The organism is Aquibacillus koreensis, assembly GCF_025154055.1.
Taxonomy (GTDB): domain Bacteria; phylum Bacillota; class Bacilli; order Bacillales; family Amphibacillaceae; genus Aquibacillus_C; species Aquibacillus_C koreensis.
Genome location: NZ_JAOALK010000055.1, coordinates 57,672 through 115,342, shown reverse-complemented (window position 1 = coordinate 115,342; position 57,671 = coordinate 57,672). Strand labels below are relative to the sequence as shown.

50 protein-coding genes and 1 pseudogene (1 of these 51 only partly in view) are annotated in these 57,671 nt (G+C 37.4%); 8 read left to right on the top strand and 43 right to left on the bottom strand.

What is annotated here, in order from left to right; translation table 11 throughout:
- The 13 genes from glpK to uvrB all read right to left on the bottom strand — a co-directional run.
- Positions 1–280, bottom strand: partial view of a glycerol kinase GlpK gene (gene glpK / locus NYQ66_RS16305; protein ID WP_407652108.1) — the beginning only. The gene continues 1,199 nt to the left of window position 1, outside the view; 280 of the gene's 1,479 nt are visible here — the first part of the coding sequence; its start codon is at positions 278–280; its stop codon lies off the left edge, out of view.
- Between the two features lie 738 nt (positions 281–1,018).
- Positions 1,019–1,552 (bottom strand): acyltransferase, encoded by a 534-nt coding sequence (locus tag NYQ66_RS16300; RefSeq protein WP_259870928.1) that lies wholly within the window; start codon positions 1,550–1,552, stop codon positions 1,019–1,021.
- Positions 1,553–1,557: 5 nt separating this feature from the next.
- Complete coding sequence (ppaX, locus tag NYQ66_RS16295; protein ID WP_259870925.1) at positions 1,558–2,196, bottom strand: pyrophosphatase PpaX; 639 nt, start codon at positions 2,194–2,196, stop codon at positions 1,558–1,560.
- The gene (locus NYQ66_RS16290; RefSeq protein WP_259870924.1) at positions 2,171–3,136 is read right to left on the bottom strand and encodes a nucleoside recognition domain-containing protein; all 966 of its coding nucleotides are present in this window, start codon (positions 3,134–3,136) and stop codon (positions 2,171–2,173) included. The genes ppaX and NYQ66_RS16290 overlap by 26 nt, the downstream gene beginning before the upstream one ends.
- Positions 3,137–3,154: 18 nt before the next feature.
- Positions 3,155–3,985: a prolipoprotein diacylglyceryl transferase gene (lgt, locus tag NYQ66_RS16285; RefSeq protein WP_259870923.1), complete on the bottom strand. Its 831-nt coding sequence runs from the start codon at positions 3,983–3,985 to the stop codon at positions 3,155–3,157.
- 31 nt (positions 3,986–4,016) lie between these two features.
- On the bottom strand, positions 4,017–4,976 hold the full coding sequence (gene hprK / locus NYQ66_RS16280; protein ID WP_259870922.1) for an HPr(Ser) kinase/phosphatase: 960 nt from the start codon (positions 4,974–4,976) through the stop codon (positions 4,017–4,019).
- Positions 4,977–5,179: 203 nt separating this feature from the next.
- On the bottom strand, positions 5,180–5,542 hold the full coding sequence (locus tag NYQ66_RS16275; RefSeq protein WP_259870920.1) for a phage holin family protein: 363 nt from the start codon (positions 5,540–5,542) through the stop codon (positions 5,180–5,182).
- The gene (locus tag NYQ66_RS16270) at positions 5,539–5,742 is read right to left on the bottom strand and encodes a PspC domain-containing protein (protein WP_259870919.1); all 204 of its coding nucleotides are present in this window, start codon (positions 5,740–5,742) and stop codon (positions 5,539–5,541) included. The genes NYQ66_RS16275 and NYQ66_RS16270 overlap by 4 nt, the downstream gene beginning before the upstream one ends.
- 15 nt (positions 5,743–5,757) lie before the next feature.
- The gene (locus tag NYQ66_RS16265) at positions 5,758–6,861 is read right to left on the bottom strand and encodes a DUF4097 family beta strand repeat-containing protein (RefSeq protein ID WP_259870916.1); all 1,104 of its coding nucleotides are present in this window, start codon (positions 6,859–6,861) and stop codon (positions 5,758–5,760) included.
- A 54-nt stretch (positions 6,862–6,915) separates the two neighbouring features.
- Positions 6,916–7,572, bottom strand: a complete 657-nt coding sequence (bshB2, locus tag NYQ66_RS16260; protein WP_259870913.1) for a bacillithiol biosynthesis deacetylase BshB2 — start codon at positions 7,570–7,572, stop codon at positions 6,916–6,918.
- Between the two features lie 418 nt (positions 7,573–7,990).
- Complete coding sequence (locus tag NYQ66_RS16255) at positions 7,991–8,344, bottom strand: YojF family protein (protein WP_259870910.1); 354 nt, start codon at positions 8,342–8,344, stop codon at positions 7,991–7,993.
- 203 nt (positions 8,345–8,547) lie between these two features.
- Complete coding sequence (uvrA, locus tag NYQ66_RS16250) at positions 8,548–11,424, bottom strand: excinuclease ABC subunit UvrA (RefSeq protein ID WP_259870907.1); 2,877 nt, start codon at positions 11,422–11,424, stop codon at positions 8,548–8,550.
- A gap of 6 nt (positions 11,425–11,430) precedes the next feature.
- Positions 11,431–13,413, bottom strand: coding sequence for an excinuclease ABC subunit UvrB (uvrB, locus tag NYQ66_RS16245; protein WP_259870905.1), 1,983 nt, complete (start codon positions 13,411–13,413; stop codon positions 11,431–11,433).
- A 233-nt stretch (positions 13,414–13,646) separates the two neighbouring features.
- Here uvrB and NYQ66_RS16240 point away from each other — a divergent pair, with 233 nt between their 5' ends.
- Positions 13,647–14,462, top strand: coding sequence for a FixH family protein (locus NYQ66_RS16240; RefSeq protein WP_259870902.1), 816 nt, complete (start codon positions 13,647–13,649; stop codon positions 14,460–14,462).
- Between the two features lie 179 nt (positions 14,463–14,641).
- Positions 14,642–15,145, top strand: a complete 504-nt coding sequence (locus NYQ66_RS16235; RefSeq protein WP_259870900.1) for a CBO0543 family protein — start codon at positions 14,642–14,644, stop codon at positions 15,143–15,145.
- Between the two features lie 56 nt (positions 15,146–15,201).
- On the opposite strand, the gene NYQ66_RS16230 is transcribed toward NYQ66_RS16235, so the two are convergent.
- Positions 15,202–16,791, bottom strand: a complete 1,590-nt coding sequence (locus tag NYQ66_RS16230; protein ID WP_259870897.1) for a peptide chain release factor 3 — start codon at positions 16,789–16,791, stop codon at positions 15,202–15,204.
- A 512-nt stretch (positions 16,792–17,303) separates the two neighbouring features.
- On the opposite strand from NYQ66_RS16230, the gene NYQ66_RS16225 reads away from it, so the two are divergent.
- A complete protein-coding gene (locus NYQ66_RS16225; protein WP_259870894.1) occupies positions 17,304–20,525 on the top strand; it encodes a DEAD/DEAH box helicase in 3,222 nt (1,073 codons plus the stop codon).
- Between the two features lie 45 nt (positions 20,526–20,570).
- Here NYQ66_RS16225 and NYQ66_RS16220 read toward each other — a convergent pair whose 3' ends face one another.
- The 6 genes from NYQ66_RS16220 to NYQ66_RS16195 all read right to left on the bottom strand — a co-directional run bounded on the left by NYQ66_RS16220 (position 20,571) and on the right by NYQ66_RS16195 (position 27,040).
- Positions 20,571–21,458 carry a diacylglycerol/lipid kinase family protein gene (locus NYQ66_RS16220; RefSeq protein ID WP_259870891.1) on the bottom strand — a complete coding sequence of 296 codons (888 nt, stop codon included), beginning with the start codon at positions 21,456–21,458 and terminating at the stop codon, positions 20,571–20,573.
- A gap of 164 nt (positions 21,459–21,622) precedes the next feature.
- Positions 21,623–22,003, bottom strand: a complete 381-nt coding sequence (locus tag NYQ66_RS16215) for a hypothetical protein (protein WP_259870888.1) — start codon at positions 22,001–22,003, stop codon at positions 21,623–21,625.
- Positions 22,004–22,101: 98 nt separating this feature from the next.
- On the bottom strand, positions 22,102–22,746 hold the full coding sequence (locus tag NYQ66_RS16210; protein WP_259870950.1) for a GTP pyrophosphokinase: 645 nt from the start codon (positions 22,744–22,746) through the stop codon (positions 22,102–22,104).
- 331 nt (positions 22,747–23,077) lie between these two features.
- A complete protein-coding gene (gene yfkAB, locus NYQ66_RS16205; RefSeq protein ID WP_259870885.1) occupies positions 23,078–24,202 on the bottom strand; it encodes a radical SAM/CxCxxxxC motif protein YfkAB in 1,125 nt (374 codons plus the stop codon).
- Positions 24,203–24,530: 328 nt separating this feature from the next.
- Positions 24,531–26,129 carry an ABC transporter permease gene (locus tag NYQ66_RS16200; RefSeq protein WP_259870884.1) on the bottom strand — a complete coding sequence of 533 codons (1,599 nt, stop codon included), beginning with the start codon at positions 26,127–26,129 and terminating at the stop codon, positions 24,531–24,533.
- Positions 26,129–27,040: an ABC transporter ATP-binding protein gene (locus NYQ66_RS16195; protein WP_259870883.1), complete on the bottom strand. Its 912-nt coding sequence runs from the start codon at positions 27,038–27,040 to the stop codon at positions 26,129–26,131. Before NYQ66_RS16195 ends, NYQ66_RS16200 begins: the two co-directional genes overlap by 1 nt.
- A gap of 159 nt (positions 27,041–27,199) precedes the next feature.
- On the opposite strand from NYQ66_RS16195, the gene NYQ66_RS16190 reads away from it, so the two are divergent.
- A complete protein-coding gene (locus NYQ66_RS16190; protein ID WP_259870882.1) occupies positions 27,200–27,787 on the top strand; it encodes a TetR/AcrR family transcriptional regulator in 588 nt (195 codons plus the stop codon).
- A 53-nt stretch (positions 27,788–27,840) separates the two neighbouring features.
- Here NYQ66_RS16190 and NYQ66_RS16185 read toward each other — a convergent pair whose 3' ends face one another.
- The 14 genes from NYQ66_RS16185 to fliS all read right to left on the bottom strand — a co-directional run bounded on the left by NYQ66_RS16185 (position 27,841) and on the right by fliS (position 43,286).
- Positions 27,841–29,043, bottom strand: coding sequence for a PDZ domain-containing protein (locus NYQ66_RS16185; RefSeq protein WP_259870881.1), 1,203 nt, complete (start codon positions 29,041–29,043; stop codon positions 27,841–27,843).
- A gap of 366 nt (positions 29,044–29,409) precedes the next feature.
- On the bottom strand, positions 29,410–30,891 hold the full coding sequence (locus NYQ66_RS16180) for a S41 family peptidase (RefSeq protein ID WP_272480017.1): 1,482 nt from the start codon (positions 30,889–30,891) through the stop codon (positions 29,410–29,412).
- Positions 30,892–31,035: 144 nt separating this feature from the next.
- Complete coding sequence (locus NYQ66_RS16175) at positions 31,036–32,454, bottom strand: murein hydrolase activator EnvC family protein (RefSeq protein ID WP_259870880.1); 1,419 nt, start codon at positions 32,452–32,454, stop codon at positions 31,036–31,038.
- Between the two features lie 41 nt (positions 32,455–32,495).
- Positions 32,496–33,389 (bottom strand): permease-like cell division protein FtsX, encoded by an 894-nt coding sequence (ftsX, locus tag NYQ66_RS16170; RefSeq protein ID WP_259870878.1) that lies wholly within the window; start codon positions 33,387–33,389, stop codon positions 32,496–32,498.
- Positions 33,379–34,065: a cell division ATP-binding protein FtsE gene (gene ftsE / locus NYQ66_RS16165; RefSeq protein WP_259870877.1), complete on the bottom strand. Its 687-nt coding sequence runs from the start codon at positions 34,063–34,065 to the stop codon at positions 33,379–33,381. Before ftsE ends, ftsX begins: the two co-directional genes overlap by 11 nt.
- A 369-nt stretch (positions 34,066–34,434) precedes the next feature.
- Positions 34,435–35,301, bottom strand: coding sequence for a YitT family protein (locus tag NYQ66_RS16160; protein WP_259870875.1), 867 nt, complete (start codon positions 35,299–35,301; stop codon positions 34,435–34,437).
- A 330-nt stretch (positions 35,302–35,631) separates the two neighbouring features.
- The gene (locus tag NYQ66_RS16155; protein ID WP_259870874.1) at positions 35,632–36,360 is read right to left on the bottom strand and encodes a potassium channel family protein; all 729 of its coding nucleotides are present in this window, start codon (positions 36,358–36,360) and stop codon (positions 35,632–35,634) included.
- Positions 36,361–36,623: 263 nt separating this feature from the next.
- A protein-coding gene (gene prfB, locus NYQ66_RS16150; RefSeq protein ID WP_259870873.1) for a peptide chain release factor 2 occupies positions 36,624–37,725 on the bottom strand; the annotation gives its coding sequence in 2 pieces (ribosomal slippage) (positions 36,624–37,652 and positions 37,654–37,725; 1,101 coding nt in all).
- Between the two features lie 71 nt (positions 37,726–37,796).
- The gene (gene secA / locus NYQ66_RS16145) at positions 37,797–40,307 is read right to left on the bottom strand and encodes a preprotein translocase subunit SecA (RefSeq protein WP_259870872.1); all 2,511 of its coding nucleotides are present in this window, start codon (positions 40,305–40,307) and stop codon (positions 37,797–37,799) included.
- Between the two features lie 159 nt (positions 40,308–40,466).
- Positions 40,467–40,700 (bottom strand): hypothetical protein, encoded by a 234-nt coding sequence (locus NYQ66_RS16140; protein ID WP_259870870.1) that lies wholly within the window; start codon positions 40,698–40,700, stop codon positions 40,467–40,469.
- 609 nt (positions 40,701–41,309) lie between these two features.
- Complete coding sequence (gene hpf / locus NYQ66_RS16135) at positions 41,310–41,873, bottom strand: ribosome hibernation-promoting factor, HPF/YfiA family (RefSeq protein ID WP_259870868.1); 564 nt, start codon at positions 41,871–41,873, stop codon at positions 41,310–41,312.
- Between the two features lie 272 nt (positions 41,874–42,145).
- Positions 42,146–42,529, bottom strand: coding sequence for a hypothetical protein (locus NYQ66_RS16130; protein ID WP_259870866.1), 384 nt, complete (start codon positions 42,527–42,529; stop codon positions 42,146–42,148).
- Between the two features lie 8 nt (positions 42,530–42,537).
- Complete coding sequence (locus NYQ66_RS16125; RefSeq protein WP_259870864.1) at positions 42,538–42,888, bottom strand: flagellar protein FliT; 351 nt, start codon at positions 42,886–42,888, stop codon at positions 42,538–42,540.
- Complete coding sequence (gene fliS / locus NYQ66_RS16120) at positions 42,888–43,286, bottom strand: flagellar export chaperone FliS (RefSeq protein WP_259870862.1); 399 nt, start codon at positions 43,284–43,286, stop codon at positions 42,888–42,890. Before fliS ends, NYQ66_RS16125 begins: the two co-directional genes overlap by 1 nt.
- 247 nt (positions 43,287–43,533) lie before the next feature.
- Here fliS and NYQ66_RS16115 point away from each other — a divergent pair, with 247 nt between their 5' ends.
- The 3 genes from NYQ66_RS16115 to NYQ66_RS16105 are packed head-to-tail and all read left to right on the top strand — an operon-like array spanning position 43,534 to position 47,238.
- Entirely contained in the window at positions 43,534–45,006 is a 1,473-nt protein-coding gene (locus tag NYQ66_RS16115; protein WP_259870858.1) for a spore germination protein, read from the top strand.
- A gap of 14 nt (positions 45,007–45,020) precedes the next feature.
- Positions 45,021–46,109, top strand: coding sequence for a spore germination protein (locus NYQ66_RS16110; protein WP_259870856.1), 1,089 nt, complete (start codon positions 45,021–45,023; stop codon positions 46,107–46,109).
- A 1-nt stretch (position 46,110) separates the two neighbouring features.
- Complete coding sequence (locus tag NYQ66_RS16105; protein WP_259870852.1) at positions 46,111–47,238, top strand: Ger(x)C family spore germination protein; 1,128 nt, start codon at positions 46,111–46,113, stop codon at positions 47,236–47,238.
- Positions 47,239–47,406: 168 nt separating this feature from the next.
- Here the strand turns inward: NYQ66_RS16105 and NYQ66_RS16100 are convergent, their stop codons facing one another.
- From NYQ66_RS16100 to NYQ66_RS16065, 8 genes and pseudogenes are all read right to left on the bottom strand, one after another.
- The gene (locus tag NYQ66_RS16100; RefSeq protein WP_259870851.1) at positions 47,407–48,501 is read right to left on the bottom strand and encodes a metallophosphoesterase; all 1,095 of its coding nucleotides are present in this window, start codon (positions 48,499–48,501) and stop codon (positions 47,407–47,409) included.
- Positions 48,502–48,656: 155 nt separating this feature from the next.
- Positions 48,657–49,058, bottom strand: coding sequence for a hypothetical protein (locus tag NYQ66_RS16095; RefSeq protein WP_259870849.1), 402 nt, complete (start codon positions 49,056–49,058; stop codon positions 48,657–48,659).
- Between the two features lie 303 nt (positions 49,059–49,361).
- Positions 49,362–50,936: a flagellar hook-associated protein 2 gene (locus NYQ66_RS16090; RefSeq protein WP_259870848.1), complete on the bottom strand. Its 1,575-nt coding sequence runs from the start codon at positions 50,934–50,936 to the stop codon at positions 49,362–49,364.
- A gap of 17 nt (positions 50,937–50,953) precedes the next feature.
- Positions 50,954–51,340, bottom strand: coding sequence for a flagellar protein FlaG (gene flaG, locus NYQ66_RS16085; protein ID WP_259870847.1), 387 nt, complete (start codon positions 51,338–51,340; stop codon positions 50,954–50,956).
- A 163-nt stretch (positions 51,341–51,503) separates the two neighbouring features.
- Positions 51,504–51,704 carry a putative motility protein gene (locus tag NYQ66_RS16080; RefSeq protein ID WP_407652107.1) on the bottom strand — a complete coding sequence of 67 codons (201 nt, stop codon included), beginning with the start codon at positions 51,702–51,704 and terminating at the stop codon, positions 51,504–51,506.
- Positions 51,705–51,729: 25 nt separating this feature from the next.
- Positions 51,730–51,969 carry a hypothetical protein gene (locus NYQ66_RS16075; RefSeq protein WP_259870845.1) on the bottom strand — a complete coding sequence of 80 codons (240 nt, stop codon included), beginning with the start codon at positions 51,967–51,969 and terminating at the stop codon, positions 51,730–51,732.
- Between the two features lie 423 nt (positions 51,970–52,392).
- Positions 52,393–55,560, bottom strand: coding sequence for a type I restriction enzyme HsdR N-terminal domain-containing protein (locus tag NYQ66_RS16070; protein ID WP_259870844.1), 3,168 nt, complete (start codon positions 55,558–55,560; stop codon positions 52,393–52,395).
- A 558-nt stretch (positions 55,561–56,118) separates the two neighbouring features.
- Positions 56,119–56,419 (bottom strand): annotated as a pseudogene (locus NYQ66_RS16065) (hypothetical protein); the annotation flags it as partial.
- Between the two features lie 77 nt (positions 56,420–56,496).
- On the opposite strand from NYQ66_RS16065, the gene NYQ66_RS16060 reads away from it, so the two are divergent.
- Positions 56,497–56,625, top strand: a complete 129-nt coding sequence (locus NYQ66_RS16060) for a hypothetical protein (protein ID WP_259870843.1) — start codon at positions 56,497–56,499, stop codon at positions 56,623–56,625.
- 597 nt (positions 56,626–57,222) lie between these two features.
- On the opposite strand, the gene NYQ66_RS16055 is transcribed toward NYQ66_RS16060, so the two are convergent.
- Positions 57,223–57,399 carry a hypothetical protein gene (locus tag NYQ66_RS16055; RefSeq protein WP_259870841.1) on the bottom strand — a complete coding sequence of 59 codons (177 nt, stop codon included), beginning with the start codon at positions 57,397–57,399 and terminating at the stop codon, positions 57,223–57,225.
- Between the last annotated feature and the right edge of the window lie 272 nt (positions 57,400–57,671).

Sequence of the window (57,671 nt, the reverse complement as noted above, 5' to 3'; positions counted from 1 at the left end):
TATGAATCGGTTTCCCGGTATGTTTATCCCAGACTACCGTTGTTTCTCGTTGATTCGTAATTCCGATTCCAGCAATTTGGTTTGGATGTACATCTGCTTTACGGAGAACATCCGCCATACAAGAAGTGATCGTTGTCCATATTTCATTTGCATCATGCTCTACCCAACCAGATTGCGGAAAAAACTGTTGAAATTCGCGCTGCGCAACCGATACAATTTCCCCATCATGATTAAATAAAATTGCTCTTGAACTTGTCGTCCCTTGATCAAGTGCCATCATATACTTTTTCACTTATATCCTTCCTCCCTATTATAAAAATATAAATACAAGTAAGTGCTTTCAAATGAATTTCTGACAGCTAAACACAAAGCTATTGCATCATGCCTATGTGTCAAAAATTCATTTTTTGAAATTTATGTTTTTCGTTTTGATATAAAATGCGCAGTAACTAACCCACCCGCTCCTCGAGTGAAATTGGCTCCCTTTCCGCGGGCACGGCCTCAGCTAACTCAGAAGAAAGTTCGCTTCTGAGTGGATCTTCGGCTCGCGCTGTTCCCGCAGGAGTGTCACCAATTTCACTCGATCCGCTAGTAACTGCTTTTAGTAAAATCGAACTTATGCTTTTCCAAAAGGAATTTGCACCTTCCATTGCATTAAGTATATTAACCCCTCAAATCATGACTAGCTTACTTCTCACTTTAATAGAAAGCCAAACATAGCGGAGGAAAAACACGAGACTCCTGTGGGAAAGGAACAGTCTGAAGATCCCGCAGTGAGCGCTCTTTGCGAGCGAGGAAGCTGAAGCGTTCCCCACGGAAAGCGAGTGTTTTTCCGGAGCGTCGGTTTAGCAATCATCCTATAAGAACCCGTAAGGATGTACTTGGAATGTTACGACAGAGTTTATATATTGACTGCATTAAAAAATAAAATAAAAACCCAAGATAACAAAACTAGTAGAGAAAGAATACATAACAAAATCCTTTATCTCTACTAGTATAATTTTATGAAGAAAAGACACTACTCATTCGATTGAAAGAAATCATCTTGTTGGATTCGTTTGTCCATTTCTTCCTTCGTATAGATCACCCGCATTGGATTTCCACCAACAAACGTACCTGGGGACACATCCTTATGAACCACGGTACCTGCAGATACAATCGCTCCATCGCCAATCGTGATTCCAGGTAGGATCGTTGAATTTGCACCAATCATCACTTCGCTACCGATTTTCACGTCACCTAATCGATATTCTTTAATCAAATATTCGTGAGCAAGAATCGTTGTGTTATAACCAATCACAGTATTTTTCCCTACAGATATCCGCTCTGGAAACATAATGTCTAACATCACCATTAATGCGAAAGCTGTTTGGTTGCCTACATCCATCCGTAAGAACGTGCGGTAAAGCCAATTTTTCACCCCTATAAAAGGGGTGTATCGCGCTAATTGAATAATGACAAAATTTTTAACTACTTTCCAAAACGGAACAGTCTTATAAACGTGCCATAATGAATTAGCCCCGCTTACTCGATATCGCTCGGTATTTCGCAATCATGTCACACTCCTACTATTTTTAGGAGATCACTCATTTCCTCTAACATATAATCAGGCTCTAACTTTTCTAGTGATTCCCTGCCTTTAATTGTCCAAGCAACACCTGCAGTTTTTACCCCCGCATTTTTCCCCGCTTCAATGTCGTGGTAGTTATCTCCGACCATTAATGTCGTTGCAGGATTAGCGTTTAACGCAGAAATAGCTTTAAGAATTGGTTCTGGGTGTGGTTTTGCATTTTCCACATCATTTAACCCTATTAAAACTTCAAATACATCGTCCATACCCGTAACAGTTAGACCCCTTTTTGCAGTGCTATTTACTTTTGTCGTAACGATACCTAACTGATAGCCTGCAACCTTAAGCTTTTTCATTGTTTCTACCACAGTTGGATAGGCAACAACAAAATCATCATGGTTTGATAGGTTATGGTCACGATAGGTTTGAATCATTTCATCAGCGTTTACAGGATCCACCTTAATGAAACTGTCTACTAATGGCGGTCCAATAAAGTTCAGTATTTGTTCCCTGTTATATTTTCCAGGAATATGTTTATCAAATGTGTGCGTGAATGAAGCAATAATTAATTCATTTGTATCAATTAACGTTCCATCAAGATCAAATAGTATCGTACGAATACTCATGTTGTTTTTGATCCCCTTTCTTGTTTTTTGCGATCCTTCGATTCCATACAAACCCAATGACTGCCGTTAATATAATCGCAGTAGTTAACCGAATAACTAAGAGTGGCCATACAGGAATACCTAAAGGAATAAACACCAACGTATCTTCCACAACGGCATGACAGGAGACTAGGAATATGAATGCAAGATACATATCTTTTTTCGAAACCCCATCTTCTTTTACCGCTTGGATCATTAAGCCTGCACCATAAGCAAGGCCAATAACAAGACCAGCGACCAATGTCATCGATGCGTTTTTTTCCATACCTAGTATTTTTGTAAAAGGTGCTAGCAAGCCTGATGCTTTATCCATCCAACCTAGCTCTCTAAAGAATTGAATGACAATCATCAATGGAATAACAATGAGAGCAAGCTGCACCACACTTAAAAGTGCCGTTTGAATTCCTTGCAACATAATGTCACCCCATGCACTTGGAGCTTCTTCTGTCTTAGGAATCAATCCATACTGTGCTAACTCACTACCGCCTTTCCAAAATAAGTTAATGATAAAAGCAGATAGCAAGGCCAATCCGATTCGAACACCTACAACGATTGGCCATTTTATCCCAACCTTCGCCGCAACTGTCGATTCGATAATCAAGTTATGCGAAAACGACATCATGATCGCCATAATGAAAACTTCTTTAACTGTAAAATCAAAAGAAACAATCGCACCGATACCGGCATATAGGTTAAGAAAATTACCAATGACTAACGGTACGGCTGCTTCTCCAGATAAACCAATCCATTTCATAAACGGACTTATAAGATCGATTAGCCATGGTAACAATGGCGTGTAACGAAGAATCGTCACGATTACTGTAACAGGAAAAATAATTTTTCCAAGTGTCCATGTTACTTGTAGCCCCTGTTTAAATCCTCGTTGTAAAACACCTATCACAGTCAAGACTCCTCGCTTCTATCTTCGTTTTTTCCCATTGTAGCTCATTTTCGCTTGCCCACTGTATCGGCGATAAATCATCAACGCAATTCCTAATACAACTAAGACAATTGAAATAACCTGAGCAGTTCTTAACTCACCAATAATATATAAGCTATCAGTACGCATACCTTCAATAAAGTAGCGTCCAATTGAATACCAAATGACATAAGATAAGAATATTTCCCCACGTCTAGGGTTAACTTTTCGCAAGACTAGTAGTATGACTAACCCAATGAGGTTCCAAACCGACTCATAGAAAAAAGTAGGGTGATAATACGTACCATCAATACACATTTGGTTCATAATAAAGTCTGGTAGATATTGTAGATAATTATTATATGTAGCTTCTGATACAGCTCCACCATGTGCCTCTTGGTTCATGAAATTACCCCAACGACCTACTGCCTGCCCTAAGATAATACTAGGTGCCGCAATATCAGCAATTTGCCAGAAAGATTCTTTCTTCGCACGAGCAAAAACAATAGCGGTAATTACCGATCCAATTAATGCACCGTGAATCGCAATTCCACCTTCCCAGATTGCAAAAGGCTTCCACCAAGGACCGCCTACATAGCGTTCCCATTCAAAAATGACATAATAAAGTCTCGCAGAAATAATAGCAATCGGTACTGCAAAGACAATAAGATCCACAAACAGATCTTTTTTCAGTCCTAAACGATTTGATTCTCTTGTCGCAAGCAACAACCCTAAAAAGGCACCTGTTGCGATGATCACGCCATACCAATATACAGTAAATGGACCGAGCTCAATCATTACTCTATCTAAAGCTGGTTGATTACAAGACAATTCCTCTTCCCCCTTTTACACTTCCATGCTATCAATCAAAATCTAAATCAGCTTTTACATTTATTCCTGACTTTTCTTGTTGAATCATATTCGTCAAACGCTCAGAAAACTCCTCTGCCGCATTTACACCCATTCTCTTCAAACGGAAGTTCATTGCCGCAACTTCAATAATAACAGCAATATTTCGTCCAGGTCTAACCGGAAGAATAAGTTTAGGCACTTCTACATCAATGATTTTCATCGTGTTTTCCTCTAAGCCTAAACGATCATATTGTCGCTTTTGATCCCACGTTTCGAGATTAATAATCATCGATATTTTTTTGTAAGAACGAACAGATCCAGCACCAAATAAGGTCATTACATTAATAATACCTAATCCACGTATTTCCAACAAATGTTCAATAAGTGGCGGGGCTGTCCCAATCAGGCGGTCATAATCCTCTTGACGGATCTCAACCGAATCATCCGCAACCAATCGATGCCCACGTTTTACTAATTCAAGTGCTGTTTCACTTTTACCAACACCACTTTGTCCTGTAATTAACACACCGATTCCATAGACATCAACTAAGACACCATGTAGAGCTGTGAAAGGAGCGAATTTCGCCTCTAAGTAGTTCGTTAGTCGACTAATTACTCGTGTCGTTTTATAAGGCGAACGCATTAATGGAACACCTGATGCATTACATGCTTCGATTAGTTCTTCTGGTACATCTAATCCCCTAGTGACAACAATCCCAGGTGTAATATCTGTACAAATTTGTTCAGCACGGTCCATACGTTCTGCATGACTTAGATCTGAGTAATATGAAAGCTCTGTCTTTCCAAGCAATTGTAATCTTTCTTTTGGATAATACTTAAAGTATCCAGTCATTTCTATCCCTGGTCGGGAAATCTCGCTCATTAAGATTTCACGGTGGATCCCATCTTTACCAGCAACGAGCTCTAATTGAAATTGATTTAATAAGTCTTCCGTACGTACTTTCACCATATTTCCCTCCATATTGCCTATTAGATGTCAATCATTGTACTCTATTGTAGCATTTTTTACATACCCTAGCATTACTATTTGACTCCACCAATTAGAAAATGCTGTTTTAAGCATGCCATTTTATCCTATGTTTTGTAGAATGGGAAAAATCATGCTCGTACAATGGGAAATAGCGCAGGCTAAACCTACGCTATTTCTTCATTCTATTTGCTTGTGAGGATCGTGTCTTTTATCAGTTTGTTTAATAAAAGATTAAGAATAGATAAAATCACGGCTGCAAAGATCGCAGAAACAAAACCTTCAATCACAAAGGAACTTCCGATTAATGCTTGTGTAATCATCAATGTAATTGCATTAATCACAAACAAAAACAAGCCTAGAGAAAGAACTGTGATTGGTAATGTTAACACGATTAAAATTGGTTTTACGATTACATTCAATATGGACAAGATGAAACTCGCGAGCACAGCTGTTCCAAATCCGTCAATCGTAAAAGAAGTAAATAACTGATCAACGACGATTAGTGCAACTGCATTTAGTAGTAGCGATAAGATCCAGCTTTTCATTCAAATCTTTCCTCTTCCTTCGGGATAATAAAGACAGCCGCGATATAGAAAAAGACTAATGGGAAAAATCCCGTGAATGGAACACCAATAAAAAATAGTAGCCGAACAATCGTTGGATCGAAATGAAAGTAGTCAGCAATCCCACCTAGTACACCCGTTAACATTCTTTCATCTTTTGAACGATACAGTCTTTTTTTCATGGCAATTCCTCCTATCTACTTATTTGGTAAAACCCAAATCGACCCCGTTTTTGTTTCTGCTTCAATATGGAGTAGAGCACTATGTTCTTGCTGTGCTTCAAACTGTAAGGTTCGTTTAATGACCTCTTTTGTTTCATTTACTACTTGGTAATTATGAAGATCGCAGTGTAATCCACCAATGTTACTTTCTAACTTTCCTTCAATTTTCACCGTATTTGGTACGTGAAGTCGAATACTTCCAGTAGTAGTTCTGAAAAATCCTGTGCGCGTATTTTCCCCTTCCCACGCACATTGAATACTCCCATTTACAGTTTGCGCATCTACAGCATGAAATTGTCCATCTAAATGGATAGCCCCATTCATCGTTTCCGTCTCCACTTCTTCCATCATCACTTGATCAGTCGTGATTTTTCCATTACCCGTTTCAACAAATAGCAGCTTCCCTTCTAATCGTTTCAAGGTAACATCGCCATTGGAAGTTTTCACGCGTAACTGCTTTGTTTTAACTGATTCCGCATTAACCGGACCGTTAAACAATTTCACTGAGATTTTCTCATATAAACGTTCAGGGATTTTCATGACAACGTCTGTTTTAATTTGCTTGGATGGCACACTAAAATGCAGTTGTTTTTCATCGACATGAAAAGCACTAGTATCTAAGAAATTTTGTCTTGCACGATCTTTGTCATCGACTTGGTACACTTTTGCCTCACATTCGATTCTCACATCTGCTTCGTTCCATGGAGAAAGGGTTAAGCTTCCATTCGCAATATCAATGTCTAGGTTAGATACATCGACGTTCTGACTATGAAAAATGTGGGAAACTACTGTATGCGTTCCGAAATTAAAATCTAAGTCGACGTTTTTTATTTTGGTGAACGCTTCTTCAACTAAACTAAGCAGCTTCGCCTTTTTACTTGTCGTTGACTGCTTCTTGTTTTGTGAATAGTAGCTTTCCCCTTGATCCCACTTTACTTGCTCTGTAAGTTGATTGGGTTCTTTTTCTGCTTTCTCTGCTTTATCTGCTTTATCTAATGATTCAAAAAGCTCTGCTGCTTCTTCGGCACTAATGAGGCCTTCCTCTACCATTTTCAAAATTCTTTTACGGTCTTCTTTCATTCAATCCACACCTCACTAATCACTTTTAAAGGTGATCAAAATTTGAAATGCATGTTAATAAGTCCACGTATAAAACCTTTCCGTTCCTAACCACTCTTGCGCGATCGCTTCGATATCATCTGTATCTGGATTCATACTACCTAACATGCCTTGCGCCTGTGATTGATGGGCCATAATAGTTTTCATCTTTTGTCTAAACACAGGTTTCGCATCGATCGTTATATCCGGTTCACCAAGTTCTTCTACATGTGTTTTGCTAATTGCTTGTGCCCATACTTTAGGTCTAGCTGCTGGATCCATCCGACGAACTGCTTCAATTGCAGCAGCACCTAAAGCATCATGGTCTGGATGGACTGCATGACCAGGGTAATGGGTAATAACCAAACTTGGTTTAATCTGTTCAAGTAACGCTTTTAAGTGCTCTGCTACTTCATCTCGTGACTCAAATTCTAGCGTTTTATCTCGGTAGCCTAGCATTTTTAATTCAATATCAAGCACTTCACAGGCATCAATTAGCTCTTTTTTTCTTATTTCAGGTAATGTTTCTCGGGTGGCAAAAGTGGGATTACCCATATTTCTCCCCATTTCACCTAATGTTCCACATAAATATGTGACTGGTACGCCTTGTTGCCTAAATGTAGTGATGGTTCCAGAAGCTCCAAATGCTTCATCATCTGGATGAGGATAAATGACTACTACATGTTTTTCCACAGAATTCACTTCTCCTATCTAATTATATTCTTTCATACGTCAGAGACGTCAATAATGTTTCGTTTGTTTTTCATTTGATGTTGTTAATTGATACTAATGCGCAGTAACTAAAAATGGAAATGGTGCTCTACCGTTCCGGAAATACACTCCGCTTTCCGTGGGGCGAGCGCCGAGCCGCTTCGTCGCTTTGCTCCTGCAGGGTCTCGCCTGTCTCGCAGATCCTACAGGAGTCTACGTGTATTTCCTCCACTAGCATTATTATGCTGTAAATATAAGTTCACTTTGTCGTAGATAATAGGAACTTTATTACTTTACAAACAGTACTGCAAGAGAAGCAGTCACTCGAGGAGCGGGTCCGTAAGTTTATATATAGTTAGTCACAACAAAAGTTAAGAACAAGCCCAAGTCATGGTTCCTCTTAATATGTAAATGGGGTTTCACTTATTTGTAAGGCGACCATTAGTCTTCCTTCTCGGTCATGTCCTGCCATTAATAAACGGTTTTGATCATCAACTTCATACTTGCTAAGCCCTTCTGCATATACCCAGCCGATGCCAAGTTTTAATCCAACACGGTACACATCATCTTTCCCTACGATCTTCGCATGCGAATAGTTTACTTGCGCATTACGAATAAATGCACCAACATTATATGCTTTTTCATTATGGTGGCTTGCATATGCGCCATTCGTTGTTTCTAAGTGGACGTACACATCTTTATCTTTATAAGTTTCTAAAAGTGATTGTACTTTTTCAATCATGATCGGTTCCATTCGTCTACACCTTCTTTTTATAAGGATATTCAAATATTATATTTTTACCTTACCCAAAAACGGATAGTTGGTCAAAAGATTGCGCTTTATGTGGGCAAGTTATGTGGGTTAGTTACAGAGATTAATAATACTGCTTCAAACAAGATCAAAAGAAAAACTGCACCCTTACCTACATATTAGGAAAGAGGCAGCCTTACTCAACATTAGCTTTGCCCTACTTTTTCTTTTTCTTTAATTCGATCGTCCATTCGTTTCCGATCCCGCTCTAAAACGGGAGCTAGGTATCGGCCAGTATGTGAATCAGGAGCTTCGGCAATATCCTCAGGCGTCCCAGTAGCTATGATTGTTCCGCCACGGTCGCCACCTTCTGGTCCGAGATCAACAATATAATCCGCTGCTTTTATCACATCCAGATTATGTTCGATCACTAAGACCGAGTCACCGTTATCCACTAGTCGTTGAAGCACTTGTAACAATCTTGAAATGTCATCCACATGTAGTCCTGTTGTCGGTTCATCCAGAATATAAAAGGATTTACCGTTTGATCTACGATGTAATTCACTAGCTAGTTTAACTCTTTGCGCTTCCCCACCTGACAATGTAGTTGCAGGTTGGCCAAGCTTTACATACCCTAAACCAACGTCAAAAACCGTTTGAATTTTTCTTTTGATTTTAGGAATGTTGGCGAAAAACTCTAGTGCTTCTTCCACTGTCATATTTAATACGTCAGCAATGTTCTTCCCTTTATATTTAATGTCTAGTGTTTCTCGATTATACCGTTTACCATGACAAATCTCACACGGAACATATACATCGGGCAAGAAATGCATTTCAATTTTAATAATCCCATCACCACGACACGCTTCACAACGTCCGCCCTTCACATTAAAGCTGAAACGTCCTTTTTTGTACCCTCGGACTTTTGCTTCATTCGTTTGTGCAAAAACATCTCGAATGTCATCAAATACACCAGTATAAGTAGCTGGATTAGACCTCGGCGTACGTCCAATTGGAGACTGATCAATATCAATAACCTTCTCCAAATGTTCGGTTCCTTTAATTGCTTTGTGCTTCCCTGGTTTTTGTCTTGCTCTGTTAAGCTTCATTGCTAGGCCTTTGTGTAATATTTCGTTTATAAGCGTACTTTTTCCGGAACCAGATACGCCTGTTACTGCTGTGAATAAACCTATCGGGAAGCTCACATCTACTTTTTTCAAGTTATTCTGTTCCGCACCAATCACTTCCACCCAACGATCTGTTGGCTTTTTACGCTCATGAGGTAACGGAATAAACTGTTTTCCTGCCAAGTACTTACCCGTTAAGGATGCTTTGTTTTTCATTACTTGCTGTGGAGTACCACTAGCAACGATAGATCCACCATGTTCGCCAGCACCTGGACCAATATCAATTAACCAATCAGCCGCTAGCATTGTGTCTTCATCATGCTCGACAACAATTAACGTATTACCTAAATCTCGCATTCTTTGTAGCGTGCTTATTAAACGGTCATTATCTCGTTGGTGTAAACCAATCGATGGCTCGTCCAATACATATAACACCCCAGTTAATGCGGAACCGATCTGGGTAGCCAATCGAATACGCTGTGCTTCCCCACCAGAGAGTGTGCCTGCTGCTCGAGACAAGGTTAAGTAATCCAATCCCACATTCGTTAAGAACGTTAAACGATCACTAATTTCTTTCACAATCATTTGAGCGATTTTTCGTTCTTTTTCACTTAATGACAATCCATTAATAAAATCATTGGCTTCTGTTACAGAGAATTCCGTTACATGACCAACATGCAAGCCATTGATTAAAACAGCGAGTGCTTCTTCTTTCAGGCGATAGCCTTTACACTTAGGGCAAGCTTTTTGAGCCATATACTTTTCCATTTGCTCACGGATATAGTCTGAGCTTGTTTCCCTGTATCGACGTGCGATGTTAGCTATAACACCTTCAAAAAGAATGTCATTTTCTCTGATCATACCGTATTCGTTTTCGTAACGGAAAAAGATTTTCTCTTTTCCACTTCCATACAATACTTTATCTAAATGATCTTTAGGCAAAGCCTTGACCGGGACTTCCATATCGATGCCATAATGCGTACATACACTTTCCAATAGCTTTGGATAGTATTGGGAACTTGTTGGCTCCCATGCAACGATCGCTCCTTCTTTTAAGGAAAGATCCCAATCAGGAATAACGAGGTCAAGATCTACCTCCAGCTGCGTGCCTAAACCGTCACACTTTCCACAAGCACCAAATGGACTGTTAAAAGAGAACAGGCGCGGCTCCATGTCACCAATAGAGAAACCACAAATTGGACATGCATGGTGTTCACTAAACATCAATTCTTCCTCACCAATGACATCAACGACCACTTTACCTTCTCCAAGTCCAAGTGCGGTTTCAAGGGAATCTGTCAAACGAGAAGAAATCCCGTCTTTAACGACAATACGATCAATTACTACCTCAATCGAGTGTTTCTTATTTTTATCTAATTCTATATCTTCGGCTACTTCACGCATTTCCCCATCTACACGAATACGTACATAACCTTCTTGCTTCAACTTTTCCAGCACTTTTACATGTGAACCTTTACGGCCCGAAACAGTTGGAGCAAGAATCTGAAGTTTCGTTCGCTCCGGATATTCCAAAATACGGTCTACCATTTGTTGGACCGTTTGTGATGTGATCTCAACCCCATGCTTTGGACACGTTGGGTGGCCAATTCTTGCAAAAAGCAAACGCATATAATCATAGATCTCCGTTACCGTACCAACGGTTGACCTTGGATTTTTGCTTGTTGTTTTTTGATCAATCGAAATCGCTGGTGAAAGTCCTTCGATCGCATCTACATCTGGTTTATCCATCTGACCTAAAAATTGTCTTGCATAAGCCGATAATGATTCTACATACCGACGCTGACCTTCTGCATAAATGGTGTCAAAAGCTAAAGATGACTTACCCGAACCTGATAAACCAGTCAAAACGACTAACTTGTCTTTTGGAATGTCCACATCGATGTTTTTCAAATTGTGGGCTCTTGCCCCTTTTATTGATATTGCTTTCTTAACCATTCACGGTCATCCTTCCGCTTTTAATTCCAATACTAGATCTCTTAATTCAGCCGCTCTTTCGAAATTTAATTCACGAGCTGCTTGCTTCATTTCTTTTTCCATTTCTTCGATTAACTTATCTTTTTCTTTCTTAGAAAGATCACGAAGCTTTGGCTTGTCCTCTGTGTACGTATCTGCATCTTCTGCGACCATTGTTGCCCGAATCACATCACGAACCTCTTTCTTAATCGTCGTAGGTGTAACACCGTGTAATTCATTGTATTCCTGTTGTTTGGCACGACGTCGATTCGTTTCATCAATCGCTTTTGTCATCGAATCTGTGATCCGGTCTGCATACATAATAACTCGACCGTTTTCGTTACGGGCAGCGCGACCCATTGTTTGAATGAGCGAACGTTCCGAGCGTAAAAACCCTTCTTTGTCTGCATCTAATATAGTAACGAGTGACACTTCTGGGATATCTAAGCCTTCTCTTAGTAAGTTAATACCAATTAACACATCATATTTCCCTACACGCAAATCCCGAATGATCTCAATACGTTCTAATGTCTTTATTTCTGAGTGTAAATAAGCCACTTTGATACCAATTTCTTTTAAGTAATCGGTGAGATCCTCAGACATTTTCTTCGTTAATGTAGTTACTAGTACACGTTCATTACGTTCGACTCGTTTGTTAATTTCACCAATTAAATCATCAATTTGGCCTTCGATTGGACGAACTTCTATTTCTGGATCTAATAATCCCGTTGGGCGAATAATTTGTTCCGTCATATATGGTGTATGTTCTAACTCGTATGGGCCAGGTGTGGCTGATACGAAAATAAATTGATTCGCTTTTTTCTCAAATTCCGTAAACGTTAACGGACGGTTGTCCATAGCAGATGGTAGCCTGAAACCATGATCGACAAGGACTTGCTTTCTAGCCTGGTCACCATTATACATACCACGAACCTGGGGTAGTGTAACATGGGATTCATCAATCACGATCAAGAAGTCATCTGGAAAATAGTCTAATAATGTGTAAGGCGTAGAACCTGGTTCACGTAAAGTTAAATGTCTAGAATAGTTTTCTATTCCAGAACAAAAGCCCATTTCGCCCATCATCTCTAGATCATAATTCGTTCGTTGCTCTAACCGTTGTGCTTCTAGCAATTTATTTTGTTCCCTAAACACTTTCAACTGTTCTTGTAGTTCTTTTTCAATATTCTTCATTGCAACCTTTAGCTTTTCCTCCCCGGTTACGAAGTGGGAAGCAGGGAAAATGGCAATATGATCTCGGTCCCCGATAATCTCACCTGTTAGGGCATCCACTTCCCGAATGCGGTCGATTTCGTCTCCAAAAAACTCGACACGAATACAATGTTCTTCTCGAGAAGCAGGAATAATTTCGACTGAATCACCACGAACACGAAATGTACCACGTTGAAAATCGATATCGTTCCGTGCATATTGTATGTCTACCAGGTTTCGTAATAATGCATCACGATCTTTTTCCATCCCAACACGAATCGAAACGACTTGGTTGCGATACTCTTCCGGGGAACCTAAACCATAGATACAAGATACACTAGCTACAACTAATACATCTCTACGTTCAAATAGAGAAGATGTCGCCGAGTGTCGTAGTTTATCAATTTCATCATTGATACTCGCATCCTTTTCGATAAACGTATCCGTAGATGGGACATAAGCCTCTGGTTGGTAGTAATCATAATAACTAACAAAATACTCCACAGCATTGTTTGGGAAAAATTCTTTAAACTCACTGTACAACTGACCCGCAAGTGTTTTGTTGTGCGCAATCACAAGTGTAGGCTTGTTGATTTCCTTCACAACATTCGATACGGTAAATGTCTTACCAGTACCCGTTGCCCCAAGCAATGTTTGATGTCGTTTTTTTTCATTTATTCCTGACACTAATTCTTTAATTGCTTTCGGTTGATCACCTTGTGGTTGATAATTTGAAACTAATTCAAAGGTATTTTCCACGATCAAACCCTCCGTTCCATGTCATTCCTCTATTATATTATCACATTATACTATAATTCAAACAAAAACACGAACAGACATTCGACTCATTTTTGTTCTTTTTCCATAGCCTACCATGATCTTTTCATTTTTGTTAGAAATTTGATTTGTGATACTTAACATTGTGGTTTAAAAAGAAGTTATTTATAATCAAAAGCAGAGAAAAGATTTTTTCAATAGGAAGGAAGTACAAAATGAAGTTTTTTATACCAATAATGATAATCGTAGGCCTGCTTGTTGGGTGCGGACAAGAGGATACAAATAATAGTGAAGAGAACGAACAACTAGAGGCAATTCTCGAAGTTGATTTACAAGCGCCTGAAACTTTAGAGGTAGCAGAGCAAACAACGATTGATGCTGTTGTTACACAAGGGGGAGAAGTCGTAGATGATGCAGACGAAGTTGAGTTTGAAATTTGGATGGAAGGTGAAAAAGAATCTTCTATCATGTTAAGTGGCAACCATCAAGGTGAAGGTGTGTACCGTATTACTACGTCCTTTACAGATGCAGGGATTTATCACGTACAATCCCATGTGACCGCCCGCTCCATGCACACGATGCCTGTTGTCCAGATCACTGTTGGTGATGTGAGTACAGAAGTGGAAGAAGAGAGCGAAGAACCAGCAGAGACAGAAGAGTCACATGAGCATCATGACGATGAATCAGAACATAGCCATGACACTGCACATGATGATGACCACCATCATGGTGGCGTAACGATGAACCTGGATTCAGAAGACACTTTCCACGCTGGAGAAGAATCCGCATTATCTGTAGTAGTAACCAACAATGAAGAAGCACTTTCAGATGCAAAAGTATCATTAGAGATCAAGCATACAACGGAGTCAGATGACCAATGGATAGACCTTGACGAAGGCGAAGCTGGAACATACAACGGTACAGCCACTTTAGCCCATGCAGGCACTTACAATGTAACCATTCATGTGGAAAAAGGCGAGATTCATGATCATAAGGAAATACATATAGATGTAGTAGAATCACCCCTATAATTGGGTTGAGCTAAATGATTAAATCGTACAGTGGCAATGTCTGCCATTGTGCGGTTTTTTTTAATCGTTTTCAAACATGAATAACTTCATGAATTCTGAGAAGAATATAAAAAGTATTTTTCAAATCAAAAATTATCGATTTTCAGACAGATGTCATTCGTGCACAAAGGGATATGATTATGCTTAAAACAAAAAAAGTCATGAGAAATTATGCTATTTTAGGATTGATTTGGGCTATCACCACTGGACTTCTAGTGAAATTTATACCAAAGAATAAGGTAAGACATGGTACTGTAGCATTTTTATATAAACAGATGGTAACTTGGCTATTTGGTTTATTAGTAGTAGAGAAAGGGTTAATTAAATACCCGGTTAGAATCTTTAATAAAGCAAATAAAACAAGTTTTTCTTTTGAATATTTTATCTATCCGACTTTCTGTGCCATCTTTAATCTGTATTATCCAGAAAACAAGGATAGATTCATAAAATTTCTTTATTACATCTTTCACGCAGGAATTTTAACAATAGGTGAGGTTTTTGTTGAAAGATACACGAACCTTATTAAATATGTCAAATGGAAGTGGTATTGGAGTTTTATAACGATGGGTATAACTTATTATACTTCAAGGTTATTTTATCGTTGGTTTTTTAAGGATGAATTTAGTCAAAGACAAGATGAATAAACTTGTAATAAAACCCAACGCTTGATGCAAGCGTTGGGTTTTTTAAAGATTCAAATTTATCTATAACTCTGATCGTATTTGTTCACTTCAAACAAATCAATTAACTCTACTTTTGGATGTTTATCCATGAACCAACGCAACGCAAAATCATTTTTAAACAAGACAAGGAATTCATCATCGCGATCTTTTACCAGCATGTTACGCTCATCAAACATCGATGTATCCACTTGTTCTTTTTTCAACCACCGCGGAATTCTTTCGCCGATCGACTCTAACATAACTTCCACGTTGTATTCATTTTTCATACGGTATTCGAATACGTCATATTGCAGTTGGCCAACGGCACCAATAATATAGGATTCCATTGGATGACCGCGGAACAATTGGATTGCACCTTCTTGCACCAGTTGCTCGATCCCTTTTTTAAACTGCTTTGCTTTCATCACGTTCTTAGCTGTTACTCTTTTAAACAACTCTGGTGGGAATTGTGGTAGTTCATCATACTCATAGTTTTCTTTACTTTCTAATAACGTATCTCCAATGCGGTAGGAGCCCGGATCATAAATACCGATAATGTCACCAGGGTATGCCTCTTCCACTGTGTCCCTAGAAGATGCAACAAATTGTTGTGTTTGCGATAGCTTAAAAGCTTTGCCCGTACGTGCTAATGTCACGTTCATTCCGCGTTCGAATTTTCCGGAACATACGCGAAGGAATGCCACACGGTCACGGTGCGCCGGATTCATATTCGCCTGAATTTTAAAGATAAATCCAGAGAACTCTTCATTTTCAGGATTAATGATTCCTGATGTTGCTTTTCTTGGTGTCGGATTTGGTGCCATTTGTACAAACGTATCAAAAAATGTTTGCACTCCAAATGGCGCAAGGGCACTACCAAAGAATACTGGTGTTTGTTCTCCTTTTAAAATAGACTCCATGGAATATTGATCGCCCGCTTCGTCTAATAACTCTAATTCGTCTGATGTTTCTTGGTACGTTGCACTATTTACTAGTTCTGCGTGCTCAGGATTGTCTAATTCACTGTATGGAATATACGTCTCTTCTTCATTTCCGTTGAACTTAACAAACTGCTCATTGTAACGATCAAAAATACCCAAAAATCGTTTTCCCATACCAACTGGCCAGTTCATTGGGTATGTCTCGATATCTAGTACTTCTTCAATTTCCTCTAAAAGCTCTAACGGCTCGCGACCTTCACGATCCAACTTATTAATAAAAGTGAAAATCGGAATACCACGCATTTTACAAACCTTAAATAACTTAAGTGTTTGGGCTTCAATCCCTTTAGTCGCGTCAATAATCATGACCACACTGTCTACCGCAGTTAATGTACGGTACGTGTCTTCACTGAAGTCTTCGTGTCCAGGTGTATCTAAAATATTCACTTGATAGCCTTTGTAAGGCACGTTCATTACACTTGATGTTACGGAAATTCCACGCTGCTTCTCAATTTCCATCCAGTCAGAAGTTGCGAATTTCCCTGATTTTTTTCCTTTAACCGTTCCAGCTGAACGAATCAAGTTACCAAACAATAGTAGCTTTTCTGTTAATGTAGTTTTCCCGGCATCCGGGTGCGAAATAATCGCAAATGTCTTCCGTTTACTTACTTCATCTTTTATAGACATAAAAAATCCCTTCCAATCTATTTATTATTTTATTGTGTTTTTTCATTTAAGGGATTTTCATTTACATCGGAAGAAAGCTCCTTTTTCATTGATTTATATAGGATAAATCCTCATTTTACGAGGACAAATTATTTTTTCTCACGATAGTAAAAATAGCATGAGATAAGCTGTTAAGTCAACTTGTATTGGGAAAGCCTAGGGACATTAAGTAAAATAAGCGAGTAATTCAAGTTCGATTACTCTTCCTACTATACGATCACCTATTTTTTTACTCATACTCGGATTGAGCGATCGACGATTTGACTTACGAAGGTAAGCGATAAGCCGATTCATTACGATTAGTAGGCGTAACTTCTATTCTTTTAGCTAAAAGTTTAATTCAATTTAAGATAGATTTAAAACTTACTTGTGAAAATTTTGTTATAATAAAGAGATGCATGTCAGATTAGAAAAATTTCTTATACTTGATACACTTCATTTTTTTAACGCAGAACAAAAGGTAGGGATTTTAAATGCGCACCTTTTTCTTAGATAAACAAGATATTATTCGAATTACTGGCGAACGTTTTTATAAAAGAGGTCAAAATTACTTTAAACAGAATCGTGTCTTTGGACTAAGCTATAACCCAGCCATTAACTCTTGGCGAGGACAAGTGCGTGGAACAGAAACGTATAGCGTTCGTATCTTCTTTTTCGAAAATGATGAATTAGAAGCAAGTTGTGACTGTCCTGCCTATGCGACACATTATACATGTAAGCATATTGCTGCCATTTTATTGGCGATTAGTCAAGACTCTTGGAAGAACGTGAACAAAGACCTACAAGAAAGTCCCGCACCTGTGATCGAAATAGATCATGTGCCGAATGATACATTTACAAGTAGGATTATGGACGCTTTTTCAACGCAATCAAAACCAAACGCACTTCAAACGGAACAACTGGAAGTAGAATATACGATTGGTTCTAGAATTAATCCACATAATTCGAAAGCCTTTTTAGAGTTGGAATTAAAAATAGGAACAAGTAAATTGTATGTAGTCAAGAATATACGAGAGTTTCTCATTCATGTGAAGAAGGCAAAAGTCTATCCACTAACAGCAAAATTCAACTATGACCCAAGGATCCATCAATTTAGTGAGGAAGATCAGTACCTGATTCAAACACTCATTACAGCTTATGAAAATGAAACACTCTTTGAAAATTCTTTTTCCAACCCGCTGCATGACAAGCGCACTTTAGTGATACCACCTGGCATTGCTGATTCGTTGCTAGAATCGATAAGTAAACAGAACAGCTTTTACAAAGCTTACACGGGGGAACTGCTCCCGATTTCGATCCAACAAGAGCTTGCACATCTTGATTTTAAATTGGATCAACAAGACGACACACATTTTACAATTGATGTTTCGATGCTTTCCGATCACACGTACCTAGAAAGTTATAGGTATCTCGTGAAGCAAGGGGTTTTTTATCAAATAAAGGAAGAACAACAAAAAATTATTGATCAATTATATGCGCTACTTCCTTATCGTAATAAGCAATCACACCGTATATCGAATGATAAGATTGAAACATTTGTTTCTACTGTTGTTCCAAAATTAGAAGAGATCGGAAACGTCAAGTTATCCGAAAAAACAAAGCAGACGATATCGACTGCCCCTCTTCTAACAAAAATATATATCGATGAACATGACAGTACGTTAATTGCTAAGGCTGAATTTCATTATGGTAGCCGTGTATTTCACCCGTACAAACAAGAACAGGCAAGTACGGATCAAATCGTGAAACGAAACATGGCAAAAGAACTAGAAGTTTTGCAATTCATTGAACAGGCAGGTTTTGTTTATTTAAAAGACCAATACCACTTATTTAAAAATGAAGCAATCTATGCGTTTTTATATGAGAAGTTAGTGGATCTTGAACAGATGGCCACTGTTTACGTAGCCAATAACGTAAAGACAATGATTGCTGGTGAGAGACCAAGCCTTACTTCCAAAGTAAATATAAATAAAAATAGCGGGATGCTCGATATCTATTTTGATATGGAGGGGATCTCTCAAGGAGACGTGCAACAAGTACTCCAAGCAATGATTGAAAAAAAGCGGTATTTCCGTATCCCGAATGGAGCACTTATTGAACTTGAAGGAGAAGCATTCGATTCTTTTTATGAGCTAGCAGACCGCTTGCAATTAAATAAGAAGCAAGTGGATGAGGCACACATCCAAATTCCGGCTGCACGTAGCTTTCAAATTGAGGATACATTAAAAGCAGATACCGCCCAGTTTAGTGCATCATTTCAGCAGTTGCTCGATGAATTAAAGGAACCGAGCAAACTGAACTTCCGCCTACCAGATCATTTGGAAGCAGAGCTTCGTGATTACCAGCATGTTGGCTATCAATGGTTCCGAACACTATCGCACTATCATCTTGGTGGCATTTTAGCAGACGATATGGGCCTTGGTAAAACGATACAGACAATTACGTATCTACTTGCAGAAAAGCAGGCCAAGAATACACCTTACAAAAGTCTTGTGGTAGCACCCGCTTCCTTGTTATATAACTGGAAGAAGGAGTTTGAAAAATTTGCACCAAGCCTAAACATCCAGGTAATTGCTGGTAACAAAACCCAACGTAGCAATCTGATGCAAGAAACAGGTGAGGTTGACGTGTATATTACGTCTTATCCCTTGCTCCGTGTAGACGTTGATTTATACGAGTCGTTTCATTTTGATGCATTGATCTTAGACGAGGCACAAGCAATTAAAAACCACTTAACACAAACAGCAAAAGCAGTTCGTGCGCTCCAAGCAAGCCAGCGTTTTGCCTTAAGTGGTACACCAATCGAGAACTCGCTTGATGAATTATGGTCCTTATTTTATACAATATCACCTGGTCTTTTTGATAACAAAAAGAAGTTCCTTCAACTAGATCATGCATATATATCCAAAATCACAAGACCATTTATCTTACGACGCTTGAAGAAAGATGTCTTAGACGAATTGCCAGATAAAATAGAAACGGTTCAGTATTCGGACCTAACAAAGAATCAAAAACAAGTCTATATTGCGTACGTGGAAAAGATGCAAGAACAGATTACCGAAACGATCCAGGAAAAAGGGTTTGAAAAAGGAAAGCTAGAAATACTAGCGGGTCTAACTCGACTTCGACAAATTTGTTGTCATCCATCCTTATTCTTGGAAAATTACACTGGTCAATCTGGCAAATTAGAGCAGCTAATCGAGTTGATCCATGATCTGAAACAAAATGGCAAGCGCCCATTAATTTTTTCACAGTTCTCCAGTATGTTAAAAATAATCAACCAACGATTGGAGCAGGAAGATTTTGATACGTTTTATTTAGACGGTTCTACTGCCTCACAAACCCGAGTGGAAATGGTCGATCGTTTTAATGAAGGGGAAAAATCTGCATTCCTAATCTCGCTAAGAGCTGGTGGAACTGGACTCAATCTAACTGGTGCTGACACCGTTATCCTTTACGATCTGTGGTGGAATCCCGCAGTCGAAGAACAAGCTGCCGGTAGAGCTCACCGTATCGGTCAGAAAAACGTCGTCCAAGTAATCCGAATGATTACAGAAGGAACGATAGAAGAAAAGATTTATGAATTACAACAAAAGAAACGCGAGCTCGTTGATCAAATTATCCAACCTGGTGAAACGATGCTTTCGAAGTTATCGGAAAAAGAATTAAGAGAATTGTTAGAGATAAAGGTATAGTTTCATACGTACTAAATCCCAAGCAGCAGAAGCCACTTGGGATTTTTATTTCATTTCGCCTACAAGCATCGTTAAATAATCCGGCAAAACTTCTATTTCTGACGGTGTCGAACAACGACGTTCCCCGTCACAATCAACGGTCTGTTCTGGTGTCGCCGTTACTTTCAATTTTTTCGTTTGGAAATAGATATACCCTTCTTCTTTCGTTGGTTGGTTAGACATTTTTGTTTGCAACATCGACCAAAACACTTGCACAGAAGTTTCTTTTATTAAAAGTACATCGAGCAACCCATCTTGGACATCGCCTTTCGGAAAAAATGCTTCGACTCCGGCAGTAAACGTTCCATTCCCAACTACAAGCATGACCGCTTCATCATCAAAGTTGAAATCATCTGCTTCTAATTGCAGGTGAAACGGTTCTGTTTTCCCCATTGTTTGTGCCGTTCGTAAGTAATAGCCAAATCGACCATACCTGTCTTTGACTTCGGAATCAACATTACTAGCTACCTGGGTGATCAGTCCAATCCCCCAGAAGTTAAGAAAATAATTTTTATCGGTTTTACCAACATCCACAGGCTGCTGATGCTTGTCCACGATCTGATATGTAGCCTTGACTGGATTCTGGTACATCCCGATTGCTCTCGAAAAATCATTACTCGTTCCACCCGGAATAATGCCTAAGACCGGGCGCCTGTCTAATCGGCATAGTGCATTCACAACTTCATTGACTGTTCCATCACCACCAGCAGCGATGATTATATCCACTTCACTAGCAACCTTTCTAACCAAATCACCACTATCACCGTATTTCTGCGTTTCGTAAAAATCTACCTGTTCGAATTGATTATGTAAAATTTCTTCAATCTTCACCTTTTGCTTCTGTAGTTTTCCTCTTCCTGCTGTTGGATTAAAGATGACTGCTACACGTTCCATGTCCCGCATCCTTTCCTGTATCAGAAATATTCTTTTATGAATTAAGTTCCCCATACAATGGTTTTGTAAACGGTATTTTTTGAAAAGGGTAATCTCTTCTGGAGGTTCAGACATGATAGAAAATCCGTATTAACGCTGAAATACTCAATTTCAGATGGCACATCTTAATGTGGCCAAGCCTTTTTCTGACTCTGAATGACTTTCGCTCGCACTTGTTGTCCGAATACAAGCCTGTTTCTGACTATGAATGACTTTCGCTCGCACTTGTTGTCCGAATTCACGCCTTTTTCTGACTCTGAATGACTTTCGTTCGCACTTGTTGTCCGAATCCAAGCCTGTTTCTGACTCTGAATGACTTTCGCTCGCACTTGTTGTCCGAATCCATGCCTGTTTCTGACTATGAATGACTTTCGTTCGCACTTGTTGTCCGAATACAAGCCTGTTTCTGACTCTGAATGACTTTCACTCGTTCGTAACTTCCAAATCGAAGTCTGATTTTGATCGGCTACTGCACGTCTTCTCTTGCGAATTAACGATGAATTCAAAAATTAAATTACTATACAGTCTATATAATATCTGCCACAATCATACAATAACAATCTTCTAAAAAGAGCCTAAACAAAAACCCAAGCATATGCTTGGGTTATACGTTAGAAACCTTAGAGGTATATTTAATTTTGTCCACTTCTGTGTTAATGTATTCCATCTTATCATCAAGTGCCGTTACTGTATCGGCAGCCAGCTTTAGTTCTTTTTTCAACTTTTCTGGAATATCTTGATCAAACTTATAAAAGATCTTGTGTTCCAGACTCGCCCATGTATCCATGGCTATCGTTCTTATTTGTATCTCAACAGGCACATACTCTGTCCGGTTTGCTAAAAATACGGGTACCTCCAGAATCATATGCAAACTTCGATAGCCGTTCTCCTTCGGGTTCTTAATATAATCTTTTGTCTGAATCACGTTAATATCATCTTGAGAAGCGATCATTTCATGTATTTTATAAATATCACGAACAAAGGAACAAGTAACACGAACACCAGCTATATCCAGGACATACGATCTTGCATTTTCCAATGTGACCGATAGTCCTTTTCTGTTTAATTTGTTCATGATACTTGATGGATCTTTTATCCGCGATTTAATATGTTCAATCGGATTATGGTTATGAATGAACTGAAATTCTTCATTCAATATATTTAGCTTTGTATTAATTTCATCCAGTGCGAATTTGTACATTAGTAGCCCATTCTTCCAATGGTTAAACTTATCTTGAAACACGTCCATACTACTCAACCTCTCTGTCTGATCCTTTTGTACCTCTTCCATTATATCACCGGCTATTCCTTATATTTGTCTTTTTCGTCATTGTTACGATTATTGTTGGAATTTGAACAAGTTAGTCTTTACTATATCCTCTATACGGACAAGCATTACTATGGGTTTCAACAAATTAAGAAGAATCCGTTTTTAGTAATTGCACTTTGTTTGCTAAGCGACGTGTTTTTTTATGCTACGACAAAGTTTCTTGTCGCAAATTATGTTTATTACATCATCATATTAAAAGCCACAATAAAAAAGACATAACCCTTTATCAGATTCATGCCTTTTTCCACAACTATAAACTTATATTCGCTTGTCTTTTTTGAAAATCCACATCATCATAATACGTATTTTTCACCAGTACATTTGGACCAAGGCACTTTACAGCCGGACAGTGGCAATTTAAGCTTTGCGCTGTTTTTGTGTTCATCCAACGGTCGTACGCTTCTGGTAAAGGAGTATGCTGAATGTTGCCTAACGATGGTTCATCACCAAAATCAGTAACAATCACTTCTCCAGTAAATATATTCACATTCAGACGAGAACGCCCGTCAGGATCATTACGGACAGTTACATTTTTTTCTTTATATAAACGTTGTAATAAATTTAAATCTTCAGATGAAGTATTACATGGATAGATTGGAAGTGTGCCAAATAACATCCAGAAATTCGGATCACGATGATCTAGCAACCTATGAATCGATTGCGCCATTTCTTCCAAGCTAAGCGTTTCTAAATTACTAGCAAAATCAACTGGATACATCGGATGAATTTCATGCCGTGCACACCCCATTTCTAGCACATGGTCATGAATTTTTTCAAGGTAAGGGAACGTGCGTCTGTTTAACATCGTTTCTGCAGAGACCATCACCCCAGCCTTAGATAATCGTTGTGCATTTTCTACCATGCGATCAAAAAACATCGCTCTATTTTGTTCCGTAGGCTTGCGCTCCATCCGCGCGAACCCCGTTTCCACAAACTCCTCCACCGTTCCCCAGTTATGCGAAATATGTAGTACATCTAAGTATGGAATAATCTCTTCATAACGATTATATGGCAATGTTAAATTGGAATTAATTTGCGTCCGGACACCACGCTCGTGCGCATAGGAAAGCAACGGGACAACATAATTCCTAACCGACTTTTTCGACATCATCGGTTCGCCACCCGTAATACTTAACGTCCGCAGATGAGGAATCTCATCTAATCGTTTAAGCAGCAACTCGATTGGTAATGCATCCGGGTCTTGGTCTTGTAATGTATAACCGACAGCACAATGTGCACAACGCATGTTACATAGTGTTGTAGTTGTAAATTCGATATTTGTTAACGTCATTTCCCCATGTTCTTCTACATCCATATACGCTTCCCACGGATCAAAAGACGGGTTTATTTCAGGTTGTTTTTGTTTCGTACGCATCTATTTAAAACGTCCTTTCCAACTGTGCATTAATCTATTATACTACCATTTTCCCCACAAAAAAACCACGTGATGCTGCAAAGGTTCTCTATGATAAAATCATATACGGTTTATGATTAGTTTTTAATGAAAAAAGGGGATATTTGCGCATCCACCTGATTTATTCAGTGACTTGTAGCAGTAAATCAGTAACTTTTAGCAATAATTCATTAACTTTCTCAGTAATTCAGTGACTTTTAGCAATAATTCAGTAACTTCCAAAATAATTCAGTAACTCACCAGATCCACACTAAAAGCCCCTGGTTCACAACAACCAGAGGCCCTCCTATTATTCGATATCTCTTCTGTTATACCCAATCACACCCGCTGCAATTAACCCAAGCGCGATCACACTCAATACGAGCATAGAAAGAAAATCTATTTCCTCCACAGGGTATCTCGGTACAAAACCGAATGGCGAGATTTGACCAACCCAATCCGAGAATTGAAATAATCCACCCAAATAGAGCACGATAAAGGAATAAAACACATATAACCAGACCAAGCTTGTTAGCTTAGGTATAAAACCAATCAACAACGCCGAAATACCTATCATAACAACCATTGCCGGGTAGTAAGCAAGTGCTCCACCATAAATTTTTCCAAAAGATAGTCCACCTTCTACGACTGCAGTGCCCGAAGCCCATAGGGAAAAGGTAGCTAGAGACAGCATGACAAATCCGTTTACAACCGCAATAATCACATAACTAAGGATTAATCGTGTTCGGGAAACAGTTCTTCCTAATAGATGATCGATCCGTCCTTTTTTCTCTTCCCCATATAATTTATTTATTGCCATGATTGGCGGAATCGTTGCGAGCAATGCAACAACGATCATTAACTGTGGCAAAAATTGCTCGACAATCGTTAAGCCTTCTTGTTGCATTAACATTTGTTCAATTAACTCGTTACCAGCAAAAAATGATTCTAAATCTCCCAGTACAGAACCATAAGAGCTTCCTAATAATAGCATACCAATAGCCCATGAAATCGTACCAGTTCGTTGCAATCGTAAGGCCAAACCTGCTGGACTTTGTAAGAAACGAGACGCGTGTCTTTTTCCAGGCTTTGATGGAATAAACCCAGCACCCAAGTCACGGATAGCATTAAGATAGTAAGCGAAGAATAATAGAATAATAGAAAAAACAACCATGAATACTACCGGCCACCAATTATTCGATGCATACACTTCTGCCTTCGTCACCCAGCCTAAAGGTGACAACCAAGATAGCTTCTCATTGCTTACATCTGTTATGGCACGTAATAGATAAGCTAGGAGTAAAATTGCAATTGATAAACCCGTAGTACCCCGTGCACTTTCGGAGAGTTGGGCCATCAGTGCAGTCACACCAACAAACACTAATCCCGTTCCCCCTAAAACCGCACCATATAAGAGCGAGCCTTCCAGGTCGAGACTCTCGATGTCTAACAGATATAAGCCAAAACCAACGATCAGTGCCAACAAAATATTTGTTAACGCAACAATGAGTAATGTTGCATTTAAATTAGATAGCCTACCTGCAGGAAGCGATCGAACCATTTCAATTCGTCCGTCCTCTTCTTCACCTCGCGTATGACGACTCACCAATAAAATACTCATTAATCCTACAACCGCTGCCGTCATTAAAATCATATTATGTGCAGTCATGACACCTAACGTATAATTAGCAAAATCTGCTGGACCAACCATTGCCGTCATCGCAGGATTTTGCATCGTTTCGATGATGCCTGCACGTTGCTCTTCTGTACCGTAAAGATCAATAAACGCAATTGGAATAATCAAGGTAAAGAAGCTTAAGCCAATTAACCATAGTGGGATTCGGATCCGATCCTGTCTTAGAATTAATCGCGACAGGAGTCCTGTTTTAGCAAAAGATTGACTAGCCATTAGTCCGTCCCTCCTGCTCCCACACGGTCTTCTGTACCTTCGTAATGACGCATAAATAACTCTTCTAACGTTGGTGGTGCGCTTTCCAGCTTCACAATCCCAAACTGACTAAGATATTTAATGACATTGTCAATTTCATTCGAATCAATTTGAAACGAAGTACTTTGACCTTTCTTTTGAATAGCATAAATTCCTTTTAAGTTACCTAGTTGTCCAAGTGGTTCTCTTGTTTCTACCAACATTTGTGTTCTAGTTAAATGTCTTAATTCATTTAACGAGCCTGACTCGATAATTTCACCTTGTCGGATAATACTGACGCGGTCACATAGCTTTTCCACTTCCGATAAAATATGACTAGAGAGAAGCACACTCTTTCCTTCGCTTTTTACATCCCTCACACATTCCTGAAAGACATTTTCCATTAAAGGGTCAAGCCCTGATGTTGGTTCGTCTAAAATATACAAATCTGCATCTGATGAAAATGCAGCAATTAATGCTATCTTTTGCCTGTTTCCTTTTGAATACGTACGACATTTCTTAGTCGGGTCTAAATCAAATTTTTCAATGAGCTCATCACGTTTTTTTGTATTGGATGATCCACGTAGTTTTGCGAATAAGTCTATCACCTCTCCACCAGTTAGGTTCGGCCAAAGATTGACATCCCCAGGAACATAGGCAATACGCTTGTGAATCTCCACTGCATCACTCCATGCATCTTTATCAAAAATTGATACTTCTCCTTCTGTTGCTTTCAAAATACCTAAAAGCACACGAATCGTTGTTGATTTACCTGCACCATTTGGTCCAATAAATCCTAAAACTTCGCCTTTGTTTAACTCTAGGTTCACTCCATCTAATGCGGTAAACTTACCAAACTTCTTCGTTAAATTCGTCGTTTTTAGAATCGACATGTTCATCCTCCTCTTAGTAGGAAAAACTATAAATTATGAAATATTTAAACTTATATAGTTCATAATATACAATTTCCTTGTGCATTACAATATATTTTTGAAATCAATTTATTGTTATATTTCATAATTTTGATTAAACTAAGAATGAGGTGAAAGCTAGTGGACGGGTTTAAACGTAGAGCAGAAGTGAAAAAAACAAATATATTAGAAGCTGCATTAGACTTATTTATGAAGTTTGGTGTGCAAAAAGTCTCGATTGCAGAAATTGCGAAACAAGCAAACGTGTCCCAAGTGACGATTTATAATTATTTTGATAGTAAGCATAACTTGATTTATGAGGTGATGATTTACTACGTCGAAACAGCTTGGATTGATACTGAAGAAATTTTGAATAGTAACATCGCCACTTCAGAAAAAATAAAAGCAATCATTTTTAATAAGAAAACAGCTACTAATCAGATGAATCAAGATTTTTATAACTATTTCATGAAGGAATATACTTCAGGGATCGCATATTTGGAAGAATTTATCGCAAAAACAATGCTTCCAAGGCTAGTAGAACTAATTGATGAAGGTAAAGACAAAGGTGAAATTGATGCTTCTGTCTCCAATGAAGCAATCCTCTTTTATATTCAAATGCTACGAGAGGTTATGCAACGAGAAGATGTCTATCAAAAGATTCTCCCCCTTTCTGAAGAAATTACAAAGCTAATGTTTTACGGTATTGTTGGGAAAGATCACAAGTAACCTAATGTGCATAGAAAAAAACGGCTTGCGATATCGCAGCCGTTTCTTCCTAACTATTGTGCTTTTTTTCTAGACTTAAGGTCGTTATTTCGATAATGTTCTTTTGCAAAAAGAATGCCAAGTTCGTGATGCTCTCCTTGATAGATTGCACGTTGAGCAAATCGAAGTTCCCCACGGACATCACGGATATCTAATTTACAATAAGCACTATTCGCTTGCAGTGCTTCATAAAACGCTTGTTCACTAGTAACAACTCTGCCATTAACCTTCATAATTTTTTCCCCTGGCATCAGTTCTAAACTTTCACCTGGTGTATTTGGAATCACACCAAGTACTAGTAGCCCATTCGGTTCTGGGCTAAAGAAGGCTTGCTTCATTTGATCGTTTAAGCGGAATCGATACGATATAAATTCCCTTCCTAAAATCGCAATGATCGCACTGACTAGCGTAAGGACAGATAGATAGTACCCTGTCACGGCAATCCCAATCGTAATTAGACCTAGAATTAAAACAGCATTACCTAATGTACGAAATGCCTTGACTGGTATTGTTCCTTTCACAACATGTTCAAATCCAAAAATAATTGGGACAAGCATGAGAGAATAGCTTGTACCATTCACATCAAAAACAGGCCACCATGAAGCAAAAGATACGATCGGCCCTCCTGGAATCAATGTAAAAAAGGGAATCATCGTTATTTTCTTCATACGGTGCTGGCCAACCCATTTCCCACGATTTCCTTTCACTAATTCAGGGAAAGTGTGATTTTGTCGCATCCGCATCATAATTATTGCTTCTATTACCAAGAAAATCCCTAATAGTGTTGTAAAACTAACAAAATCAACTTGTTGTAGATCTTCCAACCACGCAGCGGGCACATAGTCTGTGAAAAACGTTCGAATAACTAGCAAAACGATATAGGTAAAACTAAAAATATAAGCGGCTGATAGCCATGTGAATCTACCTACAATAGATAATAGAATAGTAATGATAGATAATAGCAATATAACCGGATAACTTAAAGAAACACCTGCAACCATCACGATAACAGATAGCACAATCCCACTGATTAAGGATATGAGCCACGTGTGTTTCATCTCATAAAAAATATCATAAATCTTCGTACCAAAATGGCGCCTTTCTTTTTTTACTCGAGATTTATGCGCAATTAACAATACGATAAAGAACCAATAAAATAAAGGAGATAAAAAAAGCCTGCCAATTCCTCTTCCTAATTCAATGAGCCATTCCACCATCTTATACTCCTTCCAACACCTATAAACACATTTGTGTATGATAAGTTAATTTCGATACACGTGTCCATTTTCCCTGCCTCTATACTAAGAATACAATAGAGTTTTCCTCCTTGTCACTTACTTTTCACTTTTTGGATTAGAGAGAAAGTTCCCACGCCTCTCTTTTTCAAGATTCATCCATAAATTCCCTAAATGTTGTGGTGATATTATAGTGTTCTTAAATGCGCTAGAACTCCTTACTTAAAAGTTGATATACCCCTATCATAACAATACTTGAATACAAAGAAAAAGCCTAAATCACAATTTGCGATTTAGGCTAAGACTGGAACAAGGCACCTGTTCATTTATCCAAAACAGCATTTCCCACTATTGGAATAATGCTTCTAATGCTTTTTCTTTTTGTGTGTCGTTTTCTCCGCTTCGGATTAGATCAATGATGCTTGTTTGTAGTTTTTCAGCTGTTTGTTTATCGATCTCACCGGTAGCATTGATTCCATTGTCTGCTTGATATTGCTTTACTGCTTCCACTGTTTCTTGGCTAAAGTAACCATCTTCTCGCCCTGGCTCATAGTCTAGACCCTTTAACATGATTTGCGCATTGGCGATTTTAGGATCACTCTCATTAAACGTTAATGTTTCTTCAATTTGAATCGGGTTGGTATAAAAGTAATCTGGTTGACTTACTTCGATTGTTGGCTCCACACCAGTTTCATTTATCCAATTCCCTTCTGGTGATAACCACTTAAATAAGGTTAACTTAATCGTACTACCATCACCCATTGGGATAGTTTGTTGTACCGTACCTTTACCAAAACTAGTTCTTCCAACGACTTCATAGTCACCAGCTTCTTTTAATGAAACAGCTAATATCTCTGATGCTGATGCACTACCCTCGTCAATCAACACACTAATCGGATAGTCTTTTGGTTCTGATAAGTCAGAGAAATATCTAGATTTCTTGCCTTCCTTGTCTTCAATTTGTACATAAGGTATATCTTCTGTAACAAAGTTTTTCAGGATCTCCTCAACCGTAGGTAATAAGCCTCCTGGATTGCCTCGTACATCAATGACAAGTCCTTCGATTCCTTCTTTTTCTAGCTTCGTTAATTCTTCTTTAAAACGGTTTGCAGTATTTTCGGAAAAGGATGTAATTTCGATAATGCCTGCCTTACGTCCATCAACCTCTACAGTTTCTGCATAAACTGTTTCCAAAGGAATTTCATCACGAACAAGTTCAATACTTAGCAGTTCAGCAACACCTGGGCGTTGAATCTCTAACTCAACTGTCGATCCTTTTTCACCACGTATTTTAGAAACTGCATCATATAAGTCAAGTCCTTCCACGCTCTCCTCGTTCACTTTCAGAATCTGATCATTTGGCTTTAATCCAGCTTCTTCCGCAGGCGAATCTTTGATTGGTGCAATAATCGTTACTTTTCCTTCACGCATACTTACTTCTGCACCAATACCTTCAAATGAGGACTCTATTTGCTCCGTGAACTCTTGTACTGTTTCACTATCCATGTAAACGCTATAAGGATCTTCTAACGTATCAAGCATTCCTTGAATAGCACCTTCAATTAGTTGCTGTTCGTCTACTTCTTCTAAGTAATTTTGTTCAATTGTTTCTAATGCTTGTAGAACTTTTGCCATTTTCGGCATGTCATTATTTTGACTTTCTAGTTGTTCTTGTTGACTTGGTGTATTGTCTTCTACTGTCTGGCTTGATTGTTGCTCGTTATTCGTTTGACCCGATTCAGCAAGCTTCACACCTGCATAGGAACCAAGTGCACCCATACATAACGCTGCAACAATAATGATTGCAATGTACCTTTTTTTTATGTTCACATATTTCACCTCAAAAAAAATGTTTGTCTTGTTGCTATTCTACTATGTATTGCACAAAAAGGCATCACAACCGATTTGTGCGATGCCCTTTTGCTATTTGTTTATCGTATGCAATACATGTCCAATTCATGTTACATTCGTGAATTATTTAATATAACTATATGGATTTACTACGTATTTTGTCGTGTAAGACCAGCCACCTTTATGCAATTCAAAGTGCAAGTGTGGTCCTGTTGAATCACCCGTACTACCCATATAACCAATGATTTGTCCTTGTGTTACAAGTTGTCCTTCACCGACAATATAATGCGTCATGTGTGCATATACACTCGTAAACTCCGTGCCATTTACATCATGCAAAATCATAACACGATTACCATACCCAGGTGAACCGTTACTATTCTTGTGGAATCTCGCATCAATGACAACACCAGAAGCGGTAGCATAAATTGGTGTACCTGAGTTTGCCGCGATGTCGATTCCTTTATGATAACTTCCCCAACGCCAACCTATTCCAGAAGTGTGTCTTCCATCAGCTGGTATAATAAAATCACTTTTACCTGCACTTGGACTAGATGGTGCCGCAGGTTCTCCTGAGTCACCGGAATTGCCTTCGTTACCTGCAGCTTCTTGTTCAGCTTTTTTCTTCGCTTCTTCCGCTGCTAGTTGTTCCAAGCGCTGCTTTTCTTGTTGAGCCGCTTGTTTCGCTTTTTCAATCGATGACGCTTTTGCCGCTAGAATTTCTTTTTCTTCTTCAAGTGAAATCTGATATTTCTCTAAGTGTTGATGCTCTTCTTCTAACTGAGCCATTAGTGTTTCTTTTTCAGACTTTTGGCTATCTAACGTTGCCTTAAGTGAGCTCAACTGTTGTTGTTGTTGTTCTAACGATGCTTTTGTTGCAACTAAGCCTTCTTTTTTCTCTTCTAGAGCAACTTGTTTCTCTTCTACACTTACTTTTTTCGTTTCAAGATCATCTTTATCATCCATATGAGATTCCATAATCCCTTTATCCTGATCCATGATCTTGGTGACGGCAGTAGCTCTATTAATAAAATCTCCAAAGCTTTGGGCACCCATAATTACTTCTAAGTAACTGATTTCTCCACCGTTTTGCTGAATCGCGCGCAAACGATTTTTCAGTAGCTCTTCACGTGTTTCAATTCTTTCTCTTAATTCCTCAATTTCTTCTTTTAGTGTAGCAATTTCTTCGATCGTAACTTCTATTTCCTTTTCCGTTGTATCAATCTCATTATTTGTTTGAGTGATTTCATTTTGTTTTGCAGTAATTTTGGATTGCGTGTCATTAAGCTTTGCGTTAATTGTATCTATTTCTTTATTAACTGAATCTTGTTCTTCCAAATTTTCTTCAATCTTCTGTTCGGTATCTTCTACCTGACTACCAACTTGGTCACGCTCTTTATTCACTTCTTGTTGTTGTTTGTTTAAGTCATTAAGCTTACTATCAACATTACCAATAGTTTCAGCAGAGATTTGTATCGAGGATGGTATGAATGTCACGATGCAAACGATGCTGATGACGATAAAAGATAAGCCCTTTTTCATTCGTTTTTCCCCTTCCGACATTAGAAACTAGCATTCTATTTTTATACTTTCAAGAATTTACGAACGCTCATTACACTGCCCCAAACACCAATTCCCGCTCCAATTGCTAGAATAAGCAAGGATAGTTGCCATGCAAATGGATTGAATTCTAACAGTTCCACAAATTCAAATTGCGTCAGTGTATCCACATTGTTAGTGATATAGTAATAAGCACTCACGATCACAGCAATCGGAATAATACTTCCTAACACACCAAGTAATAGTCCCTCTACAAAGAAAGGCCAACGAATAAATCCGTTTGTAGCACCGACAAGCTTCATAATTTCAATTTCTTTTCTTCTAGCCATAATCGTAATTTTGATCGTATTCGAAATTAGGAAGATCGCGGTAAATACGAGTCCAATAATTAATGCTAAGCCAATATTTCGAGCATAACTATTAAATGTAAACAGGTTTTGCACTACTTCTTGTCCATAATTTACTTTTTCAACATTATCAATTGCTTCAATTTTTGTTGCAACAGACGCTGTATCTAGCGGATCTGTTGTTTTAACAACATAAGCGTGACTTAGTGGATTATCTTGTTCGTATAAGTCCCAGATACTACCCTCTTCTCCCATACTTTCTATTAAACTCTGAAGCTCTTCTTCTTTCGTGGAAAACTGTACGAGTGATACTTCAGGAATTCTCTCAAGCTCTTCGCCTACCGCTTCAATTTCAGCTTCATCTGCAGTCAAATCGATGAATGCTTTAATCTGTACATCTTCTTCTAAGTTATCTGCAATATGATTTAAATTAATCATGAGCGCCAGGAATGCCCCAACTAGAATTAACGTTGTTGTTACGGCACCTACCGACGCAATTGTCATCCAACTGTTACGCCATATATTTTTAGCACCTTCACGGAAATGTCTTTTTAATGTATTAAGCCTCATAGCCGTAATCACCTCGGTGTTCGTCTCGGACAATTAAGCCGCCTTCAATTGCTATTACACGCTTCTTAATTGTGTTTACAATCTCCTTACTATGGGTAGCCATAATAATAGTTGTACCACTTGCATTTATTTCATCAAGAATCCGCATAATATCCCATGACGTGTCAGGATCTAAATTTCCAGTAGGCTCGTCCGCTATTAAAAGCTTCGGGTAGTTAACAATCGCTCTTGCAATCGATACACGCTGCTGTTCTCCGCCAGATAGTTCATCTGGAATAAAGCGTGCTTTATTTTTTAAACCAACTAAATCTAGTACTTCCATCACACGTCTACGCATGTTTCTAGGAGTCTCTTCAATAACTTCTAATGCAAATGCTACATTCTCATAAACTGTCATTTTCGGGAGTAACTTAAAATCTTGGTAGACAACACCTATATTTCTACGAAGAAGAGGAACTTGCTTCCATTTCAAAAATGGGACGTCCATATTATTAACAACGATGGAACCCTTGGAAGGTTTTTCTTCTCGGAAGATTAATTTTATAAAAGTAGATTTACCGGCTCCACTAGGCCCAACCACATAAACAAATTCGCCTTGTTCAATGGTGACATCAATGCCGTTCAAAGCTGTTACACCATTTGGATATGTTTTGTAAACGCCCTGCATATCGATCATAATTTATCACCTTATCTTTTTTTTATGTTAAAAAACTAGTTGTTTTCATTTTACTTAGGTCTAAAACCCTGGATTTTTCTGTCGAAATAACGGGTCTTTTACATTATAACATCTTATAGCAAAAATTTTAGTCCTATTTTTATTACATTTATGTTTCAAACTGTGTTAACTTTTGGCACTTTTTTAAGGATTGTGTATATAAACACCCCCAATATTGATAGTGTTTCGTTAGGTTCATTTGTTTTTGGGGGTAAAAGACAGGTTCAAGTGGATGTTTTCGTGAAGAAAGGGAGGAATTACATAGAAAACCAATTCATAGTATATAAAAAACTACAAACATGATACTATTTGTAGTTTTTTGATGTCGCTTTATGTTGTTTTAAACCCTTCACCTAACACTTCCGTCGCATTCATTGCGACAACAAATGCACGGTCGTCGACACGTCTTACTATTTGTGTCACCTTACTAAATTCATTCTGTGCACATACACACATAATAATTTTTCTTGCCTCATCCGTATATCCACCTGTACCATTCAATACTGTTACACCACGATCGACATCTTCCAATAATGCACGCCTAACCTCTTCAACCTGATCGGTTATAATCATCACATTTTTGGATGTATTTAAACCAACTTGTACAAAGTCAATCGTACGACTTGTTACAAACAACCCAATTAAGGCGTAAAGCCCTTGTTCAATCGAGAATACAAAGGTCGCAGTTAAAACAATAACCCCATCAAATAGAGCGACACAAATACCTAGTGGAAGTGGAAAGAACTTGTGCAGGATTTGCGCTGCAAGGTCAATCCCACCAGTGGAGGCTTTCCCACGAAAAACAATACCAATCCCGAGACCGGCAATCATACCACCAAAAATCGCTGCTAATAATGGGTCAGGTGTTGCAGGATTCCACTCTCTCGTTAGAAAAACAAACAAAGGCAGAATGATCGTTCCGACTAGCGATTTCGCACCGAATTTTTTCCCGAGAATGATAACGCCAGCAATAAACAACGGGATATTCATTGCCCATTGTACAATGGATGGCTCCCAACCAAATACCGCCTTCGTAATCGTACTAATTCCGGCTACTCCACCAGATGCAACTTCGTTTGGTAGCAAAAACACATTAAATGCTACTGCAACAAAAAATGAACCGATCACTACTAAAACATATTCAATCGTATTCACTAGCGCGCGTGGCATTGGCTCACGTCTATATTTTGCAATCATAATAAAAAACACCTCTATATAAGTTCAATAGTCAACTTTAGGAGTATATCACTCTTATCCTGCCCAGCTCAACAGAGTTTAGCACAGTATAGTAGTGGAGGGATAAAGGTAGGAACTATGATGGCGGGCGATTCAGTGCCTTTATCTTGCGTCGTGCGCGTGGCGAGGCGGTGGATTCAGTGTCTTTCTGGTGTTATTCAGTGAGATCGACACATGATTCAGGATCTTTCATCCATTATTCAGTTTGTTATCCTAATAATTCAGTAACTTTAGCTCATAATTCAGTATCTCCTGTTTATTCTTCCACAGAAAAAAGCCTGAAAGTGAATTTCAGGCTTTCGACTTATGTAGATCAGTAGCTTCACTTTTCATTTTTTCCAAATGACGAACCATTAAATCATAATCATCGCTAGAAAGATCAGGGTACTTCTCTAACTTTGTTTTAACAAATTCCAATTCATCGGGCAGTTCCTCCGATTGATTTTTCTTCGTAAAGAAGGATGCCACAGTTCCGGTTACTACACCCAAAACACCAATTCCAACAATCATGAGGAAAGTCGCTATGATTCTACCAATTGCAGTTTCTGGATAAAAATCGCCATATCCGACAGTCGTGGTTGTTACAATCACCCACCAAAACGTATCTCCGTAGCTTTCGAAACTTGGTTCGATTGACCGCATTGGAATAGCCACAATAAACATCATGACAATGACTAGCGTAAAAAACCGATCGATATTATAGTTTTGAAAAAGCTGATCTAGTATAGATACTCTGCGCCTAAAAATAGCTAATAGACGAATGACCCGTACTAATCGAACAAGCCTTGCAGCTTTAAAGATTTGATCTAATGGAATAATCGCAATTAAATCAAGCGGGTTGCTTTTTACAAATTGCCATTTCTTTTCTGCCATCGAAAATCTAACGACATAATCTATAACAAAAAGCATCCAAATGAACCAATCCAATACTTGTTGGTGTTCGATATCTACAACAAGTGAAAAGATTACGAGTCCCGCTAATGTTAATTCATAAATCATACCAAATTTCTTGAATTTCATGGTTCATCGCTCCATTAAGGAAGTTTTCACCATATCATTTTATCATAAGACTCTAGCAAGAATGACTACATGATGATTTTTTATAGGAGGTAATTCAGTTACTTTCAAGTGTTATTCAGTGAAATCGACACCTGATTCAGGGTCTTACATCTATTATTCAGTAAGTTTTCCTAATAATTCAGTGACTTTAGCACATAAATCAGTATCTCCTGATTATTGCTGCATAGAAAAAGCTCTCTTCCCAAAAGAAGAGAGCTTCCTTATTAATTCATCTGTGAACGTAAATATGCATCAATAAACGGATCTAGATCCCCGTCCATTACACCTTGTGTATTTCCAACTTCATGGTTGGTGCGGTGATCTTTTACCATCGAGTATGGGTGGAACACATAAGAACGAATCTGGCTACCCCAGCCGATCTCTTTTTGCTCACCACGGATGTCATTTAATTCTTGCTGTTGCCTTTCGATTTCTAATTGATATAGTTTTGCTTTTAACATCTTCATCGCTTGTTCACGGTTCTTGATTTGTGAACGCTCGGATTGACATGTAACGACCGAGTTGGTTGGTATATGTGTGATACGAACTGCAGAGTCAGTTGTGTTAATGTGTTGTCCACCTGCACCACTTGCTCGATACGTATCAATCTTAATGTCTTCTGTTCTAATTTCAATATCGATGTCATCATCCAATTCCGGCATTACTTCACACGACACAAATGACGTATGACGACGACCTGACGAGTCAAAAGGCGAAATACGAACCAAGCGGTGTACCCCTTTTTCAGCCTTTAAATAACCGTATGCATTGTGACCTTTGATCAACAACGTAACACTCTTCACACCAGCTTCTTCACCAGGCAGATAATCCATTGTTTCCACTTTAAAGTTCTTCGACTCTGCCCAACGAGTGTACATACGAAGTAACATGCTCGCCCAGTCTTGTGACTCGGTACCACCAGCACCAGGGTGAAGCTCTAGAATTGCATTGTTTTTATCATATGGCTCACTCAATAACATAAACAATTCAAACTCGTTTAACGCAGCCGTTAGCTCACTTACCTCTGATTCTAGTTCCTCACGAAGATCTGCATCGTCTTCTTCTTTTACTAGCTCGTAGGACACTTCCAAATTCTCGTGGTTCTCTACATGTTGATCATAGGTATGCACGAGATCTTTTAAACCATTTACTTCATTAATTACTTTTTGTGCTTCTTGTTGATCGTCCCAAAAAGTAGGGTCTGACATTACTTCTTCTAGTTCAGCAATACGGGCTCTCTTTTCCTCTAAGTCAAAGAGACCCCCTAAAGTCCGCTAAACGTTTAGCCATACTTTCTAACTCATGTCTTATTTCTGCTAATTCCATTTATTTCACCTCATATGATTTGTTCCGTACAGATGGGAAGACACTTCCAAGGAGGAAGTGTCTTCAAAACCTTAACGTCCGTGACATTGTTTATATTTTTTACCACTACCACATGGACATGGATCATTTCGACCTACGTTTTCTGATTTCACAAATGGTCGTTTTACTTTTTCTTTCTTCCCGTCTCCACCGGAAACAGCTTTTGCATCTTTCACTACTTCTTCACGTTTCAGGTTTTCACGAATTTGAGCTTTCATCACATAACGAGCTACTTCTTCGTTAATAGAGTCTACCATTGCCTCAAACATCGCGAAACCTTCCATTTGGTATTCGCGTAGTGGATCATTTTGTCCATAAGCACGAAGGTGAATACCTTGGCGCAATTGATCCATTTGGTCAATGTGGTCCATCCATTTCGTATCCACTGTACGAAGTAGGATAACTTTTTCAAATTCACGCATTTGCTCGGAAGACATTTCTTCTTCTTTTTGATCGTATTTCTTTTTGATCTTCTCCGTGATCAAATCGATCATTTCTTGTGGCTCTTTGCCTTTTAGATCCTCTTCAGAAATATGCTCTTGCTCTAATAAGTTCGCATGCAAGTACTCGATAAGTGCTTGCGTATTCCATTTTTCTTCATCATCTTCTGCCGTATGCGTAGATACAACACTCTCGACAGTCGTCTGAATCATTTGTTCTATGATATCACGTAGGTTATCAGAATCGATCACGTCAAAACGTTGCTTGTAGATAATTTCACGTTGTTGACGTAAAACATCATCATAAGAAAGAATTGTTTTACGCGCATCAAAGTTATTACCTTCCACACGTTTTTGTGCTGATTCTACTGCACGAGAAACCATTTTACTTTCGATTGGTTGCGAATCATCCATGCCAAGACGATCCATCATTGCTTTCATGTTGTCAGAACCGAAGCGGCGCATCAGTTCATCTTCCATGGATAGGTAGAACTGCGTCACACCCGGATCCCCTTGACGACCAGAACGTCCACGTAACTGATTATCAATACGGCGTGATTCATGACGCTCGGTACCAACTACCGCAAGACCACCAAGCTCTTTCACACCGTCGCCAAGTTTAATGTCTGTACCACGACCAGCCATGTTTGTTGCGATTGTTACGGAACCACGTTGGCCAGCATCTTCAATGATTTCTGCTTCACGGTAGTGGTTTTTCGCGTTTAAGACATTGTGCTTCACACCCGCACGTTTTAATAACGTAGAAATCAATTCAGATGTTTCAACAGCAACCGTACCAACAAGTACCGGTTGCCCCTTTTCATTACGTTGTTTGATCTCATCTACAACGGCTTTGAATTTACCTTCCATTGTCTTATAAATGAGATCAGCCTTATCATCACGGACAATCTCACGGTTCGTAGGAATCGCGATAACATCCATATTATAGATATTGCGGAATTCTTCTTCTTCCGTTTTCGCCGTACCAGTCATACCAGCAAGCTTTTCATACATACGGAAAAAGTTCTGGAACGTAATCGATGCTAAGGTCATGCTTTCATTTTGAATTTGCAAGCCTTCCTTCGCTTCAATTGCTTGGTGCAATCCATCACTGTAACGACGACCTTTCATAAGACGACCCGTAAATTGGTCAACAATCACTACTTGGTCCTCTTCTACAACATAATCTGTATCACGGTGCATCGATACATGCGCTTTTAACGCCTGATTAATATGGTGCGTTAACGTTACATTATTTAAATCAAATAAATTTTCGATGCCAAAAGACCGTTCCGCTTTATTAATACCTTCTTCGGTAAGCTGTACGCCTTTTGTCTTCTCATCATATGTGTAATCTTCATCGTTTTTCAGCATGCGAACAAAAGAGTTTGCTTGCTGATAAAGACTCGCAGATTTCTTTGCAGACCCAGATATAATTAATGGTGTTCTCGCTTCATCAATTAAAATCGAGTCAACCTCATCAATAATCGCAAAATGTAATGGACGTTGTACCATTTGTTCTTTGTACAACACCATGTTGTCACGCAAGTAATCAAAGCCAAATTCATTGTTTGTACCATATGTGATATCTGCTAAATACGCAGCTCTTTTTTCCTCTTTTGTCATGCTATTGCTATTCATGCCCACCGTTAAGCCAAGGAATTCGTATAGCTTGCCCATTTCGCGCGCATCACGATCCGCTAGGTATTCGTTGACGGTAATAACATGTATACCTTTACCAGTTAACGCATTTAAATAAGCTGGCATTGTTGAAGCTAATGTTTTACCTTCCCCTGTTTTCATCTCTGCAATGTTACCTTCATGCAAGGCAACCGCACCTTGTAATTGGACAGGGAATGGGCGCATGTTAAGTACGCGTTTTGCTGCTTCACGAACAACCGCATATGCTTCAACCATTAAATCATCAAGCGTTTCACCGTCTTGATAACGTTTTTTAAATTCCTCTGTTTTACTCTTTAGTTGTTCATCTGATAGCTTTTCCATATCGGCTTCCAGCGCTTCAATTTGGTCTACGTACGTTTGCAAACCCTTCAATTGACGTTGGTTACCATCCCCAAAGACTTTCTTTAGTAATCCACGCATAATAAACGCTCCTCTATTGTTAAGAAAACTTTTGGTACTTAAATTTAATTATAATTGTAATTACATAACCATTCTTAATAATAACACTAGGGACTAGCAATGACAAGAAATCGTGCTAGTATGTAAGAACGATAAAAAATAAGTAGCCAAGGGGACCAGCTACTTATTTTTTTGGAACGTATTCGGGGAGATTGGAGGTACTCGATGCGAAGAGTTAGAAAAATAAAAGGGTGTCTGATCCATAGCAATTTGCTCAAGCTTTGCCTGTCTCCTGCTTAATTCCGTAATTTTTTTATTATTAATTGCAATAATCGCTAAAAGCTGCGTAATCGTATGTTCATGTTGTTCTAGCTTCTGATGGATCAAATCAATTCCCAACTCATCACTTTTCAAAAGAATACGCCCCCTCTTGAGGATATCTAACACTTTTATATCATGTTTATTAAAATGGCGCGAATCACTATATTTAGCTTATTTGCTTTGTCGAATAATGGAAAACATCATATTGGTAGTGGGAAATTCAATTATATCTATAGGATTGGTTTACAATACATAATTTTCCATGTTTTATAAATTTATTTTTTTACATGATGGAAAATGCATCGTTTTCGGGAGGCGACGATGTGATAGATATGTAAATAAGGGATCCCATATCCGCTAAAATATCTAAGGTGATCTTGGCGGTCATGAGATCCGTTATTGAACTAAAATCCAAGATTATACGATTTTGGCGGCCACCAGATCCGTTATTTTGCCTAATTGCATTGATTTAGATGACAGTATGTTAAAATAGCGTACTGTATGACCGCTTAGATTCAAAATTGGATTAAAATGGGGAAATAAGGGATCTCATGACCGCTTGCGTTGTACAGACTCCTTATCTTTCTGTTACGCCGCAGTATATACAAATTTACCGCATACACAACATATTTCAAAAAGAACCAGAAATAATAAAAAGGTGATACCACTAGTAGTGGAATCACCTTGATTTAAGTACTCGAGTTAGCTTGGTTCAATTAAACCATAACGCCCGTCTTTTCGACGATAAACAACGTTTGTATTACCAGAGACCGCATTTGTAAATACATAGAATGCGTGCCCTAACATATCCATTTGTAGAATTGCTTCCTCAGAATCCATTGGTTTAAGATCGAATCGTTTATTACGAACAATCTCGAAACCATCCTCATCTTCTAAAGCTTCTGCTTCCCTCTGTAAAAATGCTTCTTTTTCCATTTCAGCAAATACGTGTTTCGGTGCACCATTTTGTCGAACTTTACGATTTATTTTCGTTTTATATTTTCTAATTTGTCGCTCTAGTTTATCTACTACAAGGTCGATGGCAGCATATAAATCTGTATGATTCTCCTCTGCACGAAGTAAAAGATCTGTCATTGGAATAGTTACCTCGATTTGCTGTTCATCATTATAGACACTTATATTTACGTTCACATCTGATGTTGGCGTAGTATCAAAGTAGCGCTCTAGTTTCCCTACTTTTTTCTCGATGTACTCCTTGATTGGACTTGTTACCTCAACATTCTCTCCTCGGATGTTATATTTCATAATATAGTGTCCTCCTTTCATCCTTATGTATAGTATATTTCTAGAATACCCTGTCCGATTCCTGCCTAAACAAAGATTTTTTATACTTTGTCAACGATTCGGACACAAATTTGTCAGAACCTTTACTGTTTTTACATCTAGTTAACACACAAAGAATTTTGTCGATTGATATAAAGATATAATATGACAAAAAGTGATGTTTTTTGGAAAGGAAGAATGCTTATCTATTATTAAGTCCGAAAAACCCCAACTTCTGAAGTTGGGGTTTTTATTTAATGCGTGATATAAGGTTTTAAAAATTGGTCCGTATTGTTTTTCCATTCATCAAAAGCAGGTAGAACTTTATCTGTTAATAATTGTTGCTTCGCTTGATTGGAATCAACCTTAAACCAAAGCGTTAGATCTTCAACTACTGACTTATACTGTTCTACTAGCTCAACAACTTTAGGATGATCATTAAATATGATCAACATCTGACTGTGAACCTTGTTAATTTGCTCAAAAGCTACAAGTAAATCCTGAAACACCTGTGACACTTGTGGTGGTGCTTCTTCTGTTAGGTTTGCTTGTATGTAACTTAAGCCTTCACGCATGCCTGACAGTAACTCCTTGTATTGCGTTAACATGTAATGTTGTTCTTCATTTAATTCCGTCAAAAAATCACCTATTTCTTATGGTCTAAAAACATACCGTCGTAGTTAGATAGGTTTTTGTATGGGTTTGTATATTTCGTATTGCTAGATTTCTTCTTTTTCATGGTAGCCATATCTTTCTTTATTTCGAAAAATACAGATTGAAGCTTATCATCGATTTCTTGATTGATTGGGAGTAAGTGTCTTCCAATCTGTTTTTCTGCATCCGTGTAGGGTGGCTTCACTTCTTTTAATATTTCTTCACGCTCTTGTAACAAATGATTAATTTTCTCAATTTTCTCTTCGCGTTGGTCTTCGCTGTCTTTTGCGACTGCTTCATGTAATCGGATCGTTACTTCATGAAGTTTTTTCATTCGACTCATTAGAAATTTGCACCTTGTCCATATTGTTTTTGACGAGATAGCTTAATAACCTCTTTCCATGTGTCACGGAATTCAGTCACTAATCCTTCCGCTTCATCAAGAAAAGCAACATCATTTTTTAAGTTCGCATCCATCAATTGGCGATTAATGAAGTCATATAATGGCATGATTTCTTGTGCAATCGGTGCGTTTTGGTCCATCGTTATCATTAACTCTTGGATGATCTTTTGTGCTTTTTGGATGTTAGTATTTTTCTGTTCATAATTCTTTGCTTCGATATCACGTTTTGCTTGTTTGATAAACTTGAGACAACCATTGTATAGCATTAACGTTAATTCTCCAGGTGACGCAGTGTTCACAGAATTATTCTTGTATGTCTGATACTGTTGGTATGACATTGGTTAGGACACTCCTTTTAATATTGCATATATCTATAAAATGAAAATTCTAAAGTCAGATAGACACACATCTATGTATGTTACTTTTTATATCGGATAAATCATGTCATTTGTTAAGGAATCATGTCAATTTTTAGGGTGACCATAAAATTTAGATGCAGTGCCTGTCCCTCTGTCCCACGATGAATAGTTATGTAGGTTATTGTAAAACTTATATTTAAGTCACGTCTGGATGGAGGTATATGATTTGAGTTTTTTTCGCTTTTTACTTAAAGATAAGCAAGAGAATAGCCAGCGTGAATCAACTATACATAAGCAAAAACAAAAGCCTACACTTGAAGCAATTAAACAGGAATTTAGTAACTGTGATGATTTAGTTGAACAATCCTTCGATCAAATTGGCATCACTATTTTATTTTTCGGCCATTTAATTGAGCCAAATATGTTTAATCGGGATATAGTGGAACCTTTAACTTCGATTCGATCAGAAGAATTTCATTCATTAATGGAAAGAAAACAATATCAAAAAGTGAAAACAAGTGATGATACTGTACAAGCTATATTAAAAGGTTATGTAGCTATTTTTGATAAAAAAGAAACCTATATTGTGAATGCTTTTGGTCCAAAAGAAAGGTCGATCTCACAGTCAGAAACAGAAAGTATAATCACTGGTGCACATGATTCATTTGTTGAGTCTATGAATACAAATATATCTTTAATTAGAAGAAGGCTCAACACACCAAAATTAAAAGTGAAGAAATTTGCAATAGGAGACCTGTCCAATACCTCTGTTTTTCTTTTATATATTGAAGACATCGTCAATCCTGATTTGTTAAAAGAATTAGAGAACAGGATCTCTAATGTAAAAACAGATATCGTTGCGGATAGTAGTATGTTTGTACAATTAATTGATAATAGTCCACACTCCGTATTCCCTCAATTTTTCACAACAGAACGTCCAGATGTGGTAGTAAATAAATTGGCCTCTGGAAAAATCGCAGGACTAACGGATCACAGTCCAAATGCATTTACTACACCTACAAACTTCTTTGAGTTCTTTGAATCTCCGGATGATAACAACCAACGTTGGATTGTAGGGACATTAGTCAAATGGATGCGCTATGTCGCTTTTATCGTTACCTTATGTTTTACTGCCTTATACGTTTCTGCTACAACGTATAGCTATGAAATTATTCCACAAACGATTTTAATGTCGCTAGCAGAGTCTCGGGACAGAGTACCATTTCCACCTTTAGTGGAGGCATTAATTCTAGAAATAGCCTTAGAGTTATTAAGGGAAGCAGGGGTAAGATTACCGACTAAAATCGGCCAAACGATCGGTATTGTTGGGGGTATCGTTATTGGACAAGCAGCTGTTGATGCGGGATTAGTAAGTAATACCCTAATTATTGTAGTAGCGATTTCTGCAATCTCATCATTTGTTATACCAAATTATATATTAAGTGCCACACTACGGATCGCACGGTTTATGTTAATTATTTTGGCAGGGGCATTTGGAAACTTTGGCTTAGTTGTTGGCTTGGTCTTATTAATTATCCATCTCGGAAGTCTAACCAACCTTGGAACACCATATGTGAATCCAGTTGCACCAATGCATCCTAAGGACTTGTTGTTATACTTTATACGCCCACCACATGGCATGAAAAAGTATCGACCTACACAATCAATCTCTCCGGAGCCGGATAAACGTCAAAAATAGGAGGAGGTGTTGGCTTGAAAGAGAAAATTCACCCGTTCCACCTTGGAATAATACTGTATATGAATCAAGTTGGCATAGGTTTATTTACGATGCCACGTTTAGTTGCAGAAACATATGGAACAAACGGATGGATTGCCTTACTAGGCCACTACTTCATTGCAGCCATAAACATTTTACTTATCTATCTTGTATTTAAATGGAGCAAAGGGCAATCCATCTTTGAAAGCTTAGAAAAAGTAATCCCTAAATTCCTCCTGTTCCCTATCTATTTATTTTTAATTGCCCAATGGAGCTTTCTAGGCGTTATACTTGCTCGATATTACGTTCAAATATTACAAATCAACAACTTTCAAACAACCAATGCCTATCCATTTATCATTATCATCTTAATTTTAACATTTCTGCTTGTAATGAAAGGGATATACAATATATCAAAAGTGACAACATTACTTTTTTTCTTTGTTATTTGGATTGTGTTTTTAGGCTTTTGGCTCATACCAGTATGGGACGCGATCAATTTTACGACATTCATCTTTAAAGGGAGTTCTGAAAATCTAATCGAGGGGTCTATTAATTTATACAGTTCTTTTCTTGGATACGAACTTATACTACTGTTTCTCCCCTATTTAGATACAAAGCGAAAAAATTTTACTGGAGTTTTTTTCGGTCATTCATTGACGTTGCTGATCTATATATACACGTGTATCATGTGTTTTGGTTTTTATAGTTTCGGCCAACTCTTAGAAACGTTATATCCAACACTCGTATTATTCGAATTTATCGAATTTAATTTTATTGAGAGAATTGATGCCTTAGTTTTTCCATTCTTTCTGAGTAACATTATAGTTACAACTACCATTTACTTTTGGTCAGCATTAGAAGTATCCAGTCGTGTGTTGCCAATGATTAAAACGAAGTGGTTATTAATATTTCTTATGGTCGTGGCAACCCTCGCAACGTTAAAGGTAGATATCATAAGAGCTATTGAAGCGTGGATATACAAACTTACCATTCTAGAGATTAGTGTAGCTTTCGGACTTCCACTTTTAGTATTACTCGTATTATTCGTAGGAAAAATAAAAAACAAAAAAGGAACGATCTAACATGCATGTATTTGTTAAGATAGTAGCTGTTATTTTCTTCGTTACACTTATTACAGGCTGTACGGATAAACGAATCATTGAAGAGATTGCTTTTATCAATCTAATGGGACTTGATTTAGTTAATAAAGAAGACTATGAAAAGAACAGACACTTGTTAGTAACCGCGTCGATTCCACAAATTGATCCAGCGGCCGAAGCCAAACGGGAATTGATATTCACCAATGCAAAGAGTGATAAGGAGGCTATGTTAAATTTATCAAGAAAAACAAATCGAACGATTGTAAGTGGTAAGATAAAAGTTATATTATTCGGACTAGACCTTGCGAAAAATGGTTTAAATGAAAACTTGGATACTTTCGAAAGAGACCCTATCTTTGGAAGACAAGTAAAGATTGTGATTGCAAATGGCTTAGCACATGACGTGATGAAACCTGAATTCGCAGAAAAACCAAGACCCAGCACATACATTGATAAGCTAATAGAAAAAGAAACAAAGATGAACTCCATTCCTGAAGCGCTTTTATTTCAGTTTCAACGTGATGTAGCTGACGATGGTAAAGATCCTGCAGCACCGATGATTACCTATGCAGATAATGAAGTGAAAATTGACGGCATTGCCTTGTTCCAGAATGACAAATATATCACCAAATTAGAACCAGATATGTCTCGTTATTTTTTCTTCTTAAATGGAGATTTTAGTGCAGGTGCGATTAATTTAAGTTTTGAGGAAAAGGGCAAAGAAAGCCCCGTCCAATTTATGTATAGTGCGTTAAAAAATAGCAGAGACATACAGGTGAAGGTAAACAAACAAGAAGAAATAGACGTTACGCTTACGGTGAATATAGTAGGCTCCGCATTAGAGTACAACGGCAACATGGACTTAGGAAAAGCGGAGGATCAACTATACTTAGAGAAGAAAATAGAAGAAAACATCGAAAAAAAATCAATAGAAATCATTAAGACCCTTCAAACCAATAAGGTAGATTCACTTGGTTTAGGTAGGTATGTTCGAAATAAATTAGCCTACGAAAAGTGGAAAAGCATGGATTGGCAGAACGAAGTGTATCCGAATATAAACATTCATGTGGAAGTAGATGCTAAGATTAAGGATTATGGGTTGAGGACGTAAAAAGACTTTTAAAAGAATGAAGAAAGTGCTCCTCTAAGCAAGCGGAGCACTTTCTGAATCATTTTTAACCGGCTTTGTAGCAAGGAACGAAAAACCACACCTAAACTTATAAAAGTAATGAACTCATAGATTTAGAGAGTTCATTACTTCATCGTTTTCAAAACAACTTTACTCCAATATGTCACTGGCTATCCATCCAACAACGCCATCTTTTTTCACCAAGGTATAGCCACTACAAGTAGCATCAAAAACAGACACCGTATCTCCCTTATTAACACTTAATTGTGAACAGGATATACCTCCACTGACCATATCTATGCCCGCATCATTTTTATAAAGGTATTCATTTTTAACATAGATTATATGATTGTAATTTTCATATTTACATAAGGTAAAGTGTTGTCGCTTTTCCATTGGAGTGACCTCAAAATTAGGGTAAGAGATTGTTCCAACCATTTCTGGATCTGCCATGAAGTCCTCTCTTACTTTACGAATTGGTAAGTAATCGACATAGGTATGCGTAAAGCGATCTTCCCCTTCTAAACGCTCTATGATAAACGCATTTAGTTGGCCATCTGACTTTATGACATTCCCGCCATCTATACTTATGACTTTTTTCTTGTGATCGATGATTGGATTGTGACAAGGAAGATCGACAGCGTAATTGACGACAGGCCAATGCCCAACGATGACATATTTGTCGGAAAGATGTTCTTTTTCTAAAAATGAAGGTATCGTAAGTGCAGTTTCACGCTCCGTCTCTTGCCAGTTGTTTAATTTTTCTAAGCCCGCATGGACGACTATGTATTGATCCAACTCTATAGCTGTTGGTAATGCTGTTAACCATTTAATTTCCTCAGCATAGTTCGAGATTATGATCTCTTTCACCTGTTGGATAGACGCATCTTCATGTACCGTATAGTTTTGCTCTGCAAGCCATTCGTTAAAAACCGAGTGCTTTCTAGCACATAAGTAGTTGATCAATTTGGGATTTTCATTCATGAGTTCCTCTATTAATGCTTCACAATTTCCTTCCGTTACGTGTACTTGTGGATTGGATTTAGTCAGTTCCATAACATAACGAATTACTTCCTTACTATTCGATCCTTTCTCACAAAGATCACCATTGATGATTAGATGATCATGTTCATTAAAATTAACTTTTTTTAACAAACTTTTTAAAAGGTCAATCTCTCCATGGATATCTGATGTAACGATTATTCTAGCATTACTAGGTATAGAGAGTTGTTTAATTTTCTCCAATAGTGACACTCCTTTGTAGAAATTCTTCTGTTGGTATAATGCATTTAATCTATTTTACACTACAATTAGAAGTTTTTTAAAAATTGCAGATGAATTATCGAGTGAAAATAAAAGCACACTACTCTTATGAGAAGCAGTGTGCAGTCGCTATTTTGTCATATACAATCTTTGCAATTCCCATCCACATCAATAAATGTAGTGAATTCCTCACAATTTTTACAATGTTGAGTTGTTTTTGGAAATAGCCCCATCGCCTCAAAATCCTTTTCTTCAAGTTCTTCAAATCGACAATTTAACGGATGTTCTAAATAATTCTCATGTTTGGTTATAGCCACAATATCAACACCCTCGGCACTCCACGGTAACACGGCAATGTGCAACTCGTGTTTAGCTGCAGTCCTTGGAAATTCAGACTTTAACTGATTATGGTCCTTAAACATGTAAGTAGTAAACGACACTTCCGCGTGCCAAGTATTTTTAATAATAGAAAACTGCTCTCTCCATTTATCTTCTGGAATAATGACTTCTTTTTTCTTTTTGAATAAGGTTGCTAGCACTAGACTGTTCCTCCTGCATTTGCTTCTAAGATTTCTAGAATGAGTTCTATTAAAATGAATATACCCCTTATATCGGTAGGATTTGTGGAGGATAAATAGCAAAATGCTAGATTGTAAATTTAAGTAAAATACTCCTAACCCACCTTAGGAAAATAGTTGTAGAAAACAAGAGGCATAGATGTGAAAATTAGAACAATTGGTGTGAGTGGGCAATTTTTAATGCAGCTGCTAAGCCCTTATATTACAATTAAGAAAAATGCCACCAAAATATATTTGGTGGCATTAACTATGAAGCATTCTTGATTAAAAACTAAATTGTTGCATCAGATAATTAGACTGGTTATTCATCTGTTGGATAGCTTTTTCCATCTCAGTAAATTGACGCCAGTAGCGATCCTCTGTACGTCTTAAACGATCTTCGAATGCACTAATACGATCGTCTATATTATCTAGATTTCTACCAATCGTGTATTGCTGCAGTGTGGAAGTAGTTTTACCTGCACGTGATTCAATGTTTTTCATTGTTGCATTCATTGAATCTTCTAGTCGATTGATAATTCCACGGCCAGAGCCCTCGACATTGTTTGAAAAAAGCTTATGTACAGATCCTGGATCGTCCTGTAACGCTTTCTTAAGTTCATCTTCATTAACTTCTAGCTTCCCACGCTCTAAATAATTCGAGGAGGTTGTTATTCCAATCTGTGATAAGTGCGTGAAATTCCCATCGTTTTCAACCGTTCCATACCATCCTTGTCTCATGCTATTTAAGCCACTAGATAGGATGCTCTCACCTTTTAAAGTCCCACTTCTCGCTTTTTCTTCCCATTTCTCGATCTCATCTTCAGACATTTCATCTTTCTGTGCTTGTGTTAGGGGTTTAAAGTCTCTAAAACGTTCTTCGGTTAATGAGGCATTTACCTTTTCAATTGTTTCATTGTATTTATTGACAAAATCCATTATCTTATCAAAAGAAGCATCAACATCATTAGTCACTGAGACATAAGCTGGCGTTCCATTCGTTTTACTATTAAATTGAAACGATATATCATTTAAGGTATAGGAGTTTGTTTTGGATGTAAGTTCAATGCCGTTATATTTAAATGCAGCATCTGTACCGCCAGATTCAGCTAAAACAGTACTATCATTGTCATCTGTCATCTGAAGGCCTAGCGTTTCCAAAAAACTTGACGAGCCATCTGGCTCACCAAAAACGATTTCAGCACCGTAATACTTATCCGCTGCTTCGGATGTATTAAAATCCCCTGATTTTGTTCGTTCTAAGAAAACTCGATCACTTTGGATATCATAAGAAGCTCTAATTTCATTTCCAGTTTCCGTGCCAATCTTTTTTAAGATACTGTTAAGAGAATCGTCTGGTCCATAAGAGATCGATACTGGTACTTCTTCTCCTTCTTCATCGAAATAAGATATAGTAAAACTACCGGAAGTAGAAAAATTAGGATCAGCAAATGTTTGCTCACTTAGCTTACCATTAGGATTAATTTTTTCTTCACCAGAAATACCATTCTGACTCACATTAATTGCTGATGTTGCAAGCTCATCCACCTCAATATTATACGAACCACTAGAAGCACTAGCAGTTGCTACTGCAGTTACAGCCCCAGATTGAGATGATGTTGTTGTTTTTGAATTATAGGTTCTCTCTAGCTTCATATCTAACACTTTACTATCTAAATCAAAAAATGACTTATTTACATCGCGAAAAGAATCACGTTGCCATTCCATCCATGTTTTGTCTTGTTCAAGCTTATCAAGCGGCAAACGCTCAGCAGCCATTAGATCTTTCACCATTGTTTCTGTATCCATACCCGAGGCAAGACCAGATATTCGATTGGACGTATTTACGCTATATGCCATTTAAAACACCTCTCAAATTACACTTTTTCGTCCACTATAAATCCCATTAATTCAGCCATAGAAGCATACACATCAAGAAGCTTTTTCGGGGGAATTTCTTTGATTATTTCTTTCGATTCAGGGTCAACTATTGTGACATAATATCTTTCAAGTTTTTCATGAAACTCAAACTTTAGATTTGTGTAGGTTGGTTCTAAGAATTTATTCAGACTATCTACAAGACTTTTTACTTCTTCTTTATTAGGTTCCTCAACAGTCTTATAATTTTGATTCTTTTTCTCTGACGTTTGATACAACTCTGTTTGTTGTTCATTTACGGATCGTTCTCTTGCGGATGTCGATAACTCGATGTTTTCAGCCCTTTGCAGGAGTTGGGATCCAGAAATAATTTTCCCAACGTTCATGGCTTTTGCCATCTCCTCTTATGTAGTTTCTTTTTATATCGGTTAATTTGGGTAGATTGTGAATAGAGATTGTGCATTTTATCGTAAAAAGAGTAAAATGCTCCTATTGTCTTATGATCGACAGGAGCATTTTAGTTGGTGTCTATATGTAGTTCTTACTCATCTAACCTTTCAAATCAATATTTCCGCCTAAATGAGGTTGTGCTATTTGTTGTAATGCTTGAGCATTTCCATCGCTCATCATTTTATTAATAAAATCCGCACTACCTTCTGACTGATCCATCGCTCTTTTCATAACGGACAGGGACGCTTGTTGCTGGACTTGACTCTGACTTAATGTCATTGACATTTGTGCGATATCGATACTAACACCACCTTATGTATGTAAATTAATGGACATTGGAACGTAATTGACTTTCAAGCAATCCAATCTCTTGCTTTAACTCATTCAGTTGCTCGTCTAATCGAGCCAATTCTTCTTGAGGTAGAATATGCTCTATCGCATAGATTGCGATTTGTTTCATTTCATTAAGTTTGTATTCTATTTGTGCTAGTGAACGGTCTCTAACCTTACACCACTCGAGCTGATGCTCAAAGAATTTTTTTCTTTCTAATTCGTCTTGTTCCATCTTATTTCTTTCGCTTGGTAGATTCATATATTTAGAGTAACAAAAGTGAGGGAAACATGCTAGTTGTTTTATGGCTTTCTTTCCATTTATTGGTTTGATGTTGCCTTATCACAAATAATCTCAGCCGGAGAAATTATCCACTACTTTGTTTAAATTGCAAATTGAAGTTTTTCAAGATTTGTAGGAGAACTGTTGTAAGAGTACTTGCTATATACACATCCAACAAAAAACGCTATTTTACGGGTGGTGACTAGGTACTATGAATTAACGGCGTTACGGACATGATATTCTTGGAGATACAGTTGAAAAGCCTGCGTTCAATGGAACCATGTCCGTAATACTCCGCATAAAAACTATAGACTACAAATATACATTCCAATATGAGTGTTAGTATATTATCAAGTAAAATTGCATTGGTACAAATTAAACAAAAAATTGTATTTCTTCTTTTTTAATTGTGATACTATGAATCACACTATTCACAAACCCCTCTTCTATAGAGATTGTTAATTCATCTAATATAGTATAAATTATTTCCAAACTATTCCGATCTCCTATAAACTGTAAAATACGCAAATAAGAAGTAACCTCTGGCTTAGACCAGTTAAGTGATAATAATGTATTGTGAATCCATGGTCTTAACTTTGAAGCAATAAGACTTAAATTATTGGTTTTCAGTAATATTAGCCTATGTGAGATTGGTGTTTCCATCTTAGGGAGGTATTCTGTTATGAATAAAAAGAGTTTTTCTATGTCATCCTCCCAGTCCACTAAAATCCAAAAAATGACTGGGAAAAGTTTCGTGTTATTTTTGACTAGCAAATATAAAAAGGATAGATCATTGAGCTTCTTACTATTAGTGTTATGCAACTCTTGCAATAGTAATACTTTAAAGCTATATTCAATCTCATCTTCCAACAAGTGATAGGTAAGAATGTGCAAGGCATCTTCATGATCAGAACTAAACAGTACATATAATAGATATTCTTTTGATTTTACTGTTATCGCAGTAGACAGTATATAAATAATCTCTTTAATATCCTCATGACTGCCTAATGCAGATATACCATTTGCTATCCATGTTTTATCTATTTGTGGATTTTCTTTTTTTAATTCATTTATTAAAATTGGTACTAAACTTTTTTCTTTCATTTCAGTTAAAGTTATTGTAATACTATCTCTAAGACTTAAATCACTACTCTCATCAATCATCGTTAATAATTTTGGCACTGCAGGCTTATAATTCAATTCCCCCAAAGCTCTACAAACCCATTCTTTTTGAAATGCTGGTATTTCTTCATTTAATAAATTTAACAATTTCTTACCGGTGTCTATTAACCTAGAATCACTCAATGCCATAATCTCAGATGCTGAACTTTCACCTGCAACAATACGTTCTAAGATAACATCCCTTAACTCAATATCTTCATGTTCTTCATACCATTCAAACGCATAACTAATAGCATTGACTCCCTCAATTTGAATGATCTGTTTGAGAAAATCATTTTTATCAAAATTCGTACAGTCACCTAGTACATCAACACAATATCGTCTAATGTAATCACTGTAATTATCGTTTAAAGCAAAATCTATAAGAATATTAGTAATTTTAGGATTAATATTTTTTCTGAGTTTTTCAGTAATTAAGTGAGCTATAGTTTCTTTTGAATTTGATTCAGTTAATAAGACTTCTAACATATTAATTAATAAATCACTTAATTCAATAGTGTAATCAAAATAATCAGTGGCTCTTATTATTTTCTCACAAGATTCATAGTTATTTTTATATAGTATGAATTGTTTTAAAAATAAATCAAACATTTCAATTTTATACTCTTCCAATAGTTCCTTATTAATATAACTCCCATAAGAGATAAATATTTTAGGTAATATAACTGAAGAATTATCATTATCATATTGAAGAATTGTCTTTATTATATTAGATTTTTCTATAAATTTTCCCGTTTTAAAAAACCAAAAAAGCGCATTCTCTCCAATGAATGATTCTAACATCATATAAACGTTATCAGAGAACGCATTTGAACTTAAGTCCTTTAAATTGAAAACGTAAACTGAAACACAATAATCTCTAATCCCAGAAAAGTAAAAACCTATACTCCTTCGTCCATCAACATCGACATATCGATAGAGAATATTACTTAAAAACAATTCGTCAGGTATTGTCTCTAGCACACTCAAACCTAGAGCATCCATTAATGAATCTTCGCTGATTTGAATTTTTTTGTTTCTAAATAGAGTCTCAGAGATAACTTTAAGAATTCTTCGATACTTACCATTGTTCTTATCTGGCATTTTTATATACTTTTGCTCTAAATATTCTTGAAATAATTTTCGAGAATCAATAACTTGAATAAGATCTTTATTTGTTTCATTTGCCACTTCAAAAGCAATTCTCATTATAAATGGATTACGTAGAATTCCAAAATCTTTAATATCGCTATAACTAACCTCGAAAGTTGTTGAATATTTACTAATTGCTTCATAAAACTCACTATAATTAAAAGTTGTTAGTTTGGGAACATTAGGGAAAAGATGTTTAGAAATCGAAGTTTTGATACCTTTAATTCTTAAAAATGCTTCCCAATCTTCTGCTTTACAAGATATACATAACTTAATTCCTAAGACACTGAAATATTCACAAAGTTCATTTAACTCATAGAATTTTTTTTCGGTCTCCCATTCATCTAATGCATCAATAAAGATATAAAGTGGCTTTCCATGAATTGATGTAAGAGTATCTATTTTTTTTAATATACCTATTTCACTCTCTATAGATGAAAATTGTAGATTAAAATCATTTTGAATCCTTCTAAGTAATGAAGTATTCATTCTAGTACCCGTGTAAAATAATACTGGGTTTTCTTCCATTAACTGCTCAGCCAGTTTAATTATTGTGTTTGTTTTTCCAGTTCCTGACTCACCTACTAAAGCAAAAACCGGAAATTTTGTTTGCTGAATAAAATTATGAAAAGCATCTTCAATAGGTTCTCGCTTAATATATAGAGAGGGAATATATTTTTCCTTAATTACCATCCCTATATCGTCATTCGATTCGGCTCTATAGTAAAATAGCTCTGCTTTATTATGTAACATACAGAAATTAAGTAAATTGGTATATGATAAGCCAACAAAACTTTTCAGTGCTTCGAAACGTAAATTAATTTCCTGTTGTGTTCCATCTATATTCCAGTTTCCAATAAGATGTCCTTCAAGCTCTTCACCTGAATATGTATTATATATTTGTGTATCTTTACCATTGGTTAGCATTACATAAGGAGCCATAGGTTCTAAAAGTCTTGCATATGTTAATCCTTGGATACGATCCTTATCAGTCAATTCTATTCCTTCGGCTTTAAGTTCAATAACAAAAAGGTTTACATTATTTCTAGTACACAAAATGTCTAGTCTTCCATTTGCCTTTTTTTGTTCTGTTCCGTTTATATCATAACTTCCACGTCCCAAATTGATTGTAAATTTCTTTTCAAAAGATAGTTCCTCCGAAGTAAAACCACAAGACATAAGATAAGGTAGTATTATATTATTTTTGACAGATTCTTCATTGAAATTCATAATATTCCTCCATGCTAAAACTATTAAATTAATAAAATTACTGTAATTTAATCTTACAAGTAAACCTGTTTATTTAAGACTATCATTTAAAGTCCAGTTTCATATATGAATATTTCGTTAGTGAGAACCACTTCCTCGGACAAAATGAGCACTCGTCACTGGGAAATAGAACCACCTTCACTGAACGAGAGTCATAGCTACAGCGAAGCTGCTTTCCATTGCTGCCACGCCCGATTCTTAGAATTCTGTGGAAGGGGACGGGGCCCCGGTAACGAATGCTTAGAAACGATTTGTCCGTGTTACAATCTGTTGCAGCTGTCCCTTTAGGCATTATTTCGGGTAACCTGCATTAGCTCAACTACACGGACAAAAGCAAAGTCAATGGTAGCGGTTTGCGGTCCAGATCTACTAGAATTAGATATACCTTGAAAGTGGTCCTTACTCCGTGACTGTGGTTCAAAATGTCCGAGAAGCTGGTTCTCATCGAGTGAAATATTCACATATATCAGTATCAAAATAAACGTGGTATTAAAACATGATATCCTTTTAGAATGTATAGTGTGTTTTGGCATGAATTTGTGAGACTAAATCAAGGAATAGTCGTTGAAAAAGATCTGGGTTCATACCATTTAAGCGACGTGACAGCTGTGAAATACTGATTGAATCAAGGTCAACCGCTGTTTGAAGTTCCTCTTCAAACAGACAATCACTCAACGCGTGGAGACTCTCAGTTTCTTGCAGCTGTGAATAAAGCAATAATTTCCGTCTAACAATCTAATTTTAATGTTTTCACTTGTTCATCAAATAATTGAGTATTTAATATAATAATAGAATGTACGTTTGTTTTGAGATTAGAAATGTTCTTAAAACAAGCAATCTAAGCCTCTACTTCAATCTTTGGAGTAGGGGCTATTTTTATTTAAGGAGGGAAAACGCATGCTGAATTATGAAACGAAAGAAGTGAAACAATTAGAATTATTAGAAGGAGAGATTGTAATGAAGCATAAACCAGCAAAACGTGTAAATATTGTTAGTCTAAAGTTAGTAAAAGAAACGAGCTTATAATTCAGTTTCTACAGCAATTAATAGAAATCTTCAGGACTACGAACACAGCAATTCCTGTAAAGCATGATCGATTCCTTCACTAGTTTTAGGCTAACACTGTTCACACGTTTTGCAGATTGTTTTTCTTCAAACTCCAAATGCCAAGTGAATTTACTTATTATTAAAGATGTAAGTCGGTCCGTTGGTAGTCTGGATAATGTAGTCTCGCTGGATGATACATTAAAAAAGCTAAGTATTTTTTTGTATGAGCATTAAATTCATTAAAAGTACCAATTTCTATACTTTTTAAAAGTATGGATAGAATTTCTCCTCTGCAGCATAAATAGAACCCAATCATCAAATTTTGAAGCATACACCCTGTCTTTCCAAACTTTATCTCTAAAATATTGACGAAGTTTTTCAAATGTAATTTCGTCAGGCTGTAGTTACTCCTTTTTTATTCTTATAATTTGTGGAATCATCCAGATAATCATTTAAATATACAGAAAGAAATAACTTTATAGTTCCTTCTACTAAAGTACCTAGATTTGCCCAAGCAAGTATTAAATCTCCATCTTCCGCTTTAGAACAAGTACACTCATTCCATTTCTTCATTGATTACGACAGCGACACTAGCCAGTCCAATCTTGACTTACTTAATAAATTTGATGCTTCGATTGGTGCACATCCTAATGCTTCTGACCAAAAATCTTTAACATCTTTATTTAGTTCAATAATTTTATCAACGACTTCTAAATACGTCAATTGATTTATCTTTGAAATTGGATTATCCATAAGTCCTCCCGTTTACAATTTTATTAATATAACACCTTAAATCATTTACTTGTTCTAAATAGAGAAAAAAGAGACTCTAGCAAAGCCAGAGCCTCTTCCAATATTATTATTACTGAAGTAACTGTAGTACTCCTTGAGGTTGTTGATTGGCTTGCTTTGCCGCTATATCTTTCGATCATAGAATAGACTATATCTTCATCCATACCCTTATGGAGCTGGGCACTTCGAACAGTCATTAAGACTGCCCTACGAGATTCATAGTCATAGCTCTC

Bases quoted from the DNA above. Each gene is read 5' to 3' on its own strand.
- ftsE (WP_259870877.1), bottom strand. From the start codon at position 34,065: ATGATCGATATGCAGGGCGTTTACAAAACATATCCAAATGGTGTAACA.
- NYQ66_RS16155 (WP_259870874.1), bottom strand. From the start codon at position 36,360: ATGAAATTCAAGAAATTTGGTATGATTTATGAATTAACATTAGCGGGA.
- NYQ66_RS16235 (WP_259870900.1), top strand. From the start codon at position 14,642: ATGCTTAAAACAAAAAAAGTCATGAGAAATTATGCTATTTTAGGATTG.
- NYQ66_RS16060 (WP_259870843.1), top strand. From the start codon at position 56,497: ATGCTGAATTATGAAACGAAAGAAGTGAAACAATTAGAATTATTAGAA.
- NYQ66_RS16265 (WP_259870916.1), bottom strand. From the start codon at position 6,861: ATGAAAGAAGACCGTAAAAGAATTTTGAAAATGGTAGAGGAAGGCCTC.
- NYQ66_RS16270 (WP_259870919.1), bottom strand. From the start codon at position 5,742: ATGAAAAAAAGACTGTATCGTTCAAAAGATGAAAGAATGTTAACGGGT.
- NYQ66_RS16075 (WP_259870845.1), bottom strand. From the start codon at position 51,969: ATGGAACAAGACGAATTAGAAAGAAAAAAATTCTTTGAGCATCAGCTC.
- flaG (WP_259870847.1), bottom strand. From the start codon at position 51,340: ATGAACGTTGGGAAAATTATTTCTGGATCCCAACTCCTGCAAAGGGCT.
- NYQ66_RS16220 (WP_259870891.1), bottom strand. From the start codon at position 21,458: ATGGAACGTGTAGCAGTCATCTTTAATCCAACAGCAGGAAGAGGAAAA.
- uvrA (WP_259870907.1), bottom strand. From the start codon at position 11,424: ATGGTTAAGAAAGCAATATCAATAAAAGGGGCAAGAGCCCACAATTTG.
- NYQ66_RS16255 (WP_259870910.1), bottom strand. From the start codon at position 8,344: ATGGAACCGATCATGATTGAAAAAGTACAATCACTTTTAGAAACTTAT.
- NYQ66_RS16125 (WP_259870864.1), bottom strand. From the start codon at position 42,888: ATGAGTCGAATGAAAAAACTTCATGAAGTAACGATCCGATTACATGAA.
- NYQ66_RS16210 (WP_259870950.1), bottom strand. From the start codon at position 22,746: ATGGACGTGTTTCAAGATAAGTTTAACCATTGGAAGAATGGGCTACTA.
- NYQ66_RS16070 (WP_259870844.1), bottom strand. From the start codon at position 55,560: ATGAATTTCAATGAAGAATCTGTCAAAAATAATATAATACTACCTTAT.
- NYQ66_RS16185 (WP_259870881.1), bottom strand. From the start codon at position 29,043: ATGGTGGAATGGCTCATTGAATTAGGAAGAGGAATTGGCAGGCTTTTT.
- NYQ66_RS16055 (WP_259870841.1), bottom strand. From the start codon at position 57,399: ATGGATAATCCAATTTCAAAGATAAATCAATTGACGTATTTAGAAGTC.
- ppaX (WP_259870925.1), bottom strand. From the start codon at position 2,196: ATGAGTATTCGTACGATACTATTTGATCTTGATGGAACGTTAATTGAT.
- NYQ66_RS16160 (WP_259870875.1), bottom strand. From the start codon at position 35,301: ATGATTGCAAAATATAGACGTGAGCCAATGCCACGCGCGCTAGTGAAT.
- NYQ66_RS16195 (WP_259870883.1), bottom strand. From the start codon at position 27,040: ATGTCGATTCTAAAAACGACGAATTTAACGAAGAAGTTTGGTAAGTTT.
- NYQ66_RS16105 (WP_259870852.1), top strand. From the start codon at position 46,111: ATGCATGTATTTGTTAAGATAGTAGCTGTTATTTTCTTCGTTACACTT.
- NYQ66_RS16230 (WP_259870897.1), bottom strand. From the start codon at position 16,791: ATGTCTATAAAAGATGAAGTAAGTAAACGGAAGACATTTGCGATTATT.
- ftsX (WP_259870878.1), bottom strand. From the start codon at position 33,389: ATGAGGCTTAATACATTAAAAAGACATTTCCGTGAAGGTGCTAAAAAT.
- NYQ66_RS16240 (WP_259870902.1), top strand. From the start codon at position 13,647: ATGAAGTTTTTTATACCAATAATGATAATCGTAGGCCTGCTTGTTGGG.
- NYQ66_RS16225 (WP_259870894.1), top strand. From the start codon at position 17,304: ATGCGCACCTTTTTCTTAGATAAACAAGATATTATTCGAATTACTGGC.
- yfkAB (WP_259870885.1), bottom strand. From the start codon at position 24,202: ATGCGTACGAAACAAAAACAACCTGAAATAAACCCGTCTTTTGATCCG.
- NYQ66_RS16275 (WP_259870920.1), bottom strand. From the start codon at position 5,542: ATGAAAAGCTGGATCTTATCGCTACTACTAAATGCAGTTGCACTAATC.
- NYQ66_RS16090 (WP_259870848.1), bottom strand. From the start codon at position 50,936: ATGGCATATAGCGTAAATACGTCCAATCGAATATCTGGTCTTGCCTCG.
- NYQ66_RS16175 (WP_259870880.1), bottom strand. From the start codon at position 32,454: ATGAAAAAGGGCTTATCTTTTATCGTCATCAGCATCGTTTGCATCGTG.
- NYQ66_RS16200 (WP_259870884.1), bottom strand. From the start codon at position 26,129: ATGGCTAGTCAATCTTTTGCTAAAACAGGACTCCTGTCGCGATTAATT.
- hpf (WP_259870868.1), bottom strand. From the start codon at position 41,873: ATGAAATATAACATCCGAGGAGAGAATGTTGAGGTAACAAGTCCAATC.
- fliS (WP_259870862.1), bottom strand. From the start codon at position 43,286: ATGTCATACCAACAGTATCAGACATACAAGAATAATTCTGTGAACACT.
- secA (WP_259870872.1), bottom strand. From the start codon at position 40,307: ATGCGTGGATTACTAAAGAAAGTCTTTGGGGATGGTAACCAACGTCAA.
- hprK (WP_259870922.1), bottom strand. From the start codon at position 4,976: ATGGTGAAAGTACGTACGGAAGACTTATTAAATCAATTTCAATTAGAG.